Below are 41684 nucleotides of genomic sequence, written 5' to 3' on the forward strand. Positions count from 1 at the left end.
GGCGTCCTGGCCGTGGACAGCCCGGAGGGCCAGGGCACCCGGCTCACGGCAGCCCTCCCGCTCTAGATCACCGCCACTCCCGGCCACCCCAGCGCTCCGGCGCAGGGTGGCCGTCAGCCCGAGCCCTTTCCAGTACGCCCGTGAGCACCAGCCCCGGCCCGGCCCCGCTGCCAGCCCGCCCGGCTGGTGCTCACGGTCGTCTCAGCACTCCCGAGACAGCCGCCAGCCCCAGCCCACTCAGCGCAGCTGGTCGCGAGGGGTGTCTCGGGAGCCCGGAGCCACCCCTGAGCGCCAGCCCACTCGGCTCGACTGGTTGTGGGGGGTGTCTCGGGGGCGCGGAGGCACCCCTGAGTGCCAGCCCGCTTGGCTTGGCTGGTTGTGGGGGGTGTCTCGGGGGCGCGGAGGCACCCCTCGCGGCCAGCCGGGGGCCTCGGGCTGGTCTTGGCGGCCGTTGACGCTGGGTGGGGGGACCAGCCAGAACGCAGTGCGCGCGGCGAACGCCCGAAATGTGCAACCTCGCGTGGACCCCCCGCGCCCCACGGACCCGCACTCGACCACCCATCAGGATCAGCCATCCACCTGGTAGGACGGTCGTGATCAGCCGTAGCAACGACCGGCGCAGCGAACGGCAACCGTCACCTGCGCCGCCTGGCGACCAACCCCGGCCCTCAGGAACCGTCACGTGGCGGGCTGCGCAGGTCCCGACCCCAGCTGGCATTCACGGTCGTCTCAGCACTCCCGAGACAGCCGCCAGCGCCAGCCTGGGCCGCTCGGCTGGTGGTCACGGTGGCCTCGGTGCTTTTGAGGCAGCCGCCAGCGCCAGCTCAGGGTCTTCGACTGGGGCTGACGGCGTGAGCCGGGGACCGGGGGCTGCGGAGTGGGTGGCTGGGGCACGCGGGGGGATGACGTGGGTGCGGGGTGGGGGGAGTTGGGCGGGTGCTCTGGTCGTACCGGAAAAGGCGCGGTCTTGGGGGGAGCGGCCGTGAGTGGAAAGCGGCCTGAAATCCGATGTTGCAGTTTGCGGGCGGGCCGTAGCCTCGCCAACCATGAGGAAGATCATCAATAGCTTGCCCGCGGTTCTCGCCGCGGGTACGGCGGTACTCGTCGGGATCGCCGGGAGCGCGGTGCCCGCGGCCGCTGCCACCGGCACGCCCGGTTCGGCCGGACTCGGTGACCGGCTGTATCCGTTGCTCGGCAACGGTGGGTACGACGTGCGCAACTACTACCTGAGCCTGAAGTACCCGGCGAAGCAGCCGACCCAGACGGTCACCGGCAACGTGACGATCACGGCGACCGCGACCAAGGACCTGTCCCGGTTCGACCTCGACTTCGGTGGCAAGAGCGTCGGGGCGGTGTCGGTGAACGGCAAGGCCGCGGCGTTCCGGCGGTCCGGCGACGAGCTGGTGATCACGCCGGCGACCTACCTGCGCAAGGGCAAGACGTTCAAGGTCGTGGTCAGTGGTTTCACCGCCGCGCCGACCTCGGCCAGCGCCGGCGAGCCGGAAGGTTTTGTGGCGACCCCGGACGGCACGGTGCTCGCCGGGCAGCCCGACACCTCGCACGAGCTGTTCCCGAGCAACGATCACCCGCGGGACAAGGCGACCTACACGATCCGGCTGACCGCCCCGGCGGGCTGGATCGGGGTGGCGAACGGCAAGCGCCTCAGCCGGACCACGTCCGGCGGCTACGTCTCGACGGTCTACCGCGAGTCGAAGCCGATGGCCAGCGAGCTGGTCCAGGTCGCGGTCGGTGACTTCGTCGTGCAGAACCGCAAGGCGGTCGGCGGCGTGGCGGTGCGTGACGTGGTCCCGCGCCGGCTGGCGAAGAACCTGCTGGCCAAGGCGCAGGTGGAACGCTCGCAGATCGCCTGGATGACGAAGAAGGTCGGCGCGTACCCGTTCGAGAACTACGGGACCCTGGTCATCGACGCCGATCTCGGCTTCGCGCTGGAGACGCAAACCCTTTCCTTGTACGACACCAGCCTGTTCGCGTACCCCGCCTACATCCGCAACCCGATCATGGCGCACGAGCTGGCGCACCAGTGGTTCGGCGACAGCGTGGCACCCACGGCGTGGAGTGACGTGTGGCAGAACGAGGGCCACGCGACCTGGTACGAGCTGCTCTACGCGGCCGACACCAAGACGTTCAAGAAGTACACCGGTTTCAGCAGCCGGGAGGCGTACTTCAAGGCGGTCTACAAGCTGGGTAACCAGTGGCGTGCCCAGTACGGCCCGGTGGCCAAGCCGAAGAGCTCGAAGTCGGTGTGGGACGTCTTCAACCCGAACGTGTACGACGGTGGCGCCCTGGCCCTCTACGCGCTGCAGCAGAAGATCGGCGTCAAGAAGTTCGAGAAGGTGGAGCGCGCCTGGGTGCGCCAGTACCGCGGCAAGTCCGCCTCGACCAAGGACTTCATCGCGCTCGCGTCGAAGGTCTCCGGCCAGAACCTGCGCCCGTTCCTGAACCGCTGGCTGTACGGCAAGACCGTCCCGGCCATGCCCGGTCACAAGGACTGGAAGACCGCCTCGTCGTCGGCGGCCTCGGTCGCGTCCGCCCCGGGTGAATACCTGGTGAGCAGCCGCCCGCACCACTGAGCGCGCGGGATCTCTGACAGCATGGCGTCATGCGTGTGGTTATTGCCGACGACGCCGTGCTGTTGCGCGAGGGTCTGATCCGGCTCGTCGAAGAGAACGGTCACACGGTGGTGGCCGCTGTCGGCGACGGGCCGTCCCTCGTCCAGGCGGTCAAGGACCACCGCCCGGACGTCTCCATCGTGGACGTCCGGATGCCGCCGTCGCACACCGACGAGGGGCTGCGGGCCGCTGTCGAGGCGCGGGCCGCGGTCCCCGGCACCCCGATCCTGGTGCTGTCCCAGTACGTCGAGGTGTCGTACGCCGACGATCTGCTGGCCGACCGTCGCGGTGCGGTCGGGTACCTGCTCAAGGACCGGGTGGCGCTGGTCGCCGACTTCCTCGACGGGCTGCGCCGGGTGGCCGAGGGCGGCACCGTGCTCGACCCCGAGGTGGTCGGCCAGCTGCTGGTCCGGCGCCGCCGGGACGACCCGCTGCGCAGCCTGACCCCGCGCGAGCGGGAGGTGCTGGGCTTCATGGCCGAGGGCATGTCGAACACCGCGGTGGCCCGCAAGATGGTGGTCACCGAGGGTGCGGTGGAGAAGCACGTCCGGAACATCTTCACGAAGCTGAACCTGCACCAGGACGAGGAGCAGCACCGCCGGGTGCTGGCGGTGCTGACCTACCTGCAGACGTAGGGCTAGCCCTACCACGGTTCGGGGGTCCGCCGGATCGAGAACGATCAGCCGGATCCCTAGCGTTCTCAGGCATGGAGCACAGGGGGAAAGTCAAGGGAATCGCGGCTCGGGCCGCGCTCTGGAGCGCACGGCATCGGACGCTCGCCATCCTCGGCTGGATCGTCTTCGTCGCCGGCACCATCGTCCTCAGCGGGCAGCTCGGCACGCGCACGGCGACCTTCGCCGAGCAGGGCAACGGAGACTCCGGCCGGGCCGAGAAGACCGTCGAGGGGGCGGGCTTCCCGGAGCGTCCGGCGGGCGAGCTGGTGCTGATCCAGAACCGGGCCGGCACCGACCGGGCCGCCGCGACCGCCGAGGTCACCCGGACGCTGAAGACGGTCAGCGACGTCACCGACGTGCAACCGGCGATCCAGTCGCCGGACGGCCGGTCGACGCTGATCGCCTTCAGCATCAAGGGCGACCCGGAGACCGCGAAGGAGCGGGTCCGCCCAGCTCTCGACGCGGTCACACAAATCCAGACCAAACACCCTGATTTGTACGTTGTGGAAGCCGGCGACGCCAGCGGCGACAAACTGATCGGTGACGAGCTGGAGGCCGGGCTGTCCCGCCTCTCGATGCTCTCCATCCCGGTCACGCTCGGCATCCTGCTGGTGGCGTTCGGCGCCGTGGTGGCCGCGCTGCTGCCGGTCGGGCTGGCGGTGACCGCGGTGGTCGCGGCGATCGGGCTGATGGCGGCCGGCAGCCGGTTCGCGCCGACCGTCGACGCCACGTCCCACGTGATGCTGCTGGTCGGGCTCGCGGTCGGGGTCGACTACTGCCTGTTCTACATCCGCCGGGAACGTGACGAGCGCCGGGCCGGCGCCGATCCGGAACGCGCCCTGATGATCGCCGCGCAGACCTCCGGGCGGTCGATCTGGATCTCCGGCCTGACCGTGATCGTGGCGATGGCCGGCATGTTCCTCACCCACGACACCACGTTCGTCAGTTTCGGTCTCGGCACCATCCTGGTGGTCGCCACCGCGGTGCTCGGCTCGCTCACCGCGCTGCCGGCCATGCTCTCCGCGCTCGGCGACCGGGTCGACGCCATCAAGATCCCGGGCCTGTACCGGCGGCGCACCGACGGCCGGTTCTGGAACGGGCTGCTGCGGGTGGTGCTGGCCCGGCCGCTGATCTCGGCGCTGGTCGCGGTCGGTCTGCTCGGCGTACTGGCCTCGCCGGTGCTGGACCTGCGGACCCGGGGTGAGGTCATCCAGGACGTCTCGCCGGACTCGCCGGTGGTGCAGGGGTTCCAGGCGATCAGCTTGGCGTTCCCGAGCAAGACCACCCCGGCCGAGGTCGTGGTGCAGGCGTCGACCGTCAAGGGGGAGCGGTTCGACAAGGCGCTCGGCGAGTTCCGGGCGGCGGTCGAGCGCAGCGGCGGCACGCTGGTCGAACCGGTCGACGTGCGGGTCAACCCGGCCGGCACGGTCGCGGTGGTCTCGGTCGGGCTGGCCGGGCAGGGCGACGACCCGGCCGCGCTGGCCGCGCTGAAACTGCTGCGCGGCGAGGTCGTGCCGGCCACCCTGGGTGCGATCACCGGGGCGACCGTGCTGGTCAGCGGGGACACCGCGTTCAGCGTCGACTTCAACCACCAGCTGGACGAGAGCCTGCCCTGGGTGTTCGGGTTCGTGCTCGGGCTGGCGTTCCTGCTCCTGCTGGTGTCGTTCCGGTCGGTGACCGTGGCGGTCACCGGGGTGCTGCTCAACCTGCTCTCGGTCGCCGCCGCCTACGGCATGCTGGTCTACGTCTTCCAGTACGGCCACTTCGAGAAGCAGCTGGGCTTCACCGCCTCGGACGGCATCATCAACTGGATCCCGCTCTTCCTCTTCGTGATCCTTTTCGGCCTGTCGATGGACTACCACGTGTTCGTGCTCAGCCGGATCCGCGAGGGCCACGACCGGGGTCTGCCGACCCGGGAAGCGGTCCGCGAGGGCGTCGGCCGGACCGCCGGTGTGATCACCAGCGCGGCGGTGGTGATGGTCGCGGTCTTCGCCCTGTTCGCGACGCTCCCGCTGACCTCGACCAAGGAGCTGGGCGTTGGCCTGGCGGCCGCGGTCCTGCTGGACGCCACGATCATCCGGGCGGTGCTGCTGCCGGCCGTGATGGCCATGCTCGGCTGGGCGAACTGGTGGCTGCCGAGCTGGCTGCGCTGGCTCCCGCAGGTGGCCCACGACCTGCCCACCCCGGCCGAGCCGGCAGCAGTCGAGCAGAGGCCCCTCACCCCGGTCGGCTAAGCCCGCGCCCACCCGTTGCGTGGGGAGTTTCGGTGCGGAGCGCGCCGAAACTCCCCACGCTTGTTGGTGCGCGGGTGGGGCGGGAGTTCGCGTGGTTGGGGCTGGTCAGAGGGTGTGGGCGAGGGTGAGGCCCAGGGTGGCGGCGCCCAGGCCGGACAGCAGGCTGAGCAGGACGTAGGCGAAGGAGGTGGCTCGTTCGCCGCGGCGGGCGAAGCTGAGGGTCTCCCAGGAGAACGTGGAGTAGGTGGTCAGCGCGCCGCAGAAGCCGGTGCCGATCAGTGCGGTGAGGCCGGCGGAGAGCGGCAGGCCGAGCACCAGGCCGAGGATCAGCGAGCCGGTGACGTTCACGGCGAGGGTGCCCCACGGGAAGCCGGCGCCGTAGCGGACCTGGACGTAGCGGTCGGTGAGATAGCGCAGCGGGGCGCCGATCGCCGCGCCGAGCGCGACCAGGAGAAACGTCATCGCGCGCCGCCGGGCGTCCCGTCAGCCGGCTCTGGCGCGGCGGCCGGCTCTGGCACGGCAGCGGGCTCTGGCTCTGGCGCGGCGGCTGGCGCGGCGGCCGGGGCGGGGGTGGCTTTTTCGGTGAGGGCGGCGCCGGACCAGACGGCCAGCAGGGCGCCGAGGACGGTGGCGGCCAGGTAGGTGAGGCCGATTGCCGGTGTGGCGCGCAGGACGTCTACCTCGGCGGTGGAGAACGTGGTGTAACCGCCCAGGAATCCGGTGCCGAGGAACAGCCGGGTGAGCCGGTGACCTGGGCGGAAGCGGGCCAGCAGGGTATACAGCACGCCGATCAGGAAACAACCGGAGACGTTGATCAGCCAGGTGGCCCAGGGGAACTCGGCCGGGGTGTGCGGCCAGGCGAGGCCGAGACCGTAGCGGGCCAGCGCGCCGAGCACACCACCGGCCGCGACGGCCGCGATCGCACGGCGGTCCACGTCGAGATTCAGCGCCACGGGTAAGCCCGCTACCGGAGGCGGGTCACGGTGAGGTCCATCGGAGCTGACGGTAGCGCGCGGGCGGCCGGGGGGACGTGGCGGCGTCCTCCCCGGCCGGTTCCGGGCGCTTCGGGGCAGATCCACCGATCGCATGAAACGACCTGAAACAGGCAATGTAAATGCCCGTTGACCTGTGCCTCAGCGGTTTCATGGTCCACTGTAGGCGACGATCTTGCGGAGTGGGAACCCGCCCTTGGTCAGTCCGGCACGCCGAGTCGGCAGCAGTCACCAGCCGTAGTCGACACCGTGATGTCGCGTAACTCGACGCCGGAGGCCCGTTCGAAGCGCACCGGTGACCAGTCGTCGCCGGTCCCGGTTCCGGCCAGCCGGCAGTTCCGCACCGTGCTGTCCCGGTAGGCCAGCACGCTGATGACGCCGTCCACCTCGCTGCGGCCCCAGCCGGCGATCCGCACCGCGTAGCGGGGGCCGGTCCAGCGCACGCAGACGTCCTCGACCTCGATCCGGGCGCCGACGTCCTCGGACGACGACACGAACCGGTTGGTGTTGTCGCCGGGCAGCAGCCGGAAGCCCATCTCCACGTCGCGCAGGCACGCGCCGGTGACCCGGACGTTGTGCACCGAGCTCAGGTAGAAGCCCTCGATCGCGTCCCGTACCCGCAGATCGGAAACGGTCAGCTGGTGCGGGTGGTAGGTCGGACCGGTGATCGACGAGACGTCCGCCCCGGCCGCGCCCCAGTGCACCGCGACCCCGGTGTACCCGCCGGTGATCAGCACGTCGTGCAGGGTGACGGCTCGCACCGCGCCCATCACGCCGATCGCGTTCGCGGTTCGCAGCGGCCCGTGGTCGACGTGCACTCGGCGGACGTCGACGTCGCTGATCCACTCCGGGGTGCCGGCGTAGAGGTACTCGCCGATGGTCAGGCCGGTGCCGCGGTCGCCGCCGTGCTCACCCGGGTCGGCCGGGGCCGGCCGCAGGCCGAGGTCGCTGATCGCGACGTCGGAGCCGAGTACGTGCAGCACCGGGTGGCCGGTCCGGGATTCCGAGATCAGCCAGGTGTCCGCCACGGACGAGCCGCGGACCGTCCAGCCGCCGGGGACCCGCAGCCCCTCGGCGAGCCGGTGGTTGCCGGGCGGCAGCTCGAGCTTGCCGGGCGGCTGAGAATCCAGCAGCTCCTGCAGCACCCGATGGTTGAGAACCGGATCATCGCCGAGCTGCGCCAAGGCGCCACCCAACGAGCCGGGTGAGCCGGGGGAGCCGGATGAAGCGGGCGAGGCGGGGGTCATGACGGGGTCAGCCGCCAGGACAGCGTCGGCTGGGCCTCGGTCGAGCCGAGCAGCACCGGATTGCCCACCGGCGTGGTGAACCGCACCGTCAGGTTCCCGTCCTGATGCCGGGACACGTCGACCGGGACCGCTTCGCCGGTGACCAGGTCGGCGGCCAGCACCTCGGCCACCTCGCCGGGCCGGTGCGGGAGTGCGCGAACGGCGACCCGCCGCGCCGCCCGGGACAGCTTGAACACCGCACGGGCCGGCTTCTGCCGGGTCCACCGGTTGCGGGGACTGATCGGCACCGGCGGAGCGGCCGACACTCCGGCGCCCTCCAACCGGTACGACAGCGCCGCACCCGGCTGCACCACCGCGAAGTCGCACCCGGTGTGCCCGACCGGCCCACTCGGCGCGGTCGCGGCCGGCTGCTCCCGTACCGAAATGTTGTTGATCCGCAAACCGATCGCGGACCTGGCGCTGAGCCGCGGCCCGGCCCACGACGGCGGCAGGGCGTCGGCCAGCTCCACGATCAGCAGACCGTCGCGGTCCAACTCGCCGGCCGGCAGGTCGAAGGCGAGCGTGGCGGTGGCCGGCGCGGCCCCCCGCCAGCCCTGCCGCCGGGCCAGCACCAGCGCCCCGCGGATCTGACCCTGCGCCCGCAGCGTGACCAGCCGGGGCAGCTCGGGGGTGAGCCGGGCCGGGCGCACCCGGTCGGACCACCAGCGGATGCCCATCTCGTCCAGCCCGACCGAGACGGTGACCCGGACCGGCGCGCCGGTGCCGTTCACCTTGACCGCGATCGCGCCGAAGTCACCGTTGATCCGCCCGACGATCCCGGTGCCACGGATCATCTGGTCCAGGATCACGATCGACGGGCTCGCGCCGGTGCCCAGCTCCAGCGGGAGCGCGGCGGCGACCGAGGGCTCGTCGTAGTCGGTCCGGAACCACGAGCCGATGCTCATGAGAGTGGCGCCGACAGGTCGGTACGGGTCAGCAGCGGCTCGCGCCGGGTCCACATCCGCTCCACCGTCTCGAACAGCGGGTCGGCGTCGCTCTCGATGTGCCGGAACGTCGCCCGCATCGACTTGAGCAGGGTGTTCGCCGGCCAGACCTCCCACTGCGGGACCTGCGGGGTGACCACGTCCGAGCCGCTGCGGTAGAGCCACAGCCAGAGCCGGGCGCGCTGCACCTGCTCCTCGGTGACCAGGGTGGCGCCGTCCCGGATCGCGGTGAGGCTCTCGTCGAGCGTCTTGAAGTACGCGTCGGCCGAGTCCACCACCGTGGACAGACCGCACGAGCTCCACTCCGACCAGCCGGCCTGGATCACCGGGATGCCGTACGCCGGGAGCTCGTTGCTGACGCTGCCGCGGACTGTGACACCCAGGTCGGTGAGGCTCCACAGCGCGTTCTTGCTGAGCGTGGCGCTGGGCCGGAAGACCAGGTGCTTCGACTTCTTGTGCTGTTTGGCGAGCTGGTCGAAGAAGCCGGTGGAGTCGTAGAGCTTCTGGCTCGGGTGGTCCAGGAACATCCACTGGGTGTCGGTGCGGTTCGCCGCCCAGTTCGCGGTCTCGGTGAACCACTCGGACAGGCTGGGGAACAGCTCCCGGTTGGTGCCGAGCGCGTCCGAGACGGCGTGGTTGAAGACCGCGACGATCGGCCGGTCCGGGTCGAAGCCGAACCGGGCCGCGGCGTGCCGGCGCAGCAGGGCGCGTTCGGCCGGGTTGTTCAGGTCGACCGAGGCGCTCGTGCCGCCCCGCCACCAGCTCGGCCGGCCCAGGTTGACCTTGGCGCGCCAGGCGATCAGCTCGGTGACCGGGCGCAGCTTCTCCCGGCGCGGCCAGACCTGACCGTCGAAGACCTCACCGATCTGCCGGGTCAGCTCACCGCGGAACGTCTCGGTGTGCGAGTCGTGCTCGGGGAAGAGCGCGTACGCCTTGAGGCAGCCGGTCTGCTGGGTGTGGATGACCGGTACGCCGGCCCGCCGGGCCACGTCCACGGCCAGGCCCCACTGGTCGTAGTCGACGTGGCTGGTGACCAGCGCGACCACGTTCTGCTGGAACTGCTGCTCGTAGTACGCCGCGAGGGCGTTGCCGTAGCGGACCCGGTCGGCCGGCGGGTTCTCCCGCATCCGAGGGATCTTGGCGAGGCGGGCGTCGGTCGCCTTGATGTTGTCGGCGACACTCTCCGCGAGGTCCGGCGACGGCTTCGAGTCCGACTTCTTGACGATCTCCCACACGTCGATGGTCTCGGACGCGCCGTACGCGGCGGCGAACTCCCGCACCAGCGACACGTCGAAGCCCTGCCACAGCGTCTCCGCCCAGGACTCCTCGACGCCGGTGAAGACGATCATGCGGGCCGGGCGGATCTTCCGGATCGCGTTGGCGACCGCCAGGTTGCGCAGCGTCACCCGCAGATCCTGGTGGAACGCCTCGACCAGGATCACGCCGTCATCGGCCGGCTCGGGCAGGTTCTTCTGCCAGAACACCTCGGCCGCATTGAGGAAGTGCTTCCACTCCTGCTTGTTCGCGTTCAGCAGCACGTCAGATCAGGTCCCAGGTCAGCGGCGTTCCCTTGGCGGCGTCGGCGCTGAAGACACGACCGAGCGCGATGCTCATCATGTCCGGCTCCAGGCCACCGGTCGGGCGGATCGAGCGGACGTTCTGCGCGGTGACCGGGTCACCGGCTTTCACGTCGGTCACCACGTAGAGCGAGCGGCGGAAGCGCAAGCCCTCCTTCTCGGCCTCGGTCGGGCCGATCTCGGTGGTGCCCAGCGCCTGCCAGGCCCGCTCCGATTCCACCACGAGCGCGGCGAGCTCACCCGGGTCGAGCGAGAACGCCGAGTCCACGCCGCCGTCGGCCCGGTCCAGCGTGACGTGCTTCTCGATCAGTACGGCGCCGAGCGCGACGGCCGCGATCGGCACGCCGATACCCAGCGTGTGGTCGCTCAGGCCGATCGGCAGCCGCAGCGCCTCGGCCAGCACCGGGATGCGCCGCAGGTTCGTCGACTCCGGGGGAGCGGGGTACGACGCGGTGCAGCTCAGCACGGTGATGTCGGTGGCGCCGGCGCCCCGCGCGGCGTCCACCGCGGCGGTGATCTCCTTGAGCGTCGCCATGCCGGTGGAGATGATGATCGGCTTGCCGGTCGACGCGCAGAGCCGGATCAGCGGCAGGTCGGTGATCTCCGAAGACGCGATCTTGTAGCGCGGCGCGCCCAGCTTCTCCAGCAGCTCGACCGCGGTCGGGTCGAACGGGCTGGAGAACGCCTCGATGCCCCGCTCCCGGGCCCGGTCGAAGATCGGCGCGTGCCAGTCCCACGGCGTGTGCGCCCGGGTGTAGAGGTCGTAGAGGTACTCGCCGCCCCACAACTCGTGGCCCGCCGACAGCTGGAACCGGGGGTGCTTGACGTCCACGGTCAGGGTGTCCGCGGTGTACGTCTGGATCTTGATCGCGTCCGCGCCCGCGTCCGCGGCGGCGTCGACCAGCTGCAGCGCCCGGTCCAGCGAACCGTTGTGGTTCCCGGACATCTCCGCGACGATATAGGGCTTCGTTTTGCTCATTTCGCTCTCTCTGTCCAGACGACCGTCTTGGGGACCCCGTCGACCAGCCGTTCATATCTGCGCGTCTCGCGGAAGCCGAACCGCCGGTGCAGCGCCAGCACCTGTTTGTTCTCCTCGAGCGTCTCGCCGCCGAGGGTCTGCAGGCCGAGCGGGCCGAAGGCGTACGCGACGGCCTCCTTCTCCAGCCGCATCCAGGCGGGGAGCAGACGCGGGCCGAGCCCCTCGACGTCGAGGTAGAACGACCAGGTGTTGCCGTTGAAGATCACCACCCCGGCGGGTACGCCGTCCTCCTCGTAGATCAGGACGGTGCCGGCACGGCTCGCCCACCAGGCTGCGTGTTCGGCCGGCTGGATCTCATGGGTGGTGAGGCTGACGGAACGCACCGCGGGGTGGTTGCGCCAGTTCAGGACCGGGTCGCGGTCGGAGTCGGTGGCGGGTCGAAGCACGCCGGTCAACGTAAAGAGCTGGTTTGGACCGGTCGTGACGAGACGGGGGTGTCCTGGGAAACCAGAGGTGGACGTTCGGTGGGCCGGCGCCGCAGGCCCGCCAGCCGGTAGCCGGCGCGCACCGCGGAATAGAGCGCGTAGCTGTTCGCGGCGACCAGCCGGTGCTTGATCCCGGCCGATCCGGACGGCGACCGGTGCCCGGCCGGGCGGTGCCGCCGGTACTGCTCGGCGATTCGGCGGAAGAACGGCCGGCGGAACCGGGCGTGCATCCGGGAGTCGTTGCCGGCCACCACCAGCAGGTGGTTGACCATCAAGGTGAACATCCGGAGTCGTACGGCCGGCGGCGTGTCGTTCCGGTCCAGCCAGCGGTGCAGCGCGTCGTACTGGTCGAAGGCCTCGAAGTGGCGCTCGCTGCGAGTCGCGGTGATCGCGCCGGGGCGCCCGATCCGGTAGTGGTAACAGACCCGGTTCAGCACGTCGACCCGGTCGGCGGCGATCAGGACCGGGTTGCTGAACGGGATGTCCTCGTACCAGCCGGCGCGGAACCACAGCTCGTTCTCGATCAGCAGGCCGCGCCGGATGATCCGGTTCCACGCGGTGTGCTGCACGCCGAGCAGACGGTCCAGGGAGGGTTCCCCGGCGAGCAGCGGGGAGCTGGCGTCGGTCTGCAGCCGGCCGTCCTCGTGCTCGCGCAGGTGGTCGACGAGCAGCACGTCCGGCTCGGTCTCGCGCAGGCGGTCCAGCACCGCCCGGATCGAGCCGGGCGGGAGCTGGTCGTCGCTGTCCACGAACCAGACGTACCGGCCGGTGGCCTCGGCGAGCCCGGCGTTGCGGGCCAGGCCGAGACCGACGTTGCTGGACAGGTGCAGCACCCGGACGGTGCCGTGCTCCGCCGCGTACGCGTCGAGCATGGCACCGCAGCGGTCCGGTGACGCGTCGTCGACCGCGATCACCTCGACGGCCGCGTTCTCCTCCGGGGACAGTCCGGCCCGGATCGAATCGAGACAGGCCACGAGGAAGTCCTCGACCGCGTAGACCGGCACCACGACGGTCAGCTGAACACCCATGGGTCCACCGTTGACGTGTCACGTGACGCCCAGGCGAACCGCAGCTGAAGGAGTCCTACGTCACAGGAGGCGGGTTGGGGAACAGCAGGTTGTCCATCGCGTCGGTGGTCAGCGGTTCGGCGAAGTAATAACCCTGCCCCAGCTCGCAGTTGCCGCCGGTGAGCTCGCTGAGCTGCTCGATGTGCTCGATCCCCTCGGCCACCGTCGACAGCTGCAGGGCCTGTCCGAGCTGGATGATGCCCAGGGTCAGCGCGGCCGCGGCCGGCATGTCGCCGATGTCGTCGACAAACGACTTGTCGATCTTGATGATGTCCACCGGGAAGTTCCGCAGGTACGCCAGCGACGAGTACCCGGTGCCGAAGTCGTCGATCGCCAGCCGCACCCCGAGCGCCTTGATCGCGTGCAGCCGCTGCAGCGTCTCCGGCCGGTGCTCGACGAGCAGCGACTCGGTCAGCTCGATGATCAGGCACTTGGCCGGCAGCCCGCTCTCCTCCAGCGCCGAGGTGACGAGCATCGGCAGGTCGGCGCGCTCGAGCTGGACCGCGGACAGGTTGACGCTGACCGTCAACGGCGTGTCGGAGCTGCGCTGGGCGTTCCACCGGGCCGCCTGGCGGCAGGCCTCGCGCAGCACCCACTCGCCGATCGGCACGATCAGCCCGGTCTCCTCGGCCAGCGGGATGAACTCCAGCGGCGGGATCATCCCGCGCTCCGGGTGCTGCCAGCGGACCAGCGCCTCCAGCCCGGAGATCTCCTGGTCCCGCAGCCGCACGATGGGCTGGAAGCGCAGCTCGAACTCGTGCCGGAGCACCGCCCGGCGCAGGTCGGCCTCCATCTCCAGGTGTTTCTGGAACGACTCGCGCATGGCCGGCTCGAAGACCGCGCACTGGTCCTTGCCCTGCTTCTTCGCCTCGAACATCGCCAGGTCCGAGCGGACCAGCAGGTCCTGCGGGTCGACGGTGCCGGTCTCGGCATACGCCACCCCGACGCTGCAGCTCGCGAAGACCTCCCGCCCGTCCAGGTCGAACGGGTCGCGCAGCGCGGCCACGATCCGCCGGGCCACCGGCACCGCCGCCTCCACCCCGGACACGTCCGGCAGCAGCACGGCGAACTCGTCACCGCCCAGGCGCGCCGCGGTGTCCCCGGTACGCAGGCACTCCCGCAGCCGGTCGGCCACCGCCGCCAGCAGCCGGTCGCCGATCGCGTGCCCGAGCGAGTCGTTGACCACCTTGAACCGGTCCAGGTCGACGAGCAGCGCGGCCACCCCGCCGGAGCGGCTGGTCGCGAACGCGTTCTCCAGCCGGGTGGTGAACAGCGAGCGGTTGGCCAGCCCGGTCAGCGAGTCGTGGAACGCGTGGTTCATCTCGCGCAGTGTGCGTGCGTCGGTGATGGCCAGGCTGACGTGCTCGGCGAAGGCCCGCAGCACGTCCTGCGACGCCGGGTCCCAGGCCCGGAGTTCCAGGTAGGAGCCGACGAAGAGGGCGCCGACCACCACGCCGTCCTCATGCACCGGCACCGCCATCACACTCTTCAGCTTCGCCCGGACGATCTCCGGCACGGCGATCGGCGAGTTCGCGTAGTCGTCGACCGCCACCAGCTCGTCGCCCATGATGGCGAGCCCGGCGACGCCCAGCGAGGCCACCGGCACGCCCTGCATGCGCAGCACCCCCTCGTCGGGAACGCCACGGCTGGAGAACAGGCTGGTCCGGCTCGGGTCGTCGAGGTCGAGCACGGTCAGGCCGGACATCTCGACATCCAGCAGGTCGGCCGCGCTCGAGGTGATCTGGTCGAGGATCCGGCGCAGCGGCTCGCGCCGGGCGATCGCCCGCTGCACCGAGCTCAGCTCGTCGAAAAGCCGCTGCCGGCGCTGCAGCGAGGTGATCAGGCGGTCGTTCTCGGCGGACTGCTGGCGCTCGGCCTCGATCAGGTGCAGCGCCTGCAGGCTCAGCTCGAGCACCCGGGCCATCCCGCGGAGCAGGCAGACCTCCTCGATGCTGAAGATCGCCTCGCGGCCGAGCACCAGCACCCCCGGGGTGACCCCGCCGAGGTGGGCCAAGGCGACCGCGTAGACGCGGCCGTCGGCCTCGAAGGTGGTGCGCCGCCCATCGGTGATCTCGGTCAGGGCCTGCGCCGGGATCCGTTCGACCGGTAAACCGACCGCGGCGACCACACCCCCGTCGACGATCAGCACGGCGAGGTCGGCGCCGAGCGCGCGGACGGCGCACTCGACGGCGGCATGTTGCGCCGCGGCTTCATCGGGACGGTCGGCGACCACGGCGAGAAACTCCGTCAGTTGCTGGGTGGCGAGCACGTGGATGCAGTCGGCGTCCGGCGACGGCAGTTGAGGAATTGCAACCGGGCCGTCAACGGGTGTGCCAATCTGGTCACGAGCGGTCAGTGTGTCGTTACTTGCGGTTGTCAAAGTCGGGTTCGGTGCGCCTGAATAGAGTTCGTGGTCACCGCTGACGAACCCGCGCATCCGGCACCAGCCGGGCTCGCGCACGGCCGTCTCGGCGCCGGCTCCGCCGCCTTGTTCGGCGTGGCCGCGGCCGCACCGATCGCCACCGTGGTCACGGTGATCCCGCAGGCCCTGGCCGCCGGCGCCGGACCGCTCGTGGCACTGTCCGTCGTCGCGGTCGCGGTTTTTCTATTCATTTTCGGTACGTCGTACGCCGCGATGATCCGTCGCCGCCCGAGCGCCGGCGCCACCTATCCACAGGTGGCCCGGGGCCTGGGCCGCCCGGCGGCGCTGACCGCCGGCTGGCTCGCGCTGACCGGTTACCACGCGATCCAGTTCGGTCTCTACGCCGTGCTGGGCCAGGCCGCCGCACCTCTGCTGGACAACTGGTTCGGGGTGAGCGCGCCGTGGTGGGCGGTGGCCGCCGGGTGCTGGGCCGTCGTCGCGTTCTGCGGCACGCTGCGCATCGAGTTCGCCGCGGGCGTGCTCGGGCTGCTCGCCGTCGCCGAGGTGGCCGTGCTGATCGGCCTGGCCGGCGCGTTCGTGCTGCGCCCGGCCGGCGGACGGATCGAGGCCGGCACCTACCTGGTCACCGGCCCGGCCCGGTGGGACCGACCGCTGCTCGGCCTGCTGCTGGCCGTCGCGGTGCTGGCCTTCGCCGGCTTCGAGACCACCGCCGGATATGCCGAGGAGTCCCGCGACCCGGGCCGCACCACCGGCCGGGCGGCGCGGGCGGCGGTGCTGCTGATCGCGCTGCTGCTGGCCGGGGTCAGCTGGAGCCTGATCGTGGCGGCCGGCCCGCGCGAGGTGGCCGGGCGAGCCGCCGCACACGGCCCCGAGCTGCTGTTCGTGCTGGCCGACGAGCGGATGGTCGGCTGGGCGGTCACCCTGGCCCGGCTGACGCTGCTCACCGGCTTGCTCGCCGCGGTCCTGGCGCTGCACCAGGCGATCGTCAGGTACCTGTTCGCGTTCGGGCGGGAACGGGTGCTTCCTGGCGTACTGGGAAGGGTTTCTCGCCGGACCGGCGCGCCGCGCGCCGCCTCCCTGACCCAATCGTTGATCGCGGGTGCCGCCCTGACCGGCGCCTACCTGGCCGGCGCCGACGCGTCGGCACGCACCGCCCGCTGGCTCGTCGTCGGCGGCGGCCTCGCGATCCTGGTGTTGCTGCTGCTGACCGCGCTGGCCGCGCTGCTGCACCTGAACCGGGTGCCGGAGGGGGAGGGGGTCTGGACGCGGTTCGCCGCACCGTTGCTGTCCACTGTGGCTCTCGGTGTGCTGTGTTGGCTGGCCGGGCGGCATCTGGCGGTGCTGCTGGTGGTTCCGGCGGGTTCGCCGTGGGTGACGGTGGTGTTCGGCGGGCTGGCGGCCTGCCTGGTGGCCGGGCTGGCGCACGCGTTGGTGCTGCGGACGGCGCGGCCGGTGCTCTATGCGGGGATCGGGCTGGGCGGGGCGGCGCTGGTGGTCACCCCGAAGGTGGCGCATCCGTCGGGGAATCCGTGGTCGTGGGACACCCCGCCTGCTTCTTCCTCGGCCGCCGGTGGACCGCCTGCTTCTTCCTCGGCCGCCGGCGGTGCGGCTGCCGACCCGCCGGCTGCCGGTGAGTCGCCCAAGATCCCGGAGCAGCGGACGCCTGGGGCGCATCGCCCGGAGCGGATCCACGGCGAGGTCAACGGCTGATCACATCCGGTCGTCAGCGGCTAGCGGGACGGCGCTGCCGCGGACCAGCCCCAACTGCACGCCCTGCCGGGTCAGCACCCCGTCGAGCATCCAGTCGGCCACCACCCGCACCCGGTTCCCCGGCATCGACAGCAGGTGATAACCCCGGCTCACGGCCTTGCCGGCCACCCCGCCGAGCGCCACCCCGAACGGGTTCGCGGCCGCCTTCCAGCCGCCCAGGTCCACCACGAACCCGAGGTCCCGGTGCCGGTAGGCGCGTCGCTGGCCGTGGCCGTAGGACGCCGCCACGTTCCCGGCGACCAGCCGGCCCTGCCGGACCGCGTGCTGAGCGGTCATCCCGGTCAGCGAACCCGGGTGGATCACGTCCGGCACCGCCGCGGCGTCACCGCAGGCGAAGACGTCCGGCCGGCCCGGCACGTTGAGGAACTCGTCGACGACCAGGCGCCCGTCCCGGCTGGCCAGGCCGAGGCCGGCCACCAGCGGTTCCGGGCGCACGCCGACACACCAGATCAGGGTGCGGGTGGGCACCTGCTCGCCGTTGGTCAGCCGGACACCGTCCGGTCCGGCCTGCTCGACCGCGGTGCCGGTCAGCACCCGTACGCCGCGGTGGCGCAACACCTGCGCCGCGCTGTGCGACAGGCGCGGGTCGAGGGTGGGCAGCACCCGGTCGGCGGTGTCCAGGATCAGCCAGCGCGGCAGGTCCCGGATCAACGGCCGGTGCGCCGTCAGTGCGGCGGTGAACAGCGTGCCCTGCGCGGCCACCTCGGTCCCGGTGTACCCGGCGCCGGCCACCACGAACGTGCACCGGGCCCGGCGCTCGGCCGGATCGGTGGCCTGCTCGGCCAGCTCGATCTGGCGGGTCAGGTGGTCGCGCAGGTAGAGGGCCTCCGGAATGCCCCGAAAGCCGTGTGCGTATTCGGTCACGCCGGGCACTGGCAGGAGCTTGTTGACACTGCCGACGGCGAGCACCAGGCGGTGGTAGCCGAGCACACCGCGGTTGCCCTCCGGGTCGGCCCACTCCACCGTGCGGGCGTCCAGGTCGAAGGCGCCGGCGTGGCCGAGCAGCACGCGTACGCCGGGCAGCGTCGCAGCGAGCGGCACCGAGATCCGCCGGGGTTCCAGGATCCCGGTGGCGACCTCGGGCAGCAGTGGCAGATAGAGGAAGTAGTCGGTCGGGTTGAGCAGCACGATCTCGGCCCGGCCGCGGGAGGCCCGGAGCAGGTGGCGAGCGGCCGCGTAGCCGGCGAAACCGGCGCCGACGATGACGATCCGGGGGCGTGGCATACCGAGGTCCTTCCCGACGGTCCGGCCCGGCCGGGCGGGTCTCCGTCCGAGCCTGCCACCAGCGCAAATGATCGCGGCGAAGTTGCGAAAACTTCTCCGGTGGATGGCACGATCATCGGTAATGACCGCGACCGGGACTTCGGCGGCGGCGGCCACGTCGGCGACCGGACCGCCGCGACGGTGGGGCCGGGGGCCATGGGTGGCCGTCGTGATGGTGGTCGTCCTCGGCGGGGAGTTGATCCTCGGCTGGTCCGCGTTGTCCGAGGCGTTCACCCAGCTGCGCGCCCCGCACTGGGGCTGGGTCTGCGCCGCGCTGGCCGCGGAGATCGCCTCGATGGGTACCTACGCCCGGATGCAGCGAGCTCTGCTGCGCGGGGCCGGCACCAAGGTCAGTGTGCGGCGGCACGTGGCGATGGCGTACGCGGCACACTCGCTCAGCGTGACCCTGCCCGGCGGCCCGGTCTTCTCCAGCAGTTTCAACTTCCGGCAGATGCGCCGGTACGGCGTCTCGCCCGCGGAAGCGTCCTGGTGCATCGCGCTGAGCGGGGTGCTCTCCACCGGTGCGCTGATCCTGGTCGGCTCGGTCGGCGGGCTGCTGGCCCGGAACACCGGGAGCTGGCGCAGCCTGCTCGGTTACGCGGCCGGCGCGGTCGTGGTGACCGCCGGGGTCCGGCTGATCGCCAAGCACCCGCTGTGGCTGGACCGCCCGGTGCGGGCGCTGCTCGGCGGGGTGAACCGGGTCCGGCGGCGGCCGCGTGAGCACGGCGCGGACCGGCTGTTCGGCTTTGTGACCCAGTTGCGCGCGATCCGGGTGCATCCGCTGCACTTCACCGTCGCGGTGCTGCTGGCCTGCGCGAACTGGCTCTTCGACGCGCTGTGCCTGTGGGTCTGCTGCATCGCGGTGGGCGCGGACCGGATCTCGCCGGTGCACCTGCTCATCGCGTACTGCGCCGGGATGGCCGCGGCCAGTGTCCCGGTGATCCCGGGCGGGCTCGGCGTGGTCGACGCGGCGCTGGTGCTCGGCCTGGTGGCCGGCGGGCTGACCAGTGCGAGCGCGGTGGCGGCGGTGGTGCTGTACCGGGCGATCAGCTTCGGCTTCATCATCGGCGCCGGCTGGCTGGTCTGGCTCCTACTACGCCGCCGAGCCCGCCGCACCACCTAACCCTCGCCCCCGCATTGCGTGTGAAGTTTCGGCGCGCTGCGCACCGAAAGTCCCCACGCAGGCCCACGCCCGCGTTGTGTGTGAAGTTGGGGTGCGCTGCGCACCGAAAGTCCCCACGCAGGCCCACGCCCGCGTTGTGTGTGAAGTTGGGGTGCGCTGCGCACCGAAAGTCCCCACGCAGGCCCAGCCCCCGCGCGTTGTGTGTGAAGTTTCGGCGCGCTGCGCACCGAAAATCCCCACGCAAGCCCCGCGCCCGCTCGCGCTTGCCCGCGGCCCGCGGCCCGCGGCTCGCGCCCCGCGCCTGCGGCACCGGCTGCGGCTGCGCCGGGGCGGGGTGGAAGTAAAGGTGTCTAACAAAAACTACCAACCTCGAAGGTTTCTTGACAGTTAAGAAAACATCGACAAACATGACTGCGGAGAGCGCTCTCTACCCCCGACATCCCCCAGTCAGCGCGCACCCCCGCGGTGCGTGCGGAGTAGGACGCCCATGCCACGCTCCCTCCCCTATCTGCTCTTCGCGGGTGCGGTCACCCTCACCGCAACGATCGGCACACAGCCAGCCGTCGCCGCTCCAGAAGCCCCGGCCCCGGCCCCGGCTGCGGCAACGGCCGCGAGCATCGACCCCGGCATGATCGCCGCGATGCACCGCGACCTCGGCCTCACCGACGAGCAGATCGGTGACCGGCTGACCGTCGAAGCCGCCGCCCCGGTCGTCGAGAAACGGCTGCGTGTGCGGCTCGGCGCCCGATTCGGCGGCGCCTGGATCCCGGCCGGTGCGACCCGGCTGACCGTCGCGGTGACCAGCGCCGCGGACGCGGCCACGGTCCGCGGCGAGGGCGCCGTACCGAAAATCGTCTCCCGTTCCGCGAGCGACCTTGACGCGGCCCGCACGAAGCTGGACCGCAACAGCGCCCGGGCCGGCACGGCCATCCGGAGCTGGTACGCCGACCCGGCCACCAACAGCGTCGTGGTGGTCGTCGCGCCCGGCGCCGAGGCCACCGCGAAGAGCTTCGCCGCGAGCAGCGGCGCCGGCCCGGTCACCGTCCGGACCGCCGCCGCGGCACCCCGCCCGATGTACGACACCCGCGGCGGCGACCAGTACGTGATCAACGGCAACACGCTCTGCTCGGTCGGCTTCCCGGTGGCCGGCGGCTTCGTCACGGCCGGTCACTGCGGTGGCGCCGGCAGCCCCACGCTCGGCTACAACAACGTGGCACAGGGCACGTTCGCCGGCTCGTCGTTCCCCGGCAACGACTACGCCTGGGTACGCACCAACGGCAACTGGACCTCCCAGCCCTGGGTGAACAACTACGCCGGCGGCAACGTGCTGGTCGCCGGCTCGCAGGACGCCGCGATCGGCAGCTCGATCTGCCGTTCCGGCCGGACCACCGGCTGGCGCTGCGGCACCCTGCTGGGTCGCAACGAGACGATCAACTACGCGCAGGGCGCGGTGTCCGGCCTGAGCCGCAGCAACGCCTGCGCCCAGCCCGGCGACTCCGGCGGCTCGTGGATCTCCGGGAACCAGGCGCAGGGTGTCACCTCGGGTGGCACCGGCGACTGCACCTCCGGTGGGACCATGTGGTTCCAGCCGGTCAACGAGATCCTCCAGGTCTACGGCTTGTCCCTGACCACCACGGGTGGCGGCGGCGGTGGCGGCGCGATCCTGAGCAACTGGAACAACAAGTGCCTGGACGTGCCGAACGGCAACTTCTCCGACGGCATCCCGGTGCAGATGTGGGGCTGCAACAACTCCGCCGCGCAGAAGTGGGAGGCGACCGGCGGCGCTCTGCGCACCGGCAACAACAAGTGCCTGGACATCCCGTGGGGTTCCACCGCCAGCGGCGTGATCATCCAGATCGCCACGTGCAGCGGCAACCCGGCGCAGCAGTGGGTGCTCAGCGCCGCCGGTGACCTGGTCAACCCGCAGGCCAACAAGTGCCTGGACATCAAGGACTGGAACGGCAACGACGGCGCCCAGCTGCAACTCTGGGATTGCGCCGGCACTCTCAACCAGAAGTGGCGCCGCTAGCCGGTAGCGGTCCCCGGCTGGTTCTCAGGGGTGTGTCGAGCGTGCGATGACACCCCTGAGAACCAGCCGCGGTGCGGGAGTCGCGCCGCGGTCCGAGGTGGGCCGCAGTCTCGCGTCGGCCTCACGGGCGGGTGTTCTGCCCTCCGCACCAAAGAAGCGGGGCGCTCTGCCCTCCGCACCAAAAATCGGGTGCTCTGCCGTCCGTACCAAGAATTAAGTGCGCTCCTCCGGGCGGATCGGGAGGTTGTCGGTCTTGCGGCCGAAGAGTTTCCAGCCGCGCTTCTTCTTCTCCACGGTCGGTACCGCGTCGCCGTTGAGGATGTCCAGCCGTTGCCGGGCCACCGGGTTGCCGGGTTCCAGCCGCAGCGAGGTGGTCAGCGCCTGCCGGGCCTGGTCGACGTGGCCGAGCGAGGCCAGCGCCACCCCGTGCGTGAAGTAGTAGTGCGCCTCGTTCGGGTCCAGGCCGATCGCGGTGCGGGCGGCCTGTTCGGCGTCGGCCAGCTGGCGGTCGGCGGCGAGCAGCGCCCAGGCCACCCGGTCGTGCCAGAGCGGGTTCTTCGGCTCGACGATGACCGCCCGGTAGGCCATCGCCATCGCGTCGTCGTGTTTGCCCTGCAGGGTGAGCGCCCGGCTGGCGATGGCCAGTGGGCGGGGGTCGTCGGGGGCGAGTTCGATCGCCTTGTGCGCGGCGGCCAGCGCCGGTTCCACCTGGTCGAGCGCGAGGCGGATGCGGGCCATCAGGATCCAGCCGGTGACCGAGTCGGGCCGGCCGGCGAGGACCGGTTCGAGCATCGCGGCGGCTTCGGCCGGTTGCAGACCCTCGAAGAGCGCGGCAGCCGCCGCGGTCGGATCGGCAGTGCCGGGCCCAGAAAAGCCAGGGCCAGAGCCGGGAAAGCCAGCACCGGGAGAGCTAGCACCGGGAAAGCCGGGGCCGGGGATGCCGGGATAACCCGGGGCGCCGGGATAGGCGGCGGCAGGGGGAAGGACGGCGGGTGGGGCCAGGTCGGTCATCGGGCCGCTCCGGGTAGCCAGGGGACGGGGCTCACATGCACCACTTCGGCAACCCGGCGCTGTTTCTTAGGACAAACCCGTCAGCCGCGCGGCGCCAGCGCGGCGAGCAGCCGAACCCCGAAAGCCGCCAGACACGCCACCCCGAGCAGGCCGGGCAGCCAACCGGCCGGCGCGACGATCGCGGTGAGCAGCAAGGCGAGGGTCAAGACCGCTGTTCCGCCCGCGATCCGCTGCCGGGCCAAAACCACTGTGAGGTACGACCTGAGCACCCGGTCGATCCGGGCCAGGAAATAGCCGGCGTACGACGCGGGGGCGAGCGCCGCCACCGCGGCCAGGCTCCGCGCCCACCCGGCCGAGTCGTCCGAGACCCGCCAGCCCAGGTAAGAGAAGATCACCATGATGATCGCGGTGTACACCAGGAACTGGCGGAACGCCGCGTCCAGCAGGTGCCGGCTGGCCTCCTGACGAGGGTCCGCCCGCAGCGCCGCGGCCAGCCCGGTCATGCCCCGGGCCAGCCGGCTCAGCGCGAACGGGTTGCGGTGCACCACGTCGAACGCGGCCAGCTCGTGCCGGGCGATCGCGTTCTCCGGCTCGAGCTTCAGCGCGTCCCGCAGCGCCTCCCGGGCCCGGTCCGGCAGGCTCAGCTGCTTCATCACCATGGCGTACGTGATCCGGAAGTCCGCCTCGTCGGGGTCCAGCCGGATCGCCTCGCGGGCCGCGTGCTCCGCCTCCACCGGCCGCTGACTCTGTTCCAGCAGCGCCCACGCGAGCCGGTTGTGCCGGTACGGGTTGTCCGGCTGCCGGGCCACCGCCTCCTGCGCCGTGGTGATCGCCTCGGGGTGCCGGCCGAGCGCGGTGAGCGTCCGGCTCAGCGCGGTGAGCGCGTCGGCCGACCCGGGCGCGTGCTGCACCGCCCGGGCCGCCACCTCGTGTGCCAGTTCCGGTTTTTCCAGGGCGAGCTGCGCGTGGGCCATCAGGACCAGCGCCGCCACATGATCGGGCTCGGCGGCCAGCACCGGCCCGAGCAGCTCGGCGGCCGCGGCCGGCTCGCCGCGCTGCAACTGCAGCCGCGCCATCGCCACCGGGGTGGTGTCCGGCTGCACAGTGCCCCCTAAGTCGGTGTCAGCTCAGGCCGATCACGCCTTCCACGATCAGCCAGATGCCGAAGATAGCGAACAGTGCGGCGGCGCCCCACTTGATGACGTTCTCCGGCAGGTGCTTGCCGAGCAGCCGGCCGACCAGGATGGCGAGCGCGTCGGCGGCCACCATGCCCACCGTGGAGCCGACCCAGACGCCGAACCAACCGTGCTGGGTGGCCAGGGTGATCGTGGCGAGCATGGTCTTGTCACCGAGTTCGGCCAGGAAGAACGCGCCACCGACGGCGAGGATCGCGGAGCCGCTGGAGCGTTCCGCCTTGTTCTTCTCGTCGTCGGTGAGCTTGTCGCCGCGCAGTGTCCAGGCCCCGAAGGCGAGGAAGGCCACACCGGCGACAAGTGAGATCCAGTCGGTGGGGATGGCGGCGCCGAGGCCGTACCCGATGCCGACCGAGACCAGGTGGACCAGTGCGGTGGCGGCGGTGATGCCGATGAGCGTCGGCATCAGCTTGAAGCGCGTGGCGAACGTCATCGCCATGAGCTGGGATTTGTCGCCGAGCTCGGCGACGAAGATGACCGCGAAGCTGATACCCAGCGCGGCGATGAAGCCTTCCACAAATGTCTCCCGGTGTCAGACGACCGGGGCTCAGGCGCAGGGCGACCTCGACCCGGCCGTCACTGAGAACAGCCTGGTCGAAGGTCTCGCTCGCCTTGAACAAAGGCCGCGCGGCCGGACGCTCGAAAGCGTCAGTATGTCGACCGCGACATTGGGAGCTACTCCCCTTCGCAGAAACGAGCATAGCCGAAGGGCCGGCTCCTCACCTCGCGGGAGGAGCCGGCCCTTCGTCGGAAGTCCTGGTCAGTGCCCGGAAACCAGCTGCTGCAGCCGGAGCCGGTCGTACGGGTCGGCCGAGCGCTTCAGCGCGGGCTGCCCGGGCGCCGGCGGGGCCAGCGGCTTGCACTGCTTGTCGGAGTGGATGCCTGCCACCCGCTTCGGCAGCGCGCCGGTGGCCAGGTAGTCGGCGATCGCGCCGTCGACGCAGGCGTTGCCGAACAGCGACCCCGCGTGCGTGGTGCCGTTCACCCCTTCGATCAGCACCGACTGCGGGAACCGGCGCCGGACCTCGAGGCTGCCGGTGTACGGCGTGGCCGCGTCCAGCGTCTCGCTGAGCAGCAGCAACGGCGGCACCTTGGCGCCGTCCACCTCGACCGCCGGCTTCGCCTTGCCACCCCAGTTGCGGCACGGCGCGTTGTACCAGGCGTTGCCCCAGGTCTCGAACGGCGCCTTGTGGTAGACCTGCCAGTTCGTCTTGGACCAGGTGGACCACTTGTCCGGCCAGAGCGCGTCGGTGCACTGCACGGCCAGGTAGACCGCGTAGTTGTTGTCGCTGCCCGGTGTCTGCGGGTTGTTGTCGTCGTAGAGCTTCTTCAGCCCGGCCGGGTCCTTCTTGAGCACCCAGTTCGAGAACGCCCGCCCGACCTGCTCCCAGCCGAAGATGTAGTAGCCCGGCTGCAGGAAGATGTCGGTCAGCTCGGCCGGGCCGATCACCCCACCGGCGGGCTTGGCAGCCAGCGCGGCGAGCTGGCGGTAGTACAGCGCCTCCACCGCCTTGCCGTCGCGGCCCAGGTGGAAGGTGGCGTCCTGCTTGGCCAGCCAGCTGAAGTAGATCTTGATGTTGCGGTCGAACGCGACATCCTGGTCCAGGTTCGACTGGTACCAGACCCGGCCCGGGTTGACGTTGCCGTCCAGCACCATCCGGCGGACCCGCTCCGGGAACCGGGTGGCGTAGACCTGGCCGAGGTACGTCCCGTAGGAGAACCCGTAGAAGTTGATTGTGGCGGCGCCGAGGGCCTGCCGGATGCTGTCGATGTCCCGGACCGAGTCCTCGGTACGCATGTGATCGAGCAGCGGGCCACCGGCCTTGGCGCAGGCCGCGGCGTACTGCTTGGCGCGGGCGTGCCAGCGGTTCTCCAAGGCCGGGGTGACCGGCACGTACGGCGGCCGGTTGTACCCGCCGTAGTTGCTGTCGCAGGTCAGCTTCGGTTTGCTGGCGCCGACGCCGCGCGGGTCGAAGCCGATCCAGTCGTACGCGTCACCGGCCTGCCGGGGCACGTGCGAGCCGAGCGTGGCCATGCTTCGGCCGGCGCCGCCCGGGCCACCCGGGTTGACCAGCATGACGCCCTGGTACTTGGCGGACGGCACGGTGTGCTTGACGCGGGCGACGGCCAATTCGATCTTGGCGCCGCCCGGGTTCGCGTAGTCCATCGGCACGGCGACGGAGGTGCACTCCGCGCCCTGTGCCTTGAGGGAGATCTCGGCGCAGGAGCGCCAGGAGATCGGTGCCGGAACGTAGCTCGATGTGGCACTCGGCGCGGCTTCCGCCGAGGTGACCGTGGCGACTGCCGCACCGAGCGCGACCACGGTTGCGGCCGCCCAGATTCTTTTCATTTGTTTGACCGCCCCTTGGTGTCCGATACGCCCCATATGGTGAGGTAATCTCGGGCACTTTCCACGAGCCCACGCCGACGCGGGCCCGGAAAGGTTCTTCAGGAACGGCGCTGGGTGAGCAGGGCGATCAGGCCGAGGACCGCGACCGTTCCGCCGTACCAGAGGGCAGTGGTGTGCAGGCCGACGTGGTTGGCCACCTGGCCGGCGATCACGGCCGGGATGCTGAACGCGGCGTACGAGATGGTCAGCGCGACGGCGAGCAGCTCGCCCCGCTCGTGCGGCTCGGCGATCCGGGCCAGCGTGCTGAACGACGCCAGCGCGGCCGCACCGAAGCCGACCCCGGAGACCACGGTGCCGACGGTGGCCAGCGCCAGGCTGTCGGCCAGCAGACCGGCCACCCCGAGCGCCCCGCCGGCGAGCAGGCCGGACCCGGCGACGGTGAGCACCCGGCTGGTGGCGACCTTGCGCATCAGGAACGAGGTGACCGCGCCGGCGCCGCAGACCAGGGCGACCACCAGGCCGCCGAGCAGGTGGTCGTGGATGCCGAACGAGGCGGCAGCGACCGACGGGCCGAGCGAGAGGTAGAGCCCGCCCAGTGCCCAGCTGGCCACGATGATCGGGACCAGGGCGAACAGGGAACCGCGCAGCCGGGCCGGCACGCCGAGCCGCGGGACCAGCGAGGCGGCCGCACCGGGGCGGCGAGCCGAGGTCTCCGGCATCCAGGCCACCGCCAGACCGGCGACGACCATGCCGACCAGCAGCACCGCGTAGACCAGGTGGGTCGGGAACGGCGCGTACTCCACCAGGATTCCGCAGCCGAACGCGCCCAGCCCGAGCCCGGCCACCGGGGCGATGCCGCTGATCAGGCCGGCCCGCCCGGGTGCGTGCTCCGGGTTGAGGTCGATCAGGGCGGCGCCCAGCGTGCTGAGCGCGGCGCCGGTGGCCACGCCCTGCACGATCCGCGCGATCAGCAGCGTGGTGACGTCGCCGGCGGCCAGGAACAGGGCCAGTGAGACGGCCTCCAGCGCGATCGCCCCGGCCAGCACCGGGCGGCGGCCGACGTAGTCGGAGAGCGCGCCGAGGGTGAGCAGGGTGGCGATCAGGGCGACCACGTAGACCGCGAAGACCACGGTGAGCATCGCCGGGGAGAAGCCCCAGAGGTGCTGGTAGACGACGTAGAGCGGGGATGGGACGGCGGCCGCGGCGGCGAACGTCACCAGGATGGCGGCGATCGCGGTGAACGCGGCGGGCCGGCTCAGGCGGGCCGGTGCGGCGGTGCGCTCGGCGACGATGGTCATGCAGCTCTCCCGTGATTGAACAGACAGGTCTGTCTAGTTGCGGGTTCTGACAGTAGACAGATCTGTCTGTTAGCGTCAATTGCATGTCCGTCACGTCACCCCGCAGGTCGGCCCGGGAAAAACTGCTGGCCGCCGCGGATGAGCTGTTCTACGCCGAGGGTGTGCACACCGTCGGGATCGATCGCGTGATCGAGCGCGCCGGCGTCGCCAAGGCGTCGCTCTACTCCGCGTTCGGCAACAAGGACGGCCTGGTCCGGGCGTATCTGCAGGGCCGGCACGAGGAGCGCCGCAACCGGATCCTGGGCCGGCTGGAGCGGTATGACGATCCGCGGGAGCGGCTGCTCGGGATCTTCGACTCGCTCGCCGAGTCGGCGGCGAAACCGGGCTTCCGGGGCTGCGCGTTCTACAACGCCGGCGCCGAGTCCGACCCGAACGGGGTGGTCCGCGAGGAGTCCTCGGCGAACCGGGCCTGGACCCGGCAGCTGATGACCGATCTCGCCCGGGAAGCGGGTGCGGCGGACCCGGCCGCGCTGACCGAGCAGCTGGTGATCCTCTACGACGGCGCGACTGTCGGCTCCCGCCAGGACGGCGGCCCGGCCGCCGCCCGGGGCGCCAAGGCGATCGCCGCCACGCTGGTCGACGCCGCCCTCACGCGCTAGCCCCCCGGCTGGACCCGCGCGGGGCCCGGCGGGCGCGCGGGGCACGGTCCCCGGCTGGGCCTCAGGGGTGCCTCCGCGACGCGGAGACACCCCTGAGAGCCAGCTGTTACGTACCCCATGGGGGTTATCGGTCTTGAGGCGCCGGATCGGTGAGCGGCTCGGCGACCCGGGCCGCCGGGAGCAGCGGCTGCGAATCGGAGAGCTCGGCGCTCAGCTCGGCCTCGTCGGCGACCAGGTCGGTGGGTTCGGCGAGCTTGCGGGTGCGGATCAGCGAGGCCAGCGCGCCCAGGACGGCCATGCCGATCGCCATCCAGAACACGATCACCAGGCCGTCGTGGAACGGGTTCGCGATCAGCCGGGGGAAGAACTCCAGGCCGGTCAGGTTCGCGGCGTTGCCGGCCGGCAACGCGTTCAGGGTCTGCGGGCCGAGCAACTCGGCGATCGGGTTGTAGCCGAGGAATGCCGCGAACAGCGTGCCCACCGGCGGCAACTCGGCGGCCCGGGCGGCCACGTCGGCCGGCACACCCTGCGCGGTCAGGCCGGCGTGCAGGCTGGCCGGCAGCGAGTCGGCCAGCCCGGCCACCATCAGCGAGAAGAAGACGCCGATCGAGAGCACCTGGCCGGCGTTCATGAAGGTGGCCCGCATGCCGGACGCGGCGCCGCGCATGTTCGCCGGGACGCTGGACATCAGCAGTGAGGTGTTCGGCGCCGAGAACAGGCCGCCGCCCAGACCGTTGATGAAGATCAGAACGGCGAACCAGGGATAGCTGAAGTCACCCGGCACGAGCAGCAGCCCGGCGAACGACACGGCCATCACCAGCAGGCCACCGGCCGCGAACAGGCGGGCGCCGAACCGATCGGAGAGGAACCCGGAGAGCGGACCGGCCAGCAGGAAGCCGATGGTCAGCGGGACCAGGTAGATGCCGGCCCAGAGCGGGGTCTGCTCGTAGTCGTACCCGTGCAGCGGCAGCCAGATGCCCTGCAGCCAGATGATCAGCATGAACTGCAGGCCGCCACGGGCCACGCTGGCCAGCAGGTTGGCCAGGTTGCCGCCGGTGAAGGCGGGATCGCGGAACAGCTTGAGCGGGAACATCGGCTCGGCGACCCGGGTCTCGATGACCCCGAAGACGACGAGCACCGCCGCGCCGCCGATCAGGCCGGTCAGCACCCACGGGTTGGTCCAGCCCTGGGTGTGCCCGCCGTACGGCTGGATCCCGTACGTGATGGCGACCAGCACCGCGGTGAGCCCGGCCGCGAACGTGGTGTTGCCCCACCAGTCGATCGTGGCTTTACGGCGCACCCCGGTGTCGTGCAGCGACCGGTACGCCCAGACCGCCCCGATCACGCCGAGCGGGATGTTCACCCAGAACACCGAGCGCCAGTCCCACTCGGCCAGGATCCCGCCGGCGACCAGGCCGATGAACGAGCCGGCCAGCGCCGAGACGATGTTGACGCCGAGCGCCATGCCCCGCTGCTCGGGCGGGAACGCGTCGGTGATGATCGCCGCCGAGTTCGCCATCAGCATGGCGCCGCCGACGGCCTGCGCGACCCGCCACCCGATCAGCCAGATCGCGCCGCCGCTGCCGGTGAACGGGTCGACGGCGAGGATGACCGAGGTGACCGTGAAGATCGCGAACCCGGCGTTGTAGATCTTGACCCGGCCGTACATGTCGCCGAGCCGGCCGAGCGTCACCACCAGCACCGCGGTGACGAGCATGTAGCCCATCAGCATCCAGAGCAGGTAGCTGACGTTGCCCGGCGCCAGCGGGTTGATGTTGATGCCCTTGAAGATGGCGGGCAGCGAGATCAGCACGATCGACGAGTTGATTGTGGCCAGGAGGTTGCCGAGCGTGGTGTTGGAGAGCGCGACCCACTTGTAACGCGGATGATCCACGGCGAGCATGCGATCAGTCCTTCCGATCTTCCATCAGCAGGTCATTCAGGCTGCCCAGGGCGGGCAGTGCGGCCACGATCGCGGCCTGCTCGCCCGCGGGCAGCCGGCGCAGCAGCCCGGCGAGCACCTCGGCGCGCTCGGCACGGCGCCGGGCGACCGCGTCCCGCCCGGCGTCGGTGATCCCGACCATCACCGCGCGGCCGTCGGCCGGGTCACTGCTCCGGGTGGCCAGGCCGTCCCGTTCCAGACGGGTGACCAGCTGCGTCATGGCCGGCTGGGTCACACCCTCGGGGGCGTGCAGCTCGCAGAGCCGGTGCGGTCCGGTTCGCTCCAGCCGGGCCAGGGTGGACGCGGCGGTGAGGCTGAGTTCCACCCGCGGTGTGATCCGCCGGAGGCCCGCGTAGAGAGATTCGAAGGCGGACGCGATGGCCGCGTCCTCGTCCGGGATGCGCACAGAAAATTTATATCATGTGCTTATGCAACTGTGCGGGGGTGGTCAGGTGTATTCCACCTGACGTGCGGCCGGGAATTCACACATGTTGCGGCCCGGGCTGCGACCATAACCAACCATGGACGAGTTCTGGCTCCATCCGAGGCTGGGGACGGCAACTCGGGACGGCCGGGCGCCACGGCACTACCTGGTGGCTCTTCAGCACGCCGTGCACACCATCGACGTCGACCCGCGTTGGCAGCAGTGGTGGAACTCCAGCGGCATCCGCGGGTGCCAGCTCGGCATCGTCACCGAGGGCCGCGAGCACCTGCGGCCCAGCGCCGACATCCGCCGGGTCGACGACCAGCTCCGCGCGATCTTCACCTGCGCGCTCCCGCCGGACTGCTCGGACCAGGAGCTGATGCGGCGCGCGGTGACCGAGGTCCGGACCATGTTCGAGGTGATCCGGGAGGCGATGGCACTGCCCGACCTGCCGCCGAGCCCGGAGCCGGCCCCGCCACCGGCCGGCGCGGACGACCTGCCGGTGATCGAGAAGGCGCTCACCTCGGTGCCCCGTGAGCTCGAGGAGCAGGGCTACCTGACGCTGACCCAGGTGCAGAATTTCTTCGGGTGACCACACCGTGCTGCTATCCGTCGTCCTGATGATCGCCGGACTCGTACCGGCTCCGGCCCCCGTCATGATCGCCCGGTACGGCTTCAACGGCCGGGTCGCCACGATCCTCGACGAGTCCGGCCTCGGTCACAACCTGCGGGTCGTCGCCGGCCACGGCGGGCAGGTCCGTCCGGTGGTGCACGGGCCGGGCAACGCGCTGGCCTTCCCGCCCCGCTGCGTGGCGTCGCTCTGCCCGCACGTGGCGTTGCAGAGCCCGAACACCGCCGACCTGAACCCGGGCACCCGCAACCTCGCGTACGGCGCCGACGTGCTGCTGCTGCCGACACAGACCAGCAAGGGGCAGAACGTGCTGCAGAAGGGCTACTCGAAGACCAGCAGCCAGTACAAACTGCAGATCGACGGGGTGGCCGGGCAGCCCAGCTGCGTGCTCGTCGACGTACGCCGGCCGGGGATCCGGATGGTGCGCAGCTCGGTCTCCGCCGCCGACGGGCACTGGCACAGCGTGCGCTGCGAGCGGGCCGGCAGCCGGTTCGACATCTACGTGGACGAGGTGCTGCGCGGCCGGAGCCGGATCCCGGCCACGCTGTCGGTGGCGAACAACCGGCCGCTGAGCATCGGGGGCAAGGGCGCCTACCGGGACAACGACCAGTTCAACGGCGCCCTCGACAACGTGTGGCTGCGGATCGGCTAGCCGTGCAGGGCGGTCAGTAGCGCGTTGTCGGGGGAGTCGCCGGAGAGCTCCCAGGCGAAGACACCGCCGAGCGCCTTGCTCCGGGCGTACTCGACCTTGCCGCGGACGGTGGCCGGGGTGTCGTACGACCACCACTGCGCCCCGCACCGGGCATACGCGGTCCCGCCCACCGTCCCGGTCGGCGGGCACCGACCGGCGAGGATCTTGTAGTCCTCCATCCCCTTCTCGTACTTCCCGGGCGCCGGACCGGTCGCCGCCGCACCCGGCGTGGCGCTGGCCACCCCGGTCCAGCCGCGCCCGTAGAACCCGACGCCGAAGAGCACCTTCGCGGCCGGCACCCCCTGCCGCAGCAGCTCGGACACGGTCGCCTCGGCGGTCGCACCGGCCCGCGGGATTCCCGGGTACGCGGTCAGCGGCGAGTGCGGCGCGGTGTGCACGTCGGTGTTCCCGGCGCCGAAGTAGTCGTACGTCATGGCACTGAGCCAATCCGCCTGCGCCGCCGCCCCGGAGTAATCCGCGGCCTGGAGTTTCCGCACGTCACCCGGCACCGCCGCGGTGATCAGCGCGCCGGCGCCGAAGGCGGTGCGCAGCCCGCCCAGCAGCCCGGTCAGCGCGTCCCGCCCGCTGGCGTCGCAGCTGATCCCGCACGCGTTCGGGTACTCCCAGTCCACGTCGATGCCGTCGAACACCCCGGCCCAGCGCGGGTCGGTGACCAGGTCGTGGCACGACGTGGCGAACGCCGCCGGGTCCTTGGCCGCCGCGGTGAACCCGGCCGACCACGACCACCCGCCGAACGACCAGAGGATCTTGAGGCCGGGGTGGGCCGCCTTCAGCTTCTTCAGCTGCCCGAAGTTGCCGCGCAGCGGGTCGGTGGGCGAGTCCGCGACGCCGTCGACACTGTCCGCCGCGCTGACCGGCTTCTGGTACGCCGCCCACGCGTCACCGACCCCGCAGCGTCCGCCGTCGACCTTGCCGAACGCGTACATCAGGTGGGTGAGCCGGTCGGCCGCGACGTTCTTCACCCGGAAGCCGCGCCCGTAGACCCCCCACTCGGTGAAATATCCGGCCACCACCCGGGTGACCGGGGGAGCGGGTTCGGGGCGGGACGGCGACTGACACGCCGACAAGATCAGCAGGAGAAGGGCGAAAGTCGCCGAACGGGCACGCACCGGCACGAAGCTAGCCCCCGGGACGGGTGATCTGCCCGCCGTTCCCTCGTTCGAGTGCGGGTGAGCCGGGCGGGACCGGCTGTGCGATCGTCGAGCCGTGGCACTGAGCCCGGAGTTGCGCACCCTGTTCACCTGGCGACGCGTGCTGCGCCGGGCCCGAGCCGTGCTGCGCAGCGCGACCACCACGTTCGTGGTGGTGACCGTGGCGCTGTGGCTGATGCCCGGTGTCGCCAGCGCCGACATCGCCGACACCCTGGGCCTGGTGGTGCTGGTTGCGCTGGTCGGCGCGGTGCTGCGCCCGCTGCTGCTGCTCGGGGTCACCGCGCTGGGCGGCTGGGGCGCGATGCTGTTCGGGGTGGTTGCCCAGGTCGTGGTGATGATGGTGGCGCTCAAGCTGGATCCGGCGAACCGGATCCGCGGGCTGCCGACCCTGGTGACCGCGGCGATCCTGGCGGTGGTCTTCGCGGCCCTGCTGGACTGGATGGCCGAGGCCGGCAGCGACGACACGTTCGTCCGGGAGGCCCGGCGGCTGATGCGCGGGGTGCGCCGCCGCGCGGCCCGGCGTGCCGGTGGCCCGCTACTGACCCTGCGCCGGTCGCGCCCGGGCACCGCGCCGGGCCTGCTGGTGATCCAGCTCGACGGGGTGGCCGAGCCGGTGCTGCGCTGGGCGATCCGGGCCGGCAACCTGCCGATCCTCGGGCACTGGCTGCGTTCCGGCAGCCACACCCTGCGCCCCTGGCACACCGGCCTGCCGTCCACCACCCCGGCGTCGCAGGCCGGCATCCTGCACGGTGCGTCCCGGCAGATCCCGGCGTTCCGCTGGTTCGAGAAGGACACCGGCAAGGTGATGGTCTCCAACCGGCCCCGCGACGCCGCGGTGATCGAGGTGCGGCTCAGCGACGGTCACGGCCTGCTCAGCGGGGGCGGGGTGAGCATCAGCAACGCGTTCGGCGGTGACGCCGCGACCAACCTGCTGACGGTCAGCCACGCCGCGCTGCCGGGCCGGTCGGCGCGGGGCTGGGCGGCGTTCATGGCGTCGCCGTACGGCTTCACCCGCGCCCTGGTCCTCGGCGTCGCCGAGGTGCTCACCGAGCTGCACCAGGCCCGCCTGCAGCGCCGGCGCAACCTGCAGCCGCGGGTCAGCCGCTCCGGCGCGTTCCTGGCCCTGCGCCCGGCCTCGATGCTGCTGCGCGACGTGAACGTCTCGCTGATGGCCGAGCAGATGGCCCGCGGCGTCCCGGTGATCTATTGCGACCTGGTCGACTACGACGAGGTGGCGCACCACGCCGGCCCGGCCCGGCCGGAGTCGATGCGCCAGCTGGAGAGCCTGGACCGGATGCTCGGTGTGCTCGAACGGCTGTCACCGGAGGCCGCCCGCCACTACCACGTCGTGGTGCTCTCCGACCACGGGCAGAGCCAGGGCGCCACGTTCCGGCAGCGGCACGGCGAGACCCTCGACCAGGTGGTCGAGCGGCTGACCGCGCCGGATTCCGCGTCCGCTCCCCGGCATCCCGCCGAGGAGCAGGGCAAACGCGCGCCGGACCCGCCCTCGGCCGCGCCGCTGCTGGTGATGTCGTCCGGGAACCTGTCGCTGGTCTACCTGACCCGCTTCCCGCACCGGGTCCTGCGGGCCGAGATCGAAGAGACATACCCCAGGTTGATCGCCGGGTTGGCCGCCCATCCGGGCATCGGGTTGGTGGTGGCCGGGGATGAGGACGGACCCATCGCGTACGGGCCGGGAGGCGCCCATCGGCTCACCGACGGTGTGGTGACCGGCAAGGATCCCCTTCTTCCGTACGGTGCGCAGGCCCGCGCCGATCTGCTGCGTCACCAGCGGGCGGCGCACATCGGCGACCTCGTCGTGATCAGCTCGGTGGATCCGGAGACCCACGAGGTCGCCGCGTTCGAGGAGCTGGTCGGCTCGCACGGGGGCCTGGGCGGCTGGCAGACCGACGCGATGATGGTGCACCCGGCGGCCTGGACGGTGGCCGGCGACCTGGACGGCCCGGACGAGGTGCACCGGCAGTTGGTGGCCTGGCTGGAGATGCTGGGCCTGCGGGAGCCGGTCCGCCCCGCGGTGCCGGCCGGCGACCCGCTGCACGTCGATGACCTGGACCGGGACCTGGCAGCGCGACTTTCGGAGAGCCGGGAGGGTTAGACCGGTGTGCGCCTGGGAGATCTGAAGTTCCTTCTGCTCGTTCCGCTCCTGCTGCTGCCCGCGGTTCCGGCGGCGGCCGCGGTGATCCGGGAGGCGCCGACGTTCAACGGCAACGTCCACGCGATCGCCCGCCGGGGTTCAACCGTTTACGTGGGTGGTGAGTTCACCGCGGCGATCGCGGCGGGGCGGAAGTATCCGCGGCAGCGGCTGGCGGCCTACGACTCCCGTACCGGTGCGCTGCTGCCCTGGAACCCGGCCGCCGACGACACGGTGCGGGCGCTGGTCACCACCCCGGACGCGGTCTACGTGGCCGGCTCGTTCCACACCATCTCCGGCAAGAAGCGGGACTCGGTCGCCCGGCTCAGCCTCGGCTCGGGCCGGCCGGCGCCGTTCGCTCCGGCGGTGGACGGCACCCCGTACGCCCTGGCCGCCGGAAGTGGCCGCCTCTACCTGGCCGGACGCTTCGCCCGGGTGGACGGCGCCGCCCGGTCCAACGTGGCCGCGTTCTCACTGGCCACCGGCCGGCTCGACCCGAAGTGGCACCCGGCCGCCGACGACCGGGTGCACAGCCTCGCGGTCAGCGGCGACCGGCTCTACCTGGGCGGCGGCTTCCACAGCGTGGACGGGGTCCGTGGCACGCTCCGGCTGGCCGTGGTGGGCGGGCGTACCGGCGCGGTCGACAAGCTGTTCCTGCCACGCCCGGTGGCCGAGGTGAACGCGATCGCGGTGGACGGCGCGGGCGTCTACGTGGCGACCGGCGGGCAGGGCGGGCGGGCCGTGGCATATGCCTTCGACGGCAAGCTGCGCTGGCAGCGCGTCTTCGACGGTGACGCCGTCGCGATCACCACGCTGGACGGGGTGACCTACGTGGGCGGGCACTTCGACCGGGCCTGCCTGACCGCGCGCAACGGTCCGCAGGGCGCCTGCCTGGACGGCGCGGTGCCCCGCGTCAAGATCGCGTCGATCACCTCGGCCGGCGTGCTCACGGAGTGGAACCCGCAGGCCAACGGCGTGATCGGAGTCCGCGTACTGAGCCCCGGCCACCACCCGTCAACGATCGAGGCCGGCGGCGACTTCACCACGATCGACAACCACCCCCGCCCCCACTACGTCAGCTTCTAACCCGCCGGGTCCCGCCCCCCCGGCTGGCTCGCAGGGGTGTCTCGGGGGTGGTGAGGGACCCCTGGGCGCCAGCCGGCGGTCCGCTCGCGGTTCTCGGCTGGCTTGTGGGGGTGTCTCGGGGGTGGTGAGGGACCCCTGAGCGCCAGCTGGGGTCAGGTGAGTTTGCGGGTGCGGGCGACCCGTTCGCTGATCGACCAGTAGCGGGCCGGCATCACCCGGGCCAGCAGGTCGGCGGCCCGCGCGGCCTTTGTGATCACCAGGCGCGGCCGGCGGGACTGGATCGCGGCCACGATCTGCCGGGCCGCCTCCTCCGGCGGCAGGGTCAGCGCCGTCTCGTGGAAGTGCCGGTTGTCGGCCGCCTGCGCGCCGTCCGCGTCGGTGCCGCTGAGCCGGGCGTTCAGGGCGATGTTGGTGCGCACCCCGCCGGGATGGACCACCGTCACGCCGACACCGCGCGGCGCCAGCTCGTGCCGCAGCGCCTCGGTGAAGCCGCGCACCGCGTACTTGCTCGTCGCATACGCCACCTGGCCGGGCGGCGCGATCAGGCCGAACAGGCTCGAGATGTTGACCACGTGCGAACCGGGCCGGGCGAGCAACTGCGGCAGGAACGCCTTGGTCATCCGGAGCACGGCATGCAGGTTGATCTCCAGCAGCCACTCCACGTCGGCCATCCGGTTCTGCTCGAACGTCCCGGACAGCGTTACCCCGGCGTTGTTGATCAAAAGATCCGCACCACCGAGGCGGGACGAGACTTCCGCGGCGAGATCGCCGCGGTCCGCACCGTCGCTGAGATCGATTTCGTACGTCGAGACGTCCGTCGCGCCGAGGTCCCGGGCCATCTTGGCGATCCCGGCCAGCCCGTCGGTGTCCTTGTCGACCAGGACCAGCACGGCGCGCCGCCGGGCGAGCTCCAGGGTCAGTGCCGCGCCGATCCCGCCGGCCGCCCCGGTGATCACGCAGGTGCGTCCCGCGAACGTGAACCGTTGCACGTCTAGCCCCTTCCGTGCGCTCCGTGGCCGCGCTGTCACTGGCGATTATCCCGGTCTGCGGCCGATCCCGCCCGCCCCGTCCTACTGATAACCGCCGCTTACCAGTGACACAGGATGCCCATAGGGACGGTGGCCAGTCTCTTCGGAGCGAAGCAACCGACCGAGGAGCAGACATGACCGCGTATGACCCCTCAGAACGCTCCGCCCCCGCTCACCCGGCCGGCCCGCCGGTCTCCTGGCCGCCGTCGGCCGAGTTCGCCGCCCGGCCGCCCGAACCCGAGCCGGCGCACGGCTCCTGGGCCGGCGCGACCGGGTCGTGGTCGGCCGAGCGGGAGATACCGACAAACCAGTGGCAGTCCCCGACCGGCGAGCCGGGAGGTGTGCCCGCCGCCTGGCTCGACTCCCCCGTGGCGCCAGGCGGCGCGCACGCTTCCCGGGACCGCCCGGGCGGCTGGTCCTCGGACGACAACTGGGGCGCCGACCCCGCCCGCGCCGCCTATGCCTCGTCCGCTTCGGCGGCTGTCGCTTCCACCGGGTACCGGGAGCCGGTTCCGGCGCAGCACGTTCACCGCGAGGTGGGGGTGCACGCCGCACCGGCCGCCGAGCCCGCGCCGTGGGCGCCGCCGGGCGCTGGCCAGCCCGGCGAGGACGGCAGGCCGGCCCGGAGGAGTCCGAAGATGGCGCTGGTCGCCGCCCTGGTCGCGGCCGCGCTGGCCGGCGCGGGAGTGGGCGCCGGTGTCACCGCGGCACTCTCCGGGGACAGCAGCTCGTCGGTGCCCGCCGGTGGTGCACCAGGTCAGGGCGGTGGCGCACCCGGCCAGAACGGGCAGGCGCCGACCGGCACTCAGCCGTCCGCCGCCGCGACCGGCACCTGAACTTTCCTCTGGGGGTAGAAGCAGAGATGGTCCCTGCCGTGGGCGGCGGGGACCATCTCTGTGTTCCGGGAGCACGCTCAGGGCGGTGCTCTGTGCGTACCAGAAAAATGAAGCGCGGACCGGGATGCTGACAGCGGCCCGGACCAAAGTCGATCTTGGATTGGGCCGGCCGGGTCAGACCGGGTTCTCCTCGGCCGGAGCGGCCGGAGCAGCGGGGGCCGCCGAAGTCGGTGCGATGGCGGCGGCTGCGGCGCGGGCTCGGCGGCGGCGGATGTGCCGGACGTGCAGCGTCACGTAGGTCGCGACGGCGGCCACGCCCAGCCCGATGGCCAGCCATTTGTACCTGTGCGCGTGCTCCATGATCATCACAAGGTTCGAGCCGAGCAGGTACGACACCGTGGTCCACCAGCCGACCCAGAGGGCCGCGCCGATCGCGTTGTAGATCAGGAAGGTCTTCCACGGCATGTTGGTGATGCCGGCGATCACGCCGTTGAGCTGCCGCAACCCGTCGATGAACCGGGCCACCACGATGATCCGGTTGCCGCGCCGGGCGAAGAACTGCTCGGCCTTCTCCAGGCGTTCCGGGGTGACGAAGATGTATTTCCCGAACCGGTCGACGACCTTGCGGCCGCCGCGCAGGCCGATCCAGTACCCGATGTTGTCGCCGACCACCGCGGCGATGAACGAGATCAGCGCGACCACGTAGATGTTCAACCGGCCGGTGCCGGAGTAGATCGACGCGGCCACCATGATCGTCTGGCCCGGCGCTGGCACACCGAAACTCTCCACGCCGATCACTGCGGCGATGGCCAGATAACCCCAGCGGTCCAGGAGCGGGGCGACGCTGTGCAGGAATCCGGGGAGCTCGGTTGAAGGTGGCATCGGCTAACACGGTAGCCGCCGATGGTGACGCCGGTCGCACGGACCTGGTTCCGTTACCACGGTCAGACCTTTCGGGTAGCGGCCCGGTACACGTTCGGTGAGAGTGAACGGATGCTCGATACCGGCGTGGTGACGCGCACCCGGACGGCCCCGGCACTCGCCGCGCTCTCGGTCGGCACCTTCGCCATCGGGATGACCGAGTTCGTGATCACCGGCCTGCTGCCGGACATCGCCACCGACCTGCGGGTCAGCATCCCGACCGCGGGTCTGTTGATTTCCGGGTACGCCCTGAGCGTCGTCTTCGGCGGTCCCCTGGTGACCAGCCTGCTCGTCGCGCGCTCCCGCCGGCCGGTGCTGGTCGGGTTGCTTGCCTTCTTCGTGCTCGGCAACGTGCTGTCGGCGCTGGCCACGGCGTACCCGTTGATGTTGGCGGGCCGGGTGGTGGCCGCGCTCGGACACGGCTCGTTCATCGGTTTCGCCACCGTGGTCGCCGGTGACCTGATGCCGGATCGGCGCAGCCGGGCGATCGGGGCGATGCTCGCCGGTCTCACCCTGTCGACGGTGGCCGGGGCGCCGCTCGGCACCCTGCTCGGTCAGCAGCTCGGCTGGCGGGCCACGTTCTGGACGATGGCCGGGCTGGGGCTGATCGCGGCACTGGCCACCGCGCTGTTCGTACCGGACAGCCGGCCGGCGCGCAGCACCGGGCAGCTCGGCGCGTTCCGGAACCTCGAGCTGTGGCTGGCCCTGGCGCTGACCGCGTGCGCGTTCGGTGCGGTGTACGCCCCGTACACCTACGTGGCGCCGCTGATGACCGACGTGGCCGGGTTCCCGGTGGGCGCGCTGCCCTGGCTGCTGGCCCTGTTCGGCACCGGACTCGTACTGGGCAACGTGATCGGCGCGCGAGCCGCGGACCGGTGGCTGATGGGCACCGTCGTCGGCGCCTCGGTGGCCATGCTCGCGGTCCTGCTGATCTTCCCGGTGGCCGCGCGTTCACCGGCCCCCGCCGCGATCACGCTCTTCGTGCTCGGCGTGGTCGCGTACGCCACGGTGCCGGGCCTGACCAACCGGGTGCTTGTCGCCGCCGGCCCGGACGGGCAGAACCTGCTCGCCTCGTCGGCCGCGGTGTCGGCGTTCAACCTGGGGAACGCGGCCGGTGCGTACTTCGGCGGCCGGGCGATCGCGGACGGCTGGGGCTACGCCTCGACGCCGTTGGTCGGCGCGGGGATGGAGGCTCTCGCGCTGGTCCTGGCCGGGGTCCTGCTCGCAAGAAGGTCCCGATCCACGCTGGACCGGGACCTTCTCGACGACAGGGTTTAGCTGGTTGCTCTACAGCGTCCCGCTCTGCTTACAGCGTCCCGCTCTGCTTTACAGCGTCTCGCTGGCGAGCTGGCCGCGCAGCTTGACGAGCGCCTTGGTCAGCAGGCGGGAGACGTGCATCTGGGAGATGCCGATCTGGTCGGCGATCTGCGACTGGGTCAGGTTGCCGTAGAACCGCAGGGTCAGGATCTTCTGCTCCCGCTCGTTGAGCGTGGCGAGTGCGGGGCCGAGGGCCACGCGGGTCTCGGCCAGCTCGAACTCGTGGTCCTCGCCGCCGAGGGTGTCGCCCAGCTCGGTGGTGCCGTCGGCGCTGATCGGGGTGGAGAGGCTCGTGGCGTTGTAGGCGCGGGCGCCTTCCAGGCCCTCCAGCACCTCCTCCTCGCTGATACCGAGGTAACCGGCGATGTCCGGCACGGTCGGCGAGCGGTCCAGGCGGTGGGTCAGGGTGCTGTTCGCCTCGGTGATCGCGAGGCGGAGCTCCTGCAGACGGCGCGGGACGCGGACCGACCAGGTGCGGTCGCGGAAGTGGCGCTTGATCTCGCCGATGATGGTCGGGATCGCGTAGCCGGCGAAGTCGACACCGCGCTCCGGGTCGAACTTGTCGACTGCCTTGATCAGACCGACCATGGCGGTCTGGATCAGGTCGTCGGTGGGCTCGCCGCGACCGGAGTACCGGTTGGCGAGGTGGCGAGCCAGCGGCTGCCAGGCCTCGATCGCCCGGTCGCGCAGCGCAGCCCGGGACGGGTGCCCGGCCGGCATCGCGGCCATCGCGTTGAGCAGTTCCGCCGCGCTGTCAACGGGGCTTTCGGCGCTGGCCTCCGTCGTCGTCGCGACGGAAGTCGAAGTCGAAGTCTCCATGACTGTCATGCGTGGTCCTCCCTGGCACCTTCCCGAAGAGCCGGTCCCATTCGTGCTTGGGGCCTGGATCGTCGGGGTATCCATCTCCACAGACGACGCGTTCAAGACCGTCGCCGTCCGCTGCTGCTGTCTGTTCGGCTGCGACCACCCTAGCCGGTCGACCGAGGAAAGACTAGCCGAAAGTATGAGTGACACTCGGCCGAGTGGAGTGCTGGGCCTCGATGGCCGGCGAACCTGCAGGTGAGGCCTTTATAAAGCGCCCTCCTTATATAGGGAGCCGCTGACCATCCGGAATCGTGTGATCACAGTGCGCACAATGGGCGCACCGTTCACGCCCGTATCGACTGGTCCGGTGCGGCCCGGAGCACTCATCTGCCTCACGCGTGTCGTCCTCGGGGGGTCGATTTGGTGTCGTGCGGGGGACCGGGTAATGTTCTCCAAGTCGCAGGGAAACGGGCGAGGCAAGCGGGGAGATCCGCTACCGGCCGTCCTGCGAAACCCCAAAGACTGAACGCGAGAATTCATCGTGTAAGGTTCCGCGGGACTCGAGCGAAAATCGGTTCGGTTAAATCTGAGGGAAACCGCGGATTTGGCGAAACGAAAGAGCGAGAGTAAAGTCGAACGAGTGCCCCGGGGAACGGGCCGCGAGAGCGGAACGTTTGAAGGTGTGCGGTTGTTCTTTGAGAACTCAACAGGGTGCTTGATAAGCCAGTGCCAA

The 41684-nt window shown here is 71.3% G+C and carries 35 protein-coding genes (1 of these 35 running past the window's edge); 14 read left to right on the forward strand and 21 right to left on the reverse strand.

Annotated features, from left to right (window positions below):
• The 4 genes from ADL15_RS20405 to ADL15_RS20420 all read left to right on the forward strand — a co-directional run.
• Positions 1-66, forward strand: the end of a protein-coding gene (locus tag ADL15_RS20405; protein WP_067693359.1) for a sensor histidine kinase. 1245 nt of this gene lie to the left of the window's left edge; only the last 66 of its 1311 coding nucleotides appear in the window; its start codon lies beyond the left edge, outside the window; it ends in the stop codon at positions 64-66.
• A 1001-nt stretch (positions 67-1067) separates the two neighbouring features.
• The gene (locus ADL15_RS20410) at positions 1068-2591 is read left to right on the forward strand and encodes a M1 family metallopeptidase (RefSeq protein ID WP_232344235.1); all 1524 of its coding nucleotides are present in this window, start codon (positions 1068-1070) and stop codon (positions 2589-2591) included.
• A gap of 29 nt (positions 2592-2620) precedes the next feature.
• Positions 2621-3265: a response regulator gene (locus ADL15_RS20415; RefSeq protein WP_067693365.1), complete on the forward strand. Its 645-nt coding sequence runs from the start codon at positions 2621-2623 to the stop codon at positions 3263-3265.
• A 71-nt stretch (positions 3266-3336) separates the two neighbouring features.
• Positions 3337-5538, forward strand: a complete 2202-nt coding sequence (locus ADL15_RS20420; protein WP_067693368.1) for an MMPL family transporter — start codon at positions 3337-3339, stop codon at positions 5536-5538.
• Positions 5539-5643: 105 nt separating this feature from the next.
• On the opposite strand, the gene crcB is transcribed toward ADL15_RS20420, so the two are convergent.
• The 9 genes from crcB to ADL15_RS20465 form a co-directional block, all read right to left on the reverse strand.
• The gene (crcB, locus tag ADL15_RS20425; protein WP_067693371.1) at positions 5644-6000 is read right to left on the reverse strand and encodes a fluoride efflux transporter CrcB; all 357 of its coding nucleotides are present in this window, start codon (positions 5998-6000) and stop codon (positions 5644-5646) included.
• Complete coding sequence (locus tag ADL15_RS20430; RefSeq protein ID WP_232344236.1) at positions 5997-6491, reverse strand: fluoride efflux transporter FluC; 495 nt, start codon at positions 6489-6491, stop codon at positions 5997-5999. Before ADL15_RS20430 ends, crcB begins: the two co-directional genes overlap by 4 nt.
• Before the next feature lie 239 nt (positions 6492-6730).
• Positions 6731-7714, reverse strand: coding sequence for a right-handed parallel beta-helix repeat-containing protein (locus tag ADL15_RS20435; protein WP_067693375.1), 984 nt, complete (start codon positions 7712-7714; stop codon positions 6731-6733).
• Between the two features lie 59 nt (positions 7715-7773).
• Positions 7774-8721, reverse strand: coding sequence for a hypothetical protein (locus ADL15_RS20440; RefSeq protein WP_067693378.1), 948 nt, complete (start codon positions 8719-8721; stop codon positions 7774-7776).
• Positions 8718-10298 carry a hypothetical protein gene (locus tag ADL15_RS20445; protein ID WP_067693381.1) on the reverse strand — a complete coding sequence of 527 codons (1581 nt, stop codon included), beginning with the start codon at positions 10296-10298 and terminating at the stop codon, positions 8718-8720. The genes ADL15_RS20440 and ADL15_RS20445 overlap by 4 nt, the downstream gene beginning before the upstream one ends.
• A gap of 1 nt (position 10299) precedes the next feature.
• Positions 10300-11316 (reverse strand): pseudaminic acid synthase, encoded by a 1017-nt coding sequence (pseI, locus tag ADL15_RS20450; protein WP_067693384.1) that lies wholly within the window; start codon positions 11314-11316, stop codon positions 10300-10302.
• Complete coding sequence (locus tag ADL15_RS20455; protein WP_067693387.1) at positions 11313-11771, reverse strand: GNAT family N-acetyltransferase; 459 nt, start codon at positions 11769-11771, stop codon at positions 11313-11315. Before ADL15_RS20455 ends, pseI begins: the two co-directional genes overlap by 4 nt.
• Positions 11768-12829, reverse strand: a complete 1062-nt coding sequence (locus ADL15_RS20460; RefSeq protein ID WP_067693390.1) for a glycosyltransferase family 2 protein — start codon at positions 12827-12829, stop codon at positions 11768-11770. The genes ADL15_RS20455 and ADL15_RS20460 overlap by 4 nt, the downstream gene beginning before the upstream one ends.
• Before the next feature lie 55 nt (positions 12830-12884).
• The gene (locus ADL15_RS20465) at positions 12885-15248 is read right to left on the reverse strand and encodes a putative bifunctional diguanylate cyclase/phosphodiesterase (RefSeq protein WP_232344237.1); all 2364 of its coding nucleotides are present in this window, start codon (positions 15246-15248) and stop codon (positions 12885-12887) included.
• Positions 15249-15278: 30 nt separating this feature from the next.
• Here ADL15_RS20465 and ADL15_RS20470 point away from each other — a divergent pair, with 30 nt between their 5' ends.
• On the forward strand, positions 15279-16961 hold the full coding sequence (locus ADL15_RS20470) for an APC family permease (protein WP_198170906.1): 1683 nt from the start codon (positions 15279-15281) through the stop codon (positions 16959-16961).
• Here ADL15_RS20470 and ADL15_RS20475 read toward each other — a convergent pair whose 3' ends face one another.
• Positions 16962-18245 carry an NAD(P)/FAD-dependent oxidoreductase gene (locus tag ADL15_RS20475; RefSeq protein ID WP_067693394.1) on the reverse strand — a complete coding sequence of 428 codons (1284 nt, stop codon included), beginning with the start codon at positions 18243-18245 and terminating at the stop codon, positions 16962-16964.
• Positions 18246-18456: 211 nt separating this feature from the next.
• On the opposite strand from ADL15_RS20475, the gene ADL15_RS20480 reads away from it, so the two are divergent.
• Complete coding sequence (locus ADL15_RS20480) at positions 18457-19407, forward strand: lysylphosphatidylglycerol synthase transmembrane domain-containing protein (protein WP_232344242.1); 951 nt, start codon at positions 18457-18459, stop codon at positions 19405-19407.
• A 487-nt stretch (positions 19408-19894) separates the two neighbouring features.
• Positions 19895-21436: a ricin-type beta-trefoil lectin domain protein gene (locus tag ADL15_RS20485; RefSeq protein WP_067693399.1), complete on the forward strand. Its 1542-nt coding sequence runs from the start codon at positions 19895-19897 to the stop codon at positions 21434-21436.
• 213 nt (positions 21437-21649) lie between these two features.
• Here ADL15_RS20485 and ADL15_RS20490 read toward each other — a convergent pair whose 3' ends face one another.
• The 5 genes from ADL15_RS20490 to ADL15_RS20510 all read right to left on the reverse strand — a co-directional run bounded on the left by ADL15_RS20490 (position 21650) and on the right by ADL15_RS20510 (position 27288).
• Complete coding sequence (locus tag ADL15_RS20490) at positions 21650-22447, reverse strand: tetratricopeptide repeat protein (protein WP_083971490.1); 798 nt, start codon at positions 22445-22447, stop codon at positions 21650-21652.
• Between the two features lie 80 nt (positions 22448-22527).
• A complete protein-coding gene (locus ADL15_RS20495) occupies positions 22528-23550 on the reverse strand; it encodes a tetratricopeptide repeat protein (RefSeq protein WP_232344239.1) in 1023 nt (340 codons plus the stop codon).
• A gap of 19 nt (positions 23551-23569) precedes the next feature.
• Complete coding sequence (locus ADL15_RS20500; protein ID WP_067693402.1) at positions 23570-24157, reverse strand: TMEM165/GDT1 family protein; 588 nt, start codon at positions 24155-24157, stop codon at positions 23570-23572.
• A gap of 243 nt (positions 24158-24400) precedes the next feature.
• Positions 24401-25990 carry an alpha/beta hydrolase gene (locus ADL15_RS20505; protein WP_067693406.1) on the reverse strand — a complete coding sequence of 530 codons (1590 nt, stop codon included), beginning with the start codon at positions 25988-25990 and terminating at the stop codon, positions 24401-24403.
• A 98-nt stretch (positions 25991-26088) separates the two neighbouring features.
• Positions 26089-27288: an MFS transporter gene (locus tag ADL15_RS20510; RefSeq protein WP_067693409.1), complete on the reverse strand. Its 1200-nt coding sequence runs from the start codon at positions 27286-27288 to the stop codon at positions 26089-26091.
• A gap of 83 nt (positions 27289-27371) precedes the next feature.
• Between ADL15_RS20510 and ADL15_RS20515 the strand changes: the two genes are divergently transcribed.
• Entirely contained in the window at positions 27372-27947 is a 576-nt protein-coding gene (locus ADL15_RS20515; RefSeq protein WP_067693412.1) for a TetR/AcrR family transcriptional regulator, read from the forward strand.
• Between the two features lie 124 nt (positions 27948-28071).
• Here the strand turns inward: ADL15_RS20515 and ADL15_RS20520 are convergent, their stop codons facing one another.
• Complete coding sequence (locus tag ADL15_RS20520; protein WP_067693416.1) at positions 28072-29850, reverse strand: MFS transporter; 1779 nt, start codon at positions 29848-29850, stop codon at positions 28072-28074.
• A gap of 4 nt (positions 29851-29854) precedes the next feature.
• Positions 29855-30295: a MarR family winged helix-turn-helix transcriptional regulator gene (locus tag ADL15_RS20525; RefSeq protein ID WP_067693419.1), complete on the reverse strand. Its 441-nt coding sequence runs from the start codon at positions 30293-30295 to the stop codon at positions 29855-29857.
• A 115-nt stretch (positions 30296-30410) separates the two neighbouring features.
• On the opposite strand from ADL15_RS20525, the gene ADL15_RS20530 reads away from it, so the two are divergent.
• Both ADL15_RS20530 and ADL15_RS20535 read left to right on the forward strand, forming a co-directional pair.
• Positions 30411-30905 (forward strand): hypothetical protein, encoded by a 495-nt coding sequence (locus ADL15_RS20530; RefSeq protein ID WP_067693422.1) that lies wholly within the window; start codon positions 30411-30413, stop codon positions 30903-30905.
• A gap of 7 nt (positions 30906-30912) precedes the next feature.
• Positions 30913-31596, forward strand: coding sequence for a LamG-like jellyroll fold domain-containing protein (locus tag ADL15_RS20535; protein ID WP_232344240.1), 684 nt, complete (start codon positions 30913-30915; stop codon positions 31594-31596).
• Here the strand turns inward: ADL15_RS20535 and ADL15_RS20540 are convergent.
• The gene (locus ADL15_RS20540) at positions 31593-32765 is read right to left on the reverse strand and encodes a glycoside hydrolase family 18 protein (RefSeq protein ID WP_067693496.1); all 1173 of its coding nucleotides are present in this window, start codon (positions 32763-32765) and stop codon (positions 31593-31595) included. The genes ADL15_RS20535 and ADL15_RS20540 overlap by 4 nt on opposite strands.
• Positions 32766-32862: 97 nt before the next feature.
• Between ADL15_RS20540 and ADL15_RS20545 the strand changes: the two genes are divergently transcribed.
• Together ADL15_RS20545 and ADL15_RS20550 are read left to right on the forward strand one after the other, a co-directional pair.
• Complete coding sequence (locus ADL15_RS20545; protein WP_067693428.1) at positions 32863-34923, forward strand: alkaline phosphatase family protein; 2061 nt, start codon at positions 32863-32865, stop codon at positions 34921-34923.
• Positions 34924-34929: 6 nt separating this feature from the next.
• A complete protein-coding gene (locus ADL15_RS20550) occupies positions 34930-36045 on the forward strand; it encodes an NHL repeat-containing protein (RefSeq protein ID WP_067693431.1) in 1116 nt (371 codons plus the stop codon).
• A gap of 152 nt (positions 36046-36197) precedes the next feature.
• Here ADL15_RS20550 and ADL15_RS20555 read toward each other — a convergent pair whose 3' ends face one another.
• Positions 36198-37034 carry an SDR family NAD(P)-dependent oxidoreductase gene (locus tag ADL15_RS20555; RefSeq protein WP_067693434.1) on the reverse strand — a complete coding sequence of 279 codons (837 nt, stop codon included), beginning with the start codon at positions 37032-37034 and terminating at the stop codon, positions 36198-36200.
• A 173-nt stretch (positions 37035-37207) separates the two neighbouring features.
• Between ADL15_RS20555 and ADL15_RS20560 the strand changes: the two genes are divergently transcribed.
• On the forward strand, positions 37208-37909 hold the full coding sequence (locus ADL15_RS20560; RefSeq protein WP_067693437.1) for a hypothetical protein: 702 nt from the start codon (positions 37208-37210) through the stop codon (positions 37907-37909).
• Positions 37910-38083: 174 nt separating this feature from the next.
• Here ADL15_RS20560 and ADL15_RS20565 read toward each other — a convergent pair whose 3' ends face one another.
• The gene (locus ADL15_RS20565; protein ID WP_067693440.1) at positions 38084-38791 is read right to left on the reverse strand and encodes a DedA family protein; all 708 of its coding nucleotides are present in this window, start codon (positions 38789-38791) and stop codon (positions 38084-38086) included.
• A gap of 111 nt (positions 38792-38902) precedes the next feature.
• Here ADL15_RS20565 and ADL15_RS20570 point away from each other — a divergent pair, with 111 nt between their 5' ends.
• Positions 38903-40108, forward strand: coding sequence for an MFS transporter (locus tag ADL15_RS20570; RefSeq protein ID WP_067693499.1), 1206 nt, complete (start codon positions 38903-38905; stop codon positions 40106-40108).
• 48 nt (positions 40109-40156) lie between these two features.
• Here the strand turns inward: ADL15_RS20570 and ADL15_RS20575 are convergent, their stop codons facing one another.
• Positions 40157-40975: a SigB/SigF/SigG family RNA polymerase sigma factor gene (locus ADL15_RS20575; protein ID WP_373873002.1), complete on the reverse strand. Its 819-nt coding sequence runs from the start codon at positions 40973-40975 to the stop codon at positions 40157-40159.
• Positions 40976-41684: the final 709 nt, after the last annotated feature.

Source organism: Actinoplanes awajinensis subsp. mycoplanecinus, from assembly GCF_001509495.1.
Taxonomy (GTDB): domain Bacteria; phylum Actinomycetota; class Actinomycetes; order Mycobacteriales; family Micromonosporaceae; genus Actinoplanes; species Actinoplanes palleronii.

Coding starts and splice junctions, on each gene's coding strand:
- ADL15_RS20565 (WP_067693440.1), bottom strand. CDS start 38,791: ATGCCACCTTCAACCGAGCTCCCCGGATTCCTGCACAGCGTCGCCCCG.
- ADL15_RS20490 (WP_083971490.1), bottom strand. CDS start 22,447: ATGACCGACCTGGCCCCACCCGCCGTCCTTCCCCCTGCCGCCGCCTAT.
- ADL15_RS20505 (WP_067693406.1), bottom strand. CDS start 25,990: ATGAAAAGAATCTGGGCGGCCGCAACCGTGGTCGCGCTCGGTGCGGCA.
- ADL15_RS20485 (WP_067693399.1), top strand. CDS start 19,895: ATGCCACGCTCCCTCCCCTATCTGCTCTTCGCGGGTGCGGTCACCCTC.
- pseI (WP_067693384.1), bottom strand. CDS start 11,316: ATGAGCAAAACGAAGCCCTATATCGTCGCGGAGATGTCCGGGAACCAC.
- ADL15_RS20475 (WP_067693394.1), bottom strand. CDS start 18,245: ATGCCACGCCCCCGGATCGTCATCGTCGGCGCCGGTTTCGCCGGCTAC.
- ADL15_RS20560 (WP_067693437.1), top strand. CDS start 37,208: ATGACCGCGTATGACCCCTCAGAACGCTCCGCCCCCGCTCACCCGGCC.
- ADL15_RS20480 (WP_232344242.1), top strand. CDS start 18,457: ATGGTGGTCGTCCTCGGCGGGGAGTTGATCCTCGGCTGGTCCGCGTTG.
- ADL15_RS20420 (WP_067693368.1), top strand. CDS start 3,337: ATGGAGCACAGGGGGAAAGTCAAGGGAATCGCGGCTCGGGCCGCGCTC.
- ADL15_RS20440 (WP_067693378.1), bottom strand. CDS start 8,721: ATGAGCATCGGCTCGTGGTTCCGGACCGACTACGACGAGCCCTCGGTC.
- ADL15_RS20460 (WP_067693390.1), bottom strand. CDS start 12,829: ATGGGTGTTCAGCTGACCGTCGTGGTGCCGGTCTACGCGGTCGAGGAC.
- ADL15_RS20530 (WP_067693422.1), top strand. CDS start 30,411: ATGGACGAGTTCTGGCTCCATCCGAGGCTGGGGACGGCAACTCGGGAC.
- ADL15_RS20575 (WP_373873002.1), bottom strand. CDS start 40,975: ATGACAGTCATGGAGACTTCGACTTCGACTTCCGTCGCGACGACGACG.
- ADL15_RS20415 (WP_067693365.1), top strand. CDS start 2,621: ATGCGTGTGGTTATTGCCGACGACGCCGTGCTGTTGCGCGAGGGTCTG.
- ADL15_RS20515 (WP_067693412.1), top strand. CDS start 27,372: ATGTCCGTCACGTCACCCCGCAGGTCGGCCCGGGAAAAACTGCTGGCC.
- ADL15_RS20570 (WP_067693499.1), top strand. CDS start 38,903: ATGCTCGATACCGGCGTGGTGACGCGCACCCGGACGGCCCCGGCACTC.
- ADL15_RS20510 (WP_067693409.1), bottom strand. CDS start 27,288: ATGACCATCGTCGCCGAGCGCACCGCCGCACCGGCCCGCCTGAGCCGG.
- ADL15_RS20520 (WP_067693416.1), bottom strand. CDS start 29,850: ATGCTCGCCGTGGATCATCCGCGTTACAAGTGGGTCGCGCTCTCCAAC.
- crcB (WP_067693371.1), bottom strand. CDS start 6,000: ATGACGTTTCTCCTGGTCGCGCTCGGCGCGGCGATCGGCGCCCCGCTG.